The sequence below is a fragment of the Sedimenticola selenatireducens genome, from assembly GCF_007625115.1.
Classification (GTDB): Bacteria; Pseudomonadota; Gammaproteobacteria; order Chromatiales; family Chromatiaceae; genus Sedimenticola; species Sedimenticola selenatireducens_A.
The window spans coordinates 1-57,671 of the sequence record NZ_VMNH01000034.1; the positions used below are offsets into that span (position 1 = coordinate 1).

50 protein-coding genes and 1 tRNA gene (1 of these 51 running past the window's edge) are annotated in these 57,671 nt (G+C 50.0%); 32 read left to right on the top strand and 19 right to left on the bottom strand.

The window, feature by feature from the left end; translation table 11 throughout:
* Window positions 1-345: 345 nt before the first annotated feature.
* The 4 genes from FHP88_RS18400 (at window position 346) to FHP88_RS18415 (ending at window position 3,439) form a co-directional block, all read left to right on the top strand.
* Window positions 346-780, top strand: a complete 435-nt coding sequence (locus tag FHP88_RS18400; RefSeq protein WP_144360617.1) for a hemerythrin domain-containing protein — start codon at window positions 346-348, stop codon at window positions 778-780.
* An 83-nt stretch (window positions 781-863) separates the two neighbouring features.
* Window positions 864-1,124 (top strand): DUF2249 domain-containing protein, encoded by a 261-nt coding sequence (locus FHP88_RS18405; protein ID WP_144360618.1) that lies wholly within the window; start codon window positions 864-866, stop codon window positions 1,122-1,124.
* Between the two features lie 75 nt (window positions 1,125-1,199).
* The gene (locus FHP88_RS18410; RefSeq protein WP_144360619.1) at window positions 1,200-2,540 is read left to right on the top strand and encodes a hypothetical protein; all 1,341 of its coding nucleotides are present in this window, start codon (window positions 1,200-1,202) and stop codon (window positions 2,538-2,540) included.
* 191 nt (window positions 2,541-2,731) lie between these two features.
* Entirely contained in the window at window positions 2,732-3,439 is a 708-nt protein-coding gene (locus tag FHP88_RS18415; protein ID WP_144360620.1) for a Crp/Fnr family transcriptional regulator, read from the top strand.
* A gap of 89 nt (window positions 3,440-3,528) precedes the next feature.
* On the opposite strand, the gene FHP88_RS18420 is transcribed toward FHP88_RS18415, so the two are convergent.
* The 3 genes from FHP88_RS18420 to FHP88_RS18430 all read right to left on the bottom strand — a co-directional run bounded on the left by FHP88_RS18420 (window position 3,529) and on the right by FHP88_RS18430 (window position 7,060).
* Entirely contained in the window at window positions 3,529-5,163 is a 1,635-nt protein-coding gene (locus FHP88_RS18420; RefSeq protein WP_144360621.1) for a methyl-accepting chemotaxis protein, read from the bottom strand.
* 159 nt (window positions 5,164-5,322) lie between these two features.
* Complete coding sequence (nadA, locus tag FHP88_RS18425; protein WP_144360622.1) at window positions 5,323-6,366, bottom strand: quinolinate synthase NadA; 1,044 nt, start codon at window positions 6,364-6,366, stop codon at window positions 5,323-5,325.
* A gap of 25 nt (window positions 6,367-6,391) precedes the next feature.
* Window positions 6,392-7,060 carry an NUDIX hydrolase gene (locus tag FHP88_RS18430; RefSeq protein ID WP_144360623.1) on the bottom strand — a complete coding sequence of 223 codons (669 nt, stop codon included), beginning with the start codon at window positions 7,058-7,060 and terminating at the stop codon, window positions 6,392-6,394.
* A 181-nt stretch (window positions 7,061-7,241) separates the two neighbouring features.
* On the opposite strand from FHP88_RS18430, the gene FHP88_RS18435 reads away from it, so the two are divergent.
* Together FHP88_RS18435 and FHP88_RS18440 are read left to right on the top strand one after the other, a co-directional pair.
* Window positions 7,242-8,105 carry an HDOD domain-containing protein gene (locus tag FHP88_RS18435; protein WP_144360624.1) on the top strand — a complete coding sequence of 288 codons (864 nt, stop codon included), beginning with the start codon at window positions 7,242-7,244 and terminating at the stop codon, window positions 8,103-8,105.
* A gap of 22 nt (window positions 8,106-8,127) precedes the next feature.
* On the top strand, window positions 8,128-9,315 hold the full coding sequence (locus FHP88_RS18440) for a sensor domain-containing diguanylate cyclase (protein ID WP_186297796.1): 1,188 nt from the start codon (window positions 8,128-8,130) through the stop codon (window positions 9,313-9,315).
* A gap of 26 nt (window positions 9,316-9,341) precedes the next feature.
* On the opposite strand, the gene FHP88_RS18445 is transcribed toward FHP88_RS18440, so the two are convergent.
* Window positions 9,342-10,271 (bottom strand): ROK family protein, encoded by a 930-nt coding sequence (locus FHP88_RS18445; RefSeq protein WP_144360626.1) that lies wholly within the window; start codon window positions 10,269-10,271, stop codon window positions 9,342-9,344.
* Between the two features lie 16 nt (window positions 10,272-10,287).
* A complete protein-coding gene (locus FHP88_RS18450) occupies window positions 10,288-11,823 on the bottom strand; it encodes a dynamin family protein (protein WP_144360627.1) in 1,536 nt (511 codons plus the stop codon).
* A 385-nt stretch (window positions 11,824-12,208) separates the two neighbouring features.
* Here FHP88_RS18450 and FHP88_RS18455 point away from each other — a divergent pair, with 385 nt between their 5' ends.
* The 13 genes from FHP88_RS18455 to FHP88_RS18515 all read left to right on the top strand — a co-directional run bounded on the left by FHP88_RS18455 (window position 12,209) and on the right by FHP88_RS18515 (window position 28,135).
* Window positions 12,209-12,604 carry an SCP-2 sterol transfer family protein gene (locus tag FHP88_RS18455; protein ID WP_144360628.1) on the top strand — a complete coding sequence of 132 codons (396 nt, stop codon included), beginning with the start codon at window positions 12,209-12,211 and terminating at the stop codon, window positions 12,602-12,604.
* Window positions 12,605-12,845: 241 nt separating this feature from the next.
* Window positions 12,846-13,997 (top strand): efflux RND transporter periplasmic adaptor subunit, encoded by a 1,152-nt coding sequence (locus tag FHP88_RS18460; RefSeq protein WP_144360629.1) that lies wholly within the window; start codon window positions 12,846-12,848, stop codon window positions 13,995-13,997.
* A gap of 81 nt (window positions 13,998-14,078) precedes the next feature.
* On the top strand, window positions 14,079-18,044 hold the full coding sequence (locus FHP88_RS18465; RefSeq protein WP_420493010.1) for an efflux RND transporter permease subunit: 3,966 nt from the start codon (window positions 14,079-14,081) through the stop codon (window positions 18,042-18,044).
* A 41-nt stretch (window positions 18,045-18,085) separates the two neighbouring features.
* Window positions 18,086-18,475 carry a hypothetical protein gene (locus FHP88_RS18470; protein WP_144360631.1) on the top strand — a complete coding sequence of 130 codons (390 nt, stop codon included), beginning with the start codon at window positions 18,086-18,088 and terminating at the stop codon, window positions 18,473-18,475.
* Window positions 18,476-18,577: 102 nt separating this feature from the next.
* Window positions 18,578-19,339 carry a hypothetical protein gene (locus FHP88_RS18475; protein ID WP_144360632.1) on the top strand — a complete coding sequence of 254 codons (762 nt, stop codon included), beginning with the start codon at window positions 18,578-18,580 and terminating at the stop codon, window positions 19,337-19,339.
* Between the two features lie 1,033 nt (window positions 19,340-20,372).
* Window positions 20,373-21,005 carry a division plane positioning ATPase MipZ gene (locus tag FHP88_RS18480; protein ID WP_144360633.1) on the top strand — a complete coding sequence of 211 codons (633 nt, stop codon included), beginning with the start codon at window positions 20,373-20,375 and terminating at the stop codon, window positions 21,003-21,005.
* An 89-nt stretch (window positions 21,006-21,094) separates the two neighbouring features.
* The gene (locus tag FHP88_RS18485; protein ID WP_144360634.1) at window positions 21,095-21,673 is read left to right on the top strand and encodes a DUF302 domain-containing protein; all 579 of its coding nucleotides are present in this window, start codon (window positions 21,095-21,097) and stop codon (window positions 21,671-21,673) included.
* A gap of 236 nt (window positions 21,674-21,909) precedes the next feature.
* Complete coding sequence (locus FHP88_RS18490; RefSeq protein ID WP_260843372.1) at window positions 21,910-22,398, top strand: hypothetical protein; 489 nt, start codon at window positions 21,910-21,912, stop codon at window positions 22,396-22,398.
* A 625-nt stretch (window positions 22,399-23,023) separates the two neighbouring features.
* A complete protein-coding gene (locus FHP88_RS18495) occupies window positions 23,024-24,379 on the top strand; it encodes a substrate-binding protein (protein ID WP_335341530.1) in 1,356 nt (451 codons plus the stop codon).
* An 80-nt stretch (window positions 24,380-24,459) separates the two neighbouring features.
* On the top strand, window positions 24,460-25,476 hold the full coding sequence (locus tag FHP88_RS18500; RefSeq protein ID WP_144360635.1) for a branched-chain amino acid ABC transporter permease: 1,017 nt from the start codon (window positions 24,460-24,462) through the stop codon (window positions 25,474-25,476).
* Window position 25,477: 1 nt separating this feature from the next.
* A complete protein-coding gene (locus FHP88_RS18505; protein WP_144360636.1) occupies window positions 25,478-26,614 on the top strand; it encodes a branched-chain amino acid ABC transporter permease in 1,137 nt (378 codons plus the stop codon).
* Window positions 26,615-26,618: 4 nt separating this feature from the next.
* Entirely contained in the window at window positions 26,619-27,377 is a 759-nt protein-coding gene (locus FHP88_RS18510) for an ABC transporter ATP-binding protein (RefSeq protein WP_144360637.1), read from the top strand.
* Window positions 27,374-28,135, top strand: coding sequence for an ABC transporter ATP-binding protein (locus tag FHP88_RS18515; protein ID WP_144360638.1), 762 nt, complete (start codon window positions 27,374-27,376; stop codon window positions 28,133-28,135). The genes FHP88_RS18510 and FHP88_RS18515 overlap by 4 nt, the downstream gene beginning before the upstream one ends.
* 74 nt (window positions 28,136-28,209) lie before the next feature.
* On the opposite strand, the gene FHP88_RS18520 is transcribed toward FHP88_RS18515, so the two are convergent.
* From FHP88_RS18520 to epmB, 4 genes are all read right to left on the bottom strand, one after another.
* Window positions 28,210-29,328: an SUMF1/EgtB/PvdO family nonheme iron enzyme gene (locus FHP88_RS18520; protein WP_144360639.1), complete on the bottom strand. Its 1,119-nt coding sequence runs from the start codon at window positions 29,326-29,328 to the stop codon at window positions 28,210-28,212.
* Complete coding sequence (locus FHP88_RS18525; RefSeq protein WP_144360640.1) at window positions 29,328-31,415, bottom strand: EAL domain-containing protein; 2,088 nt, start codon at window positions 31,413-31,415, stop codon at window positions 29,328-29,330. Before FHP88_RS18525 ends, FHP88_RS18520 begins: the two co-directional genes overlap by 1 nt.
* Before the next feature lie 54 nt (window positions 31,416-31,469).
* Window positions 31,470-33,296: a hypothetical protein gene (locus tag FHP88_RS18530; RefSeq protein ID WP_144360641.1), complete on the bottom strand. Its 1,827-nt coding sequence runs from the start codon at window positions 33,294-33,296 to the stop codon at window positions 31,470-31,472.
* 159 nt (window positions 33,297-33,455) lie between these two features.
* Window positions 33,456-34,463, bottom strand: coding sequence for an EF-P beta-lysylation protein EpmB (epmB, locus tag FHP88_RS18535; protein ID WP_144360642.1), 1,008 nt, complete (start codon window positions 34,461-34,463; stop codon window positions 33,456-33,458).
* Between the two features lie 34 nt (window positions 34,464-34,497).
* Between epmB and efp the strand changes: the two genes are divergently transcribed.
* Both efp and epmA read left to right on the top strand, forming a co-directional pair.
* On the top strand, window positions 34,498-35,070 hold the full coding sequence (efp, locus tag FHP88_RS18540) for an elongation factor P (RefSeq protein WP_144360643.1): 573 nt from the start codon (window positions 34,498-34,500) through the stop codon (window positions 35,068-35,070).
* A gap of 16 nt (window positions 35,071-35,086) precedes the next feature.
* Window positions 35,087-36,073 (top strand): EF-P lysine aminoacylase EpmA, encoded by a 987-nt coding sequence (gene epmA, locus FHP88_RS18545; protein ID WP_260843373.1) that lies wholly within the window; start codon window positions 35,087-35,089, stop codon window positions 36,071-36,073.
* A gap of 5 nt (window positions 36,074-36,078) precedes the next feature.
* Here epmA and asd read toward each other — a convergent pair whose 3' ends face one another.
* The 7 genes from asd to FHP88_RS18580 all read right to left on the bottom strand — a co-directional run bounded on the left by asd (window position 36,079) and on the right by FHP88_RS18580 (window position 45,756).
* Window positions 36,079-36,984, bottom strand: coding sequence for an archaetidylserine decarboxylase (gene asd / locus FHP88_RS18550; protein WP_144360645.1), 906 nt, complete (start codon window positions 36,982-36,984; stop codon window positions 36,079-36,081).
* A 73-nt stretch (window positions 36,985-37,057) separates the two neighbouring features.
* Window positions 37,058-37,873, bottom strand: a complete 816-nt coding sequence (locus tag FHP88_RS18555) for a sulfurtransferase (protein WP_144360646.1) — start codon at window positions 37,871-37,873, stop codon at window positions 37,058-37,060.
* An 85-nt stretch (window positions 37,874-37,958) separates the two neighbouring features.
* Window positions 37,959-38,945 carry a TAXI family TRAP transporter solute-binding subunit gene (locus tag FHP88_RS18560; RefSeq protein ID WP_260843374.1) on the bottom strand — a complete coding sequence of 329 codons (987 nt, stop codon included), beginning with the start codon at window positions 38,943-38,945 and terminating at the stop codon, window positions 37,959-37,961.
* 143 nt (window positions 38,946-39,088) lie between these two features.
* Window positions 39,089-40,456: a substrate-binding protein gene (locus FHP88_RS18565; RefSeq protein ID WP_144360647.1), complete on the bottom strand. Its 1,368-nt coding sequence runs from the start codon at window positions 40,454-40,456 to the stop codon at window positions 39,089-39,091.
* Between the two features lie 295 nt (window positions 40,457-40,751).
* Entirely contained in the window at window positions 40,752-41,945 is a 1,194-nt protein-coding gene (locus FHP88_RS18570; RefSeq protein WP_144360648.1) for a hypothetical protein, read from the bottom strand.
* Window positions 41,932-44,703, bottom strand: coding sequence for a hypothetical protein (locus FHP88_RS18575; RefSeq protein WP_144360649.1), 2,772 nt, complete (start codon window positions 44,701-44,703; stop codon window positions 41,932-41,934). Before FHP88_RS18575 ends, FHP88_RS18570 begins: the two co-directional genes overlap by 14 nt.
* A gap of 39 nt (window positions 44,704-44,742) precedes the next feature.
* Window positions 44,743-45,756, bottom strand: a complete 1,014-nt coding sequence (locus FHP88_RS18580) for a patatin-like phospholipase family protein (protein WP_144360650.1) — start codon at window positions 45,754-45,756, stop codon at window positions 44,743-44,745.
* A gap of 224 nt (window positions 45,757-45,980) precedes the next feature.
* Here FHP88_RS18580 and FHP88_RS18585 point away from each other — a divergent pair, with 224 nt between their 5' ends.
* The 6 genes from FHP88_RS18585 (at window position 45,981) to FHP88_RS18610 (ending at window position 50,863) form a co-directional block, all read left to right on the top strand.
* Complete coding sequence (locus FHP88_RS18585; RefSeq protein WP_144360651.1) at window positions 45,981-46,490, top strand: Hsp20/alpha crystallin family protein; 510 nt, start codon at window positions 45,981-45,983, stop codon at window positions 46,488-46,490.
* Between the two features lie 22 nt (window positions 46,491-46,512).
* Window positions 46,513-47,988: a DegQ family serine endoprotease gene (locus tag FHP88_RS18590; protein WP_144360652.1), complete on the top strand. Its 1,476-nt coding sequence runs from the start codon at window positions 46,513-46,515 to the stop codon at window positions 47,986-47,988.
* 82 nt (window positions 47,989-48,070) lie between these two features.
* Complete coding sequence (locus FHP88_RS18595) at window positions 48,071-49,027, top strand: DnaJ C-terminal domain-containing protein (protein WP_144360653.1); 957 nt, start codon at window positions 48,071-48,073, stop codon at window positions 49,025-49,027.
* Window positions 49,028-49,030: 3 nt separating this feature from the next.
* Window positions 49,031-49,348: a chaperone modulator CbpM gene (locus FHP88_RS18600; RefSeq protein WP_144360654.1), complete on the top strand. Its 318-nt coding sequence runs from the start codon at window positions 49,031-49,033 to the stop codon at window positions 49,346-49,348.
* A gap of 1 nt (window position 49,349) precedes the next feature.
* Window positions 49,350-50,321 (top strand): zinc metalloprotease HtpX, encoded by a 972-nt coding sequence (locus FHP88_RS18605; RefSeq protein ID WP_144360655.1) that lies wholly within the window; start codon window positions 49,350-49,352, stop codon window positions 50,319-50,321.
* 245 nt (window positions 50,322-50,566) lie between these two features.
* Window positions 50,567-50,863: a PIN domain-containing protein gene (locus FHP88_RS18610; protein WP_144360656.1), complete on the top strand. Its 297-nt coding sequence runs from the start codon at window positions 50,567-50,569 to the stop codon at window positions 50,861-50,863.
* A 165-nt stretch (window positions 50,864-51,028) separates the two neighbouring features.
* Here FHP88_RS18610 and FHP88_RS18615 read toward each other — a convergent pair.
* Window positions 51,029-51,115: transfer RNA gene (locus tag FHP88_RS18615), tRNA-Leu, on the bottom strand.
* Window positions 51,116-51,361: 246 nt separating this feature from the next.
* Here FHP88_RS18615 and queA point away from each other — a divergent pair.
* From queA to secF, 5 genes are all read left to right on the top strand, one after another.
* Window positions 51,362-52,393 carry a tRNA preQ1(34) S-adenosylmethionine ribosyltransferase-isomerase QueA gene (gene queA / locus FHP88_RS18620; RefSeq protein ID WP_144360657.1) on the top strand — a complete coding sequence of 344 codons (1,032 nt, stop codon included), beginning with the start codon at window positions 51,362-51,364 and terminating at the stop codon, window positions 52,391-52,393.
* Between the two features lie 159 nt (window positions 52,394-52,552).
* Window positions 52,553-53,647: a tRNA guanosine(34) transglycosylase Tgt gene (gene tgt, locus FHP88_RS18625; protein ID WP_144360658.1), complete on the top strand. Its 1,095-nt coding sequence runs from the start codon at window positions 52,553-52,555 to the stop codon at window positions 53,645-53,647.
* Between the two features lie 186 nt (window positions 53,648-53,833).
* Window positions 53,834-54,166, top strand: coding sequence for a preprotein translocase subunit YajC (yajC, locus tag FHP88_RS18630; protein WP_144360659.1), 333 nt, complete (start codon window positions 53,834-53,836; stop codon window positions 54,164-54,166).
* Between the two features lie 98 nt (window positions 54,167-54,264).
* Window positions 54,265-56,118, top strand: coding sequence for a protein translocase subunit SecD (gene secD / locus FHP88_RS18635; protein ID WP_144360660.1), 1,854 nt, complete (start codon window positions 54,265-54,267; stop codon window positions 56,116-56,118).
* Window positions 56,119-56,131: 13 nt separating this feature from the next.
* Entirely contained in the window at window positions 56,132-57,070 is a 939-nt protein-coding gene (secF, locus tag FHP88_RS18640; protein ID WP_144360661.1) for a protein translocase subunit SecF, read from the top strand.
* 75 nt (window positions 57,071-57,145) lie between these two features.
* On the opposite strand, the gene FHP88_RS18645 is transcribed toward secF, so the two are convergent.
* Window positions 57,146-57,391 carry an integration host factor subunit beta gene (locus tag FHP88_RS18645; RefSeq protein WP_144360662.1) on the bottom strand — a complete coding sequence of 82 codons (246 nt, stop codon included), beginning with the start codon at window positions 57,389-57,391 and terminating at the stop codon, window positions 57,146-57,148.
* Window positions 57,392-57,561: 170 nt separating this feature from the next.
* Window positions 57,562-57,671: the 3' portion of an inositol monophosphatase family protein gene (locus FHP88_RS18650; RefSeq protein ID WP_144360681.1), read on the bottom strand. Its footprint extends 688 nt past the window's final position; the window shows 110 of its 798 coding nt (coding positions 689-798); its start codon lies beyond the right edge, outside the window — the gene reads right to left on this strand; the stop codon is at window positions 57,562-57,564.

Below are 57,671 nucleotides of genomic sequence, written 5' to 3' on the forward strand. Positions count from 1 at the left end.
CGCGATTGGGAAGTTGGCCAACAGAATCAAAGGTCAGTGCCAGGAAAAGGAGGAAGAAAAACGCGGTGCCACCATAAAAGATGTTCCGCGCCATAGTTTTTGTGAAGGCCTGGGCCATTGTTATCCCCTCTATTATTTTCCGTTTGTAAGTAACGCGAAAGGTATACAGGGTGCATTAGGCCTGCATGTTCTGATCAGTTCCTTGATTTGAGTCAATAGAATATTAAGGATCAGTAACATTTTGAATTTGCACTGGATTGATTGAAATCAAGGTGTGAGTGGTGGCGAATTTCCGATACTCGCACTTCTATATCTACCCCGACTACAAGGATTAGGAAAAGCCACATGACAACAATCACTGAAACAATGGCCCGTGATCACAGACATTGTGATGAGTTTTTTGCAGAAGCAGAAGAGCTGATCTCACAGGGCGATTGGGAGCAGGGACGGGCAAAATTCAATGAGTTCCGCGATGCAACAGAAAATCACTTTTCTATGGAAGAAGGGATACTTTTTCCCAAATTTGAACAGAGAACAGGTCAGACAATGGGCCCAACCCAGATGATGCGTATGGAGCATACGCAGATGCGCCAGCTATTGGCGGATATGGAAGCGGCCGTTACGCATGAGGATGATGAGCGCTATTTGGGTTTATCAGAAACCATGATGATGGTGATGCAGCAGCACAACATGAAAGAGGAGCAGATGCTCTATCCGATGACTGATCAGGTATTTGCCGGCGATGCAGAGGCGACACTGCAAGAGATGAAAATGCTCTAAGGCTTGTACCGATCAACCCGATAGAGACCCACATGGATGATCTATATAGGGATATTGTCATTATTATTTGAGACATAAGTAGCATGGAAAAAAGGCTTGATGTCAGTATGCTGGAACCCTGTGAGCCCCTGGAGCGTACACTTGAGGCGGTTCAGCAGTTGTCATCAGGGGACTTTTTGCATGTTATGCACCGGCGTGAACCCCATTTACTCTATCCATTGCTGGAAAAAAGCGGCTTTGTTTGGCATTGCGTAGAAGAGCGCTCAGACCAGTATGCAATATATATCTGGAGGGAGAGTGATCAGGTGGCCGGTAAAGAAGCGACATCTCATTTTTCGAAATAGGTTGATCTCTGCGGTATAGGAAATATAGTATCGTTTGATACTATATTTCTGCGCCTTTGCTCAATTGGAGAGTTGATGCTAAACACTGCAAGCCTTTCACTGGATCAAGCTCCACCCATATCGATTCCATTCCGGTTTTTTTTGACGGCACCTCTGTTTGGTCTGGTGGCTGGCCTGTTGCTGCTGGTGTATGGCCCTACGTTATTTTTAACGCGTTGGGCACCGATGACCTTGGGGCTGACCCATCTTATTACCCTGGGCATGTTGGCTATGGTGATGTGTGGTGCGCTGTTGCAGATGTTACCTGTATTAGCAGGGTCACCGGTTCCGGCCGTGGTAATGGTGGGGCGTCTTTGCCATCTGTTAATTACTGTGGGTGCTGGGTTGTTGGTGTCCTCATTTATTACAGGGAGTGGTATCGCAAACGCTTTATCGTTGAGCTTGTTGGGCGCTGGCGTATTTCTTTTCTTCATTGCCGTTGCAGTAGCGCTATTACGGGTCAAACAGGTCACCCATACTGTCACCGCAATGCGTTTGGCGGTGATAGCTTTTCTCTTTACCCTGGTGCTTGGGTTGTTACTGGGGAGTGGCGTTCTCAGTAAGGTAGGGTTTGGTCATATTGCACCACTGGTTGATGTGCATCTCGGGTGGGGTGTCTTAGGCTGGATTGGACTTTTACTGATCGGTATCTCCTATCAGGTTGTTCCCATGTTTCAGGTGACGCCAGAATACCCAATGCTGATGCGGAGGTTTTTGGCGCCCGTGTTATTCATGGCATTAGTGGTCTGGACATTATTAATGTTGGCAGCCATCTTTAGCCTGATAGGGGACTTTATTCCAACGCTCTGGATGTTTTTGGTGTTACCGGGTTTCATGCTCTATGCCGTGGTAACGCTCCGGCTTCAGCAGCAGCGAAAACGGCGAATTCCCGATATCACGATGAAGTTTTGGCGAATCGGGATGTTCTCTATTCTCTTCAGTTCCGCCGTCTGGATCATCGGGAATGTATCGACTGTAGTTGCCAATAGTCCGCAATACCACTTGTTGTTGGGGGTTGGCTTGATTGCTGGTGCGGGTGTTTCTGTCGTGAATGGGATGCTGTACAAGATTGTCCCATTTCTATCCTGGTTTCATTTGCAGAATCGTCAGCTGAGTCTCATGTGCATGACAGTCCAGGTGCCAAACATGAAGGAGTTTATCTCCGATAAGGCGGCGCGATACCAATATAATGTCTATGTGGCGTCTTTGTTTTTACTGTTTGCTGCGGTGACAAAGCCGGAATGGTTTGCCCATATGGCGGGACTAGTCTTCCTGCTCTCTAATATCATGCTGTTTAGAAATCTCGTAATTGCGATGTCGCGATACTACACAACAAACCAGGCCTTGTTGTCGTATGCTGTTGATTCAGATAAGTAATTAACGAAATTTATTAACTATCCTCTCCCGACCCTGTTTCTCGGGCATGATTTCTTCGCATGCTGTTTGGTGATTGCGTAAAAGTTTTATTGAGCCCCTGATTTTCATTGCACTATATCTGCGGTAGAATGCCCTATCTTGAATGGATAACTATCTGATAGTTAAATGTTTATCTTTAAATATGGTGCACTATGCTGAGTGAGTTGAAAGAAGCCTACCTTTTTTCCCAGCTGGATGATGAGCAGCTGCAGCGTGTCAGGCAGATGAGCAATGAAATCCAGCTACAGGATAATGAGGCGCTGTTTGAGGCGGGTGATGAAGCGAAAAGATTCTTCCTGGTCAAGGAGGGGCAGATAAAACTCTCCAGGCTTTCACTCAATGGCAATGAGAAAGTGATTGAGGTCGTTGTTGCCGGACACACCTTTGCCGAGGCACTCATGTTCTCTGACAAGCCGGCCTATCCGGTGAGAGCTACCGCTATTGGAAAAACATCCCTGATCTCAGTCGAAAGTAAGGGTTTTCTTGATCTTCTCCGTGAGTCTACAGATACCTGCTTCCGTGTCATGGGTGACATGAGTATGCGTCTGCGTCGCATGATTAAAGAGATCGATGACCTGACGTTGCAGAGTGCGACCGGACGTGTTGCCGGTTATCTCTGTGGAAAATCGATGTTCAAAGGGCAGGTCAGAGTGGCCTTTGATCTCGCTACACCAAAAGGTGTTTTGGCCTCACGTCTCTCTGTAAAGCCCGAGACTTTCTCGAGGATTTTGCATAACTTTACTGATCAGGGACTGGTCAAAGTAAAGGGTGGGCATATCGAGATTCTGGATGTTGAGGGGCTGCGTAAGCATGCTGAATCTTCGGGGGTTTGTGGACAACATATTAGTCCTGAGAGCTAGTCACCGGATATAGGATACACAACTAAAACGGGGTGCTTCTGCACCCCGTTTTAGTTTTAAGATGAGTGGTGCCGTTATAAATCGCTGCTTTAAACCTTGAATTGACTGACTTGAGCCTGTAGGCCTTCACTCAACCGTGAAAGCTCCTGGCTGGATGTGGCTACCCGATCGGAACCACGGGTTGCCTCCTCTGCGAGTTGAGATATCTGCACAATACTGCGGTCAATCTCCTGGGCAACAGCGGACTGCTCTTCCGCAGCGCTGGCAATCTGTGTGTTCATATCAGAGATGGTAGAGATGGACTGAACTATTTTGTTGAGTGATTCAGCCGCAGCTTGCGCTTTGTCTACGGTAATTTGTGTGGTTGATTGACTCCTCGTCATTACCTGAACGGCCTCGCTGGTGCCACTTTGCAGTCGCTCAATCATCTGCTGAATCTCTTGGGTCGACTGTTGTGTACGGCTGGCCAGTGTTCTTACCTCGTCGGCTACCACCGCGAAACCACGCCCCTGCTCGCCCGCACGTGCGGCCTCAATTGCCGCATTAAGTGCCAGAAGATTGGTTTGCTCTGCAATGCCCCGGATTACATCCAATACTGAACCTATTGCTTCACCCTCTGACTCCAATCGATTAATGACACTTGAAGCACGTTCTACCTCACTTGCGAGGGTGTTGATGGCTTGAGAAGCCTCGTCGACAACACTGCTGCCATTTTTTGCCTCGTCATTGGCTTCACGAGCAGAGCTGGCAGTTTTTTCAGCATTTCGTGCAATCTCATGCACGGTGGCGGCCATCTCGGTGACAGCGGTTGCAACCTGATGAGTTTCTGTACGTTGCTCGTTCATGCCTTCGTGGCTTTTTGCTGTAATCGCAGAAAGTTCGTCGGCGGAAGAGGTGAGTTGGTTGGTGGCCGAACTGACCTGGGCGATGGTGTTCTGGACTTTGATGGCAAATTCATTGAATGCAGCGGATAGTTTCGCGACCTCGTCATTGCCACTGCTATCCAGGCGCTGTGTAAGGTCGCCGTCACCTGCGGCAATGTTGTGCATCGCTTGTGTTGTCAGTTGTAGTGGTACGCAGACACTTCGAGCAATGATGGCCGACAGAGTGATCAGGAAGAGCAATACTGCGCCGACGATGATTCCCAGAGTGGTTGCGCTCTTCCAGAAGGTGACTTCCACGTCGTCAATGTAAATGCCTGTGCCGACGACCCACTCCCACGGCTTGAATCCTTTGATATACGAAACTTTTTGTACCGGTTCTTCACTTCCGGGTTTTGGCCAGAGGTAGGGGACGGTGCCTTCCCCGTTGGCCTTAACGGTCTTCACGAACTCGACGAAAATGGCTGTCCCATTGGCATCTTTGAGTCCTGACATATCTTTCCCATCTAATGAGGGTTTTACGGCATGCATCAGTACCACTGAGTTCATGTCGTTGACCCAGAAGTAGTTACCGCCCTCATAGCGTAAGGATTTGATACTGGTCAGTGCGCCTGCTTTAGCTGAGGCCTCATCCATATCGCCCTTGCTAAAACGGCCATGGAAATCAGCAATAATGCTGTGTGCCGTTTCGACCAGTTTCTGGGTTTGCTGCTCCTTCTCATGCAGCAGGCTGCTTTTTAGCTGGATCAGTGAGATTGCCGTGATGACTGTGACGCCAATAACAGCTAACGAGATCAGTGCCCAGAGGCGGTGAGTAATTTTCAGGCGGCGCAACGCATTCATTTGAGACTCCTTGTCACCGCAAAGACTTCACTCCCGTCAATTGCAGCGTCAAGCTAAGTGTTGATGGTGTGCCCTCCGTTGCATGAAGATGTTGGCGACTGTCAAGGCAAAATCTTGAGGAGAAATTGATCTGGATCGGCTAACCAATTACCTGTATTCCTATTTCTTCTGGCTACTGGAAAAATCAAGCATTTTCTGGATCGATTTGACCGCTTGTTCACGGATTTCTGGATCAATGTGAATTTCGTTGTTTCCGGTTAGCAGAACCTGTTCCAGGTTTTGCAGGGCATTCATACCCATCCAGGGGCAGTGTGCGCAGCTCTCGCAGGTGGCTCCTTCACCTGCAGTTGGGGCCTCGATTAATTTTTTACCGGGCGCAAGTTGCTTCATTTTGTGGAAAATGCCGCCATCCGTCGCGACGATGAAGGTCTGATTATCCATGTCGGTAACCGCCTTGATCAGGGCAGTCGTTGATCCCACAACATCGGCCTGTGCGATGACCTCCTCCGGTGATTCAGGGTGCACCAGTACCGCTGCATCGGGATGCAGTCGCCTGATGCGTTCCAGCGCAACAGATTTGAACTCCTCGTGTACAACGCAGGAGCCGTTCCAGAAAAGCATATCGGCCCCGGTCTGTTTTTGAACATATCGGCCTAGATGTTTGTCCGGCGCCCAGATGATTTTCTCACCCCGTTCAGCCAGATGCTTAATAATAGGCAGGGCGATTCCAGAGGTGACTACCCAGTCAGCCCGGGCTTTTACCTTGGCGCTGGTGTTGGCATACACCACTACCGTATGGTCCGGATGCTGATCGCAAAATCGAGTGAATTCCTCTGCTGGACAACCTTCGTCAAGCGAGCAGGTGGCATTTAGATCCGGCATCAGTACTTGCTTTTCCGGATTAAGGATCTTGGCCGTTTCGCCCATAAAACGAACACCACATACAACCAGTGTTTCTGCTGATTGCTCTGTTCCAAAGCGGGCCATCTCCAATGAGTCAGAGACACAGCCGCCTGTCTCTTCTGCCAGTTCCTGTAGATCTCCACTGGTATAATAGTGCGCTACCAGTACGGCATTACGCTGTTTCAGCAAGGTCTTAATGCGCGCTTTCATGGCGCTTTTCTCATCGCTACTCAAAACCGGCCATTGTGGATGGGGCGGGACAATGACGGGATGTGGCTTAAGGGCGGTAGACTGGGTCATGATCTTCTCTCAAAAAGCTGGGTATTCAGCGGATAATTTCAACATGATTTGGGTTTAATGCACGATATATTTTTGCCGGCCTGTGGTTTCCGTTACGCTGTTTCCCGCCAACCTCTTCAAGCTGGTTCAGCGAGAGTATCCATTTGCGGAAGTTCCTTTTATCGAGTGATTCATTGCGCAGAATTTCATAAACCGATTGTAGTTCACTGAGGGTGAATGTCTCAGGCATGAGCTGAAATGCAATGGTTGAGTAGAGTGCCTTGGCCGCTAGGCGCTCCTGCGCCCGTCGAATAATCTCGGCGTGGTCAAAGGCTAGCTCCGGGAGTTGACTGAGTGGGAACCAGTCAGCTTCGGCCGCATCACTGCCTGCGTTGACAGTGAGTTTATTAGCCGGTGCGAGTGCATAATAGGTGACGCTGATGACGCGCTCTCTTGGATCTCTGTTGGGTCGTCCGAGGGTGAAAAGCTGTTCAAGATAGAGATCTGAAACCCCTGTTTCCTCTTTCAGTTCACGTTTTGCGCACTCTTCCAGGTCTTCATCGATCTCTAGGAAGCCGCCCGGTAGCGCCCATTTGCCTTTATGCGGATCATGCCTCCGGCAAATGAGTAGTAGCTGTAGCTGTTGCTCGCGCAAGGTGAAAACAGCCACATCAGTTGTTACCGCAGGATGGGGGTACTCGTAGGTGTAAGTCACGTCGGCTCGTTACTAAGTGTCAATTTTACACTATATGCGTTTCATTGCAGCGCAGCAAGCCACAAAAAATATTTTTGTATAACTTTATTAATGTCCAGTAATCCATTGTCGGTTAAAGTAAACTGGTTTAGATCCGCTATTATCTTTAATAGCAGTCATAGTCACTTAGAAGAGTTACTTTATGGACGTTGACAAAGAGGGTATCAAAATTGCGGTGCTTGAGGTCAAGCACCTTCCACCGCTCTCTATGACCGCCAGTAAATTGATGGAAGCTGTCACAGATGATGATATCGACCTTAAAGAACTGGCGGGTATTATTGATCAAGATCCAGGTCTGGCCGCAAGGATCATCGGCTTGGCAAATTCCGCCTATTTTTCTCAACCCACACCTGTCTACAGCGTGGAAGAGGCCATTATTCGTGTGCTTGGGTTGAATATGGTAAAGAGTCTTGCGCTTGGAATCACCGTTGCGGGTGTGTTTGAGGTTGAGCGCTGCCCACGGTTTGATCTGTCAGGATATTGGTTTGAGGCGCTTGCTGCTGGTCAACTGGCCCGTTCACTGGTGATGGCATTACCCGCTAAATCAAGACCCGATATGAGCGTGCTCTATCTCGGTGGGTTATTCCATAATCTGGGTATGTTGCTACTGGTTCATGTGGTAGGGGAGGCCTATTCTGCTGTCTTGCAGGAGGCGAAAAAGCCTGAGGCCGATCTACTGACCATCGAACGCGACCGTTTAGGGGTTGATCATAGGACCGCAAGTACCTGGTTGGCGGAGAAATGGCATCTGCCTCCCGTGATTGTGACACTGATGGGACGGTTAGGTGAGTCAGATTACCAAGGTGATCACTTGACTGAGGTGAGCTTGCTGAGTGCTGCTGTAATGTGGGTCGCTGATCTTCGGCAAGGGCGGGTTAATCCCTTGCTAGAGTCTCCTTGGTTGAAGACTATTGAGGGATTGGATAGTGATCGTTTAGGGCGTATTGAAGAGTCTTTTCTCTGTCAAATAGATGATCTGGAGTTGGTGGCCAGACAATTGGCATGATAGGTATATTGGGAATGACAGCGTGATATTTGACCATCAGGATCATTTCTTCGAACTTGTTGATGCACTTTCGGCGATAAGGGTACTCGCTCGACTGCCAATAGAGGAGGTGGCAGAGAAGGACTTTTTACGCCAATCCCTTGATGCACTCATGGCGCATCAAAACTTAGGCCAGTGCTCAATCTTTACTGCAGAAGAGGGGTTGCTTCAGTGCGCAGTGGGAGCAGGTGTTGACACCTTTGGGGGTGATGGGGTGTCCCATCAGGCAGAATCCGTCGAGAGTATGCGGTTTGTGCTTGGAGAGGGCATCATGGGTCTGGCTTATCAGACCGGGCAGATCCAATACTGTCGAAATTGTAAAACTGATCCCCGCTTCAAACCCTTTGTGAGAAGGGCACTGTTTTATGGTGATGGATCGCTACTGTCGATCCCCGTGATTTCTGGAGAACAGGTACTAGGTGTTCTCAATGTTTCGCACCATTTACCGGAGTTTTTTGAAACCTGGCATCAACACTTTCTTGTGCTGTTTGCCAATACATTGGGCCGTCTGCTACACCTGCATCGGATGATTCATGCACTGGGAGACGAGGTCGCCGTACGTACCCAATCGTTGGAGCAAGCACTTGAAGAGTCCGATGCATTAAGAAATCGCTACCAGCAATTGTCCATCAAGGATGAACTGACCGGTTTGTATAATCGCCGTTACTTTTTTGCAGAGGGTGAGGCGATGCTAGCGCGGGCTGTCCGCTACGAATCGCCTTTGAGTTTGCTGTTGATCGATGTCGATCATTTCAAGCGGGTGAACGATACCTGGGGGCATACTGTTGGGGATCAGGTGTTATGCCATATTGCGGATACTTTACTCAGTGAGGCCCGGACAGGCGATCTGGTCGCGCGCTTGGGGGGAGAGGAATTTGTGCTGATTCTGCCTAATACCGCATCGGAGGGTCTGGATATGATGGCAAATCGGATCCAAGAGCAGATCGCCAGTATGGGTTTTGGAATTGTCGATCAATCGATCGATTTGACCGTCAGTATAGGGATGACTGAGCTCGGGGCGCGTACGTCTACAGAGTTGCGTGTTCAGTTGGAGCAACTGTATCACGAGGCGGATCTGGCCATGTATCAATGTAAGTTGAATGGTCGCAATCGCCGAATGTTTTTTTCACGAGAGATGGACCAGATTGAACGTATGCCTTCTGGCGTCTGATTGGAGTAGGTTAGATTCGTGTCAATCTAAATCTGTTCTCGGTTCCTCTGATGCTCCTCGTTGACCTCCCATAACCACGCGGCACCTCTGACACCACTGGAATCACCATGTGCCGGTGGTAATAGCTGGGTGCTAACCACATCAGAGAAGATGTAGCGCGACCAGAGGGTAGGAATATTCTGGTACAGTCTAGTGAGGTTTGATAAGCCCCCGCCTAGGACAATCATCGTTGGATCGATGATATTAATCACGCTGGCAAGGCTGCGCGCGAGGCGGTCTTCATAGAGGGCCATCACCTCTTCTGCTGCGGTTTCCTTCGCTGTAAGCCGATCGGCGAAATCTTCTCCGGTAATCTGCATGCCCGTTGTCTGGTAGTACTGTCCACACAATCCGGTTCCGGACAGGAACGTTTCGATGCAACCTCTTTTGCCACAGTAGCAGGGTGCCCCGGGTAATTCGCTGGGTGTGGGCCAGGGGAGTGGGTTGTGTCCCCACTCGCCGGCGATTCTGTTTGCCCCAATGAATAGCTGTCCCCGGATGACAATGCCAGCGCCAGTCCCGGTGCCAATGATTACGCCAAATACTGAATCTGCACCCGCAGCGACCCCGTCGGTAGCTTCTGAAAGGGCAAAGCAGTCGGCATCGTTGGCGATTCGGATGGGCCGCTGCAATAGGCGTTCAATATCTTCCTGCAGCGGTTTGCCATTCAGGCAGGTTGAGTTGGCGTTGCGTATCAACCCTGTAGCCGGGGAGGCAGAGCCAGGTGTACCAATGCCGATACTTCCAGATTGCCCTGTCTCCTCTTCAATCGCTTGGACAAGTCCACTCAATGCCTCGAGTGTGGCCTGATAGTCCCCCGCTGGTGTCGGTATTCGTCTCTGATATAGACAATTACCCTGAGGGTCCAGGGCAATTGCCGCTATCTTAGTGCCGCCGAGGTCAATCCCGATACGCATCGCTTACTTGAGTTGATCAGGATTGATTCGCAGTAACGGTTTCCATGACCTCTGCATCGGCCTGTTTCTCTCTTGCAGGGGCTTGGTGTCCCATCTCGCTGAGGCTGAATGTCTCCTCGCCAGAGGGGTTGGTGAAGCGATCATTCAGGGACTGGACATAGTTGTCGGCGTCCTCTTTGACTTGCGTCAGTCGCTTTTTAGCGCCACGTCCCCAGCCTGCAGGTGATGTGCTGAAAATGCTGCGCCACGGTTTGGTGTTACGCAAAAAGGCATTGGCCAGATTGCCTCGAATGGCTAAGTGAGCGGACTGCTTTCTCAATCGTCTTAGCAGACTGCGAGCGGAGAGGGCGCGAATAACAAAATGAAGCCCCAAAATGACAGCCACGATGCCAACGCCAGAACTTATCTGTGCGACAGGGTTTGTCATTAATGAATCTAGCCAAGGTGGAGCGAAGCGGAAGCCCTCCCAGTAACCCAGGTTAATTGTGATGCCAATCAGTGCGATCAGGAGAAGGCTGAAGGCGACTGCATCACCCCATAGCACCCGCCGTTTCCATCTTGAAACGGCCTCACTGATGGCGGGTATGGCGCGCTCTTCAATATCGCGCGCGGTGCGCTCGAGTACGCCCACAATACGATAGGCGCGCTCGATCTCTACCTCATGCATCCGGTTGTGGATCTCCTCCAAATCGGCATCGCGCTTTCTTTCAAAGCGTTGACGAAGGTTGTCATCGGCGATGGGGACTGCTGCTTCCGGGTTGTAAATCGTATAAAAACGGCCCGCCGTGAGTCCGCGCTCACCCAGTGCCCGTTGCCAGGCAGCAACTACTTCTTCAGGATTATCTTCGCGTGCAGCAGAATCGATCTGGTTGAGTATGTAGAGGAACTTGCCAGCATCGTTTCGGTTGATGGTGTTGCTGACCAGGTGATCCAGTGTGTCGTGCATCGCACCGGGCTCAGGATGGCGCGCATCGAAGAAGACCAGGACCAGATCGGAGAGATCGATAATGTGATCGGTAATCTTCAGGGTTGAGGTGCGTTGTGCATCCGCATCAAATCCCGGAGAATCTATCAATATTTTGCCCCTGAGTTGCTCACTTGGACAGGTTTTCAACTGCAGGTAAGAATCGATCCGTTGGCCTTCTCCCTTCGCTACAAGTTCGATATCCTCACTCATTTGATAGAAGGGGAAGCGGGGGTCAGAGTCCAGGGCCACACCAGGAAGGGCATGGGCTGTTTTTTCTCGGCTATAGCAGGTGACAGTAAATTTATCATCGACTGCTTGATTGCCCGTCCGCTGGAGTTTGTATCCCAGATAGTGATTGATGAAGGTGGATTTGCCTGATGAGAAGGTGCCGAGTACTGAAATCAATGGCCACCACGGAATTTGCGTGGCATAGGATTCATCGGTATCAAGCAGGCCGGTACGGTAGGCGATGCGGTCCAGTTTTTTAAAGCTCTGGACAGTTTTGAGGAGTACGGGATTCTCCTGTTCGAGATGAGTCTCAAGATGTTTCAGGCGTCCCTCGATGAGTCTTCCTGCCGTGTTCATGAACTGCTCCTGATGTCTGAAAAGGGTTGCTGAGTTCGATTTTTTTGCCCTAGATCAGCATTACCCTAAAAGATTATATACACCATACTAACGCGCCAGGGCGGCGGGTGGTAGTCTGTAGCTGTTGGTAGACCATGGCGAAATTACGACCCAAGGCAACTGCTTTTTGCTGGTTCGCGAGTTCGCAGGGTCGAGTTGCACCTAGAAAAAAGTGTATTTGGCCAAATACTTATAGATGTTTGGCTGTGATGATGTGTCTTTATAAATATTGCATTATATGAGTATATAAGAGATACTTAATAAACTATTAAACCTGTTTTTTCAAACCGTTTAATCATTGATCGGATCAATGACTCTAAACATACAATAAGAGTGGGAGATAAACATGGCTGAACTGTTTTCTGAAGAGTGGATGCAGAGTTTCATGACCCAGTGGAATGCTGAGTCTGAATTAGTTGGAGCGCTGGAGCAGATCGGTTTTGGGAGTGTGATCGGATACGGGTTTGAGGGCGAAGATGCTCCCCGTGGCGTGATCACGGTCGAGAATGGTAAGGCCGTCGCAGCCGGAGCCTATAATGGTGAAAATCTTAATTGGGATATCCGTTGCAGCGATGCCCAATGGAAAAAGTGGATCAGCAAACCGCCTGGCATGATGGGGCTTGGTATGGCGTTCACTTCAGGGAAAATGAAGTTCAAAGTAGGTGATTACGGTTCTATGCTCAAAGATCCACGCATGGCAGGGCCCTTTATTAAGAGCTTCTCTGTGATGGGTAGGGCTTAAAGTCGGGTGTGAGCCCGGTAGCCACAGTTTTTGAGTGACATGAAGTGATAGGCAGCCACCCCGATGGACTCTGGGGTGGCCGCTACAACTGTAACCTTAGCTATACAGAGATGAATTGTTTGGGCGCGATGCTGAAAGAGACGCCTGAGTATCTGAGAGTACCCTGCTCTTTGTTTGTCGTGGTAAAGTCAGCAGGGTGGTATATCAATAGCAGTTCTTAATCAGCGGGATAATTATAACAATGGGTATCCAGATCCATGCGATTACGCTGGCGGCAGCACTGACTGTCGCTTCAGCCATACCTCTAACTGTTTGGGCAGAGGGTGACGCAGATTACTTCACCGTCCAGCAGGCACAAGGGGCTTCAACCGTCTCTCTAGGTGGAACCGTCATCCCTTATAAGGAAGTTACCCTATCTGCACAGGTGCCTGGGCGGGTCAAACACCTTGCTGGTATTGAGGGAGATACCTTTGAAAAGGGTACTTTGCTGGTAGCTTTAGATGATTCGGAGTTGTTGGCTAAGCGCAACTCTGCGCTAGCTCAGCTCGCAACGGCCGATGCGCAGATGCGTGCCGCAGGGGTGCAGTACAACAGGGAGCTATGGTCTCCGCAATCCAAACAATCGATGGGGGGCATGGGGCTGCCGAATCTGTTTGATCAGATGTTTACCCGTCCCATGGAGGGCATGTCTGGAACCCGGAATCAAGGGGTTGAGAGACGCGCTGACCTCTACAATTCCGGGGTACAGATTACCCAGGCACAAAATGCCATCCTTGCTGCTCAGTCACAGATCCAGGCCATTGATGCCAAGTTGCGTGATGCGATCAGTTTGGCTCCATTTGATGGGGTTATTCTGAAAAAACATGTAGAAGTGGGTGACACCATGCAGCCAGGCCAGCCGCTGCTGGTCTACGCGGATGTGGAATATCTGCAGATCATGGTGGATGTTCCCGCCAGACTTCGCCCCAGCCTTTACGAGCAGATGATGCTTCAGGCTGAACTCGATGTAACCGGACAGGTGGTCCCTGTGCGGGTTGCCCAGATTTTTCCAACGGCTGATTCTCAGCGTCACACGGTAAAAATTAAGTTTGACTTGCCCCAAGGTGTCTCTGCTCCGGGCATGTATGTGAAGGTGCGGGTGCCGGATATGACGGCTCCTGCCAGGAATCACCCTGTCATTCCATCGACGGCCATCCGTTATAACGGCAGCCTTCCTGGTGTCTATGTGCAGGGCAAAAATAATCGCCCTGAGCTGCGACTGATCCGCGTGGGAGAGAGCCTGGATAATGGTTATGTCAGTGTCCTTTCCGGGCTTAGTTCTGGCGAGAGGGTTTTGCGTAACCCGGCGAACGGTGTCGCTTCCGGTTGGGCAAGTTCGGCCGAGAAGCGCTGAGTGAATGAGTGTGGCTGCCTGTCACACATCCTCATTATCCCCCAACTCCTGTCATGCAGCTGCAACCAAGTGTGAATAATGATGAATCAGGAAGAAAAAAAAGAAGATCTGAATGAGGTGCAGTTAACCGATGACCAACTAGGTCTTGCTGGTCGTACCGCGCGCTTCTTCATTAACTCCCCGCTTTCACCCCTGTTTTTTATCTCCATGATGCTCATGGGGCTGCTGGGCCTGATGATGACGCCGCGACAGGAAGATCCGCAGATCTCTGTCCCGATGGTCGACATCTTCGTGAATTATACGGGTGCCTCTGCCGACCAGGTTTCCAATCTTGCCATTGAGCCGCTTGAACGGATCATGAGCGAGATCGATGGTGTAAAACATGTCTACTCAGCCTCGCAGCGTGGCATGGGTATCGTTACCATCGAGTTTGATGTTGGCGAACAGATGGGGCCTTCACTGGTTAAGGTGAACGACAAGCTTGACTCGAATATGGACAAGATTCCCCCAGGCGTCTCTCCTCCACTGGTTAAAGCAAAAGGTATTGATGACGTCCCTGTTGTAAACATTACGCTCTGGTCAAAGGACCTTGACGGTAATGGTGTGCCGGATGTGGATGATGGTCAGCTACGCATGTTGGCCCATGATGTATTGCAGAGTGTGAAAGAGATCCCCGATACCGGTAATGGGTTTGTTGTCGGTGGACGTGCCGAACAAGTCACCATTGAAGTATCACCTGAGAGACTGTCCGGTTACGGCATCAGTCTTGATCAGGTAGCGAATCGAATTCAGACCTCAAACAGCGAGCAGCAGGCGGGTGGTGTTGAGTCGGGCAATACCCGGCTGACGGTAATGACAGGTGCCTTTTTAAAGACGACGGATGACATCAGCCGGCTTGTAATTGGTACCCACAATGACGTTCCTGTCTATGTTCATGATGTTGCCCGGGTAGTACAGGGGCCTGAAGATGCCAGTCAATTGGTGGCGTATTACACCGGTCCTGCAGGTGATCATGCCCAGCCAGCCAGCGGTATTCCCGCCGTCACCATAGCGGTCGCCAAGAAACCAGGCGTGAATGGTGTGACCGTGGCGAGTGCCATTCTTGAGCGGGTTGAGATGTTAAAGGGTATCCGTATCCCTTCAAATGTTGAAGTAAGCATTACCCGGAACTACGGTGAAACCGCTGAGGATAAAGTTAATGAACTGATCTTTAAGCTGTTTGTTGCGACCGGCTTTGTGTTCTTGTTGGTACTGTTTGCCTTCCGTGCTTTGCGCCCTGCAATTGTTGTCGTGCTGGTTATTCCCGTTGTATTGCTAATGACTATTTTCTCCGCCTGGGTGGGTGGTTACACCATCGACCGGGTAAGTTTGTTTGCCCTGATCTTCTCTATTGGTATCTTGGTGGATGATGCCATCGTGGTGGTGGAGAATATCTATCGTCGCTGGCTGGAGAGCGGTAAAACCGATATTAATACGGCGGTAGATGCTGTTCGCGAGGTTGGAAATCCAACCATTTTGGCGACCTTCACGGTCATCGCCGCCCTGCTGCCAATGGGTTTCGTCAGCGGCATGATGGGCCCTTACATGGAGCCGATTCCCGCGTTGGGTTCTGCGGCCATGCTGATCTCCCTGTTTGCGGCCTTTGTATTCACCCCCTGGCTGGCGATTTCACGTTGGTTGCGGCCGAGCATGGCCTACCTCGAGGTAGCCGAAGAGCGGGAAAAAGTGGGTACTGAACGACTGGCCCGCTTCTATGAAAAAATATTGACCCCGCTGATCCAGTCTTCGACCAAGCGCGTCATATTCCGGGTAGTGCTATGGGGTGCCTTCTTCTTCGCCTGTTCCATGTTCTACACCAAATGGGTTGCGGTTAAGATGTTGCCGCTCGATAACAAGCCCGAGTTCTCAGTAGTGCTGGACATGCCTGAAGGGACGGCATTGCCTGTGACGGCCAACCTGGCGCATCAGATTGCGGAGAATCTACGGCAGATGCCAGAGGTGACTGCACTGCAAGTGTATGCCGGTACGGCCCGACCATTTGATTTCAATGGCATGGTCCGCCACTACTACCTGCGTCAGGATCCCTGGCATGCGGAAGTTCAAGTTCAGTTATTGCACAAGAGTGAACGCAAGCGGACCAGTCATGAAATTGCCGTAGCCGCCCGCGAAGTTGTTAAAGGGTTGGTGGGGGATAGCAATGCAAAATTTGCGGTGGTAGAGATGCCGCCCGGCCCACCGGTATTGCAGTCAGTGGTGGCCGAAGTCCATGGTCCAACGCCCGAGATACGTCGCCAGCTGGCTGCTGATCTGACCACCATTTTTGAGCAGGCCGAGAGTCTGGTTGATGTCGATAACTACATGCGCGGTAGCTATGAGTATTGGCTATTCAAGGTCGATACGGAAAAGGCGGTAAGACGGGGGATCTCGGTTGATGCGATCAATAGAAATCTGTCTATGGCGCTTGGCGGTATGCGTCTTGGTGATGTGAAGCAGAAGGCGGGACATGAGCCGGTTAACATTGTTATTCAGGTGCCCTTGGCTGAGCGTTCACAGATCAATCGTCTTGGGGATCTGCCCATCATGTCAAAGAATGGTGTCACATTGCCACTGAGGGAGTTGGGTGCTTTCGAGCGCATGCAGGAAGAACCAATTATTTACCACAAGGATCTGCGGTCGGTTGAGTATGTCGTGGCCGATGTGGGTGGTGAATTGGCCGCTCCCGTCTATGGTATGTTCCAGGTCCAAGATATACTCGCTGCCGATTATATTGCACCCGATGGTGTGGCGGTGGATGCCTTCTGGTTCAAACCGCCAGCGGACGACAATCAGTCCAGTATTGAGTGGACGGGTGAATGGACTGTTACCTTTGAAACCTTCAGGGATATGGGCGCTGCATTTATGGTCGCCTTGGTGTTGATTTATATTCTGGTGGTGTGGGAGTTTGGTAATTTCCGAATTCCGGCTTTGATTATGGCGCCAATACCGCTGACCCTGCTGGGTATTATTCCCATGCATGCGATTATGGGTGCAGAGTTTACGGCTACCTCTATGATTGGGTGGATCGCGCTGGCGGGTATTATTGTGCGAAACTCAATCTTGCTGGTTGATTTCTCCATCCATGAAATCCAGCGTGGCGTCCCTGTTTCTGAGGCCGTGGTACGTGCCTGTACGACGCGAACCCGCCCTATTATGATCACGGCGCTGGCCCTAGTGTGCGGCTCGAGTGTGATCTTCACTGATCCGATCTTCCAGGGTATGGCTATTTCACTGGCCTCTGGTGTTATGGTGTCAACCATTCTGACACTTATTGTCATCCCCCTGGGTTGTATCAAAGCCAGTAAATCTTTGTGCGAAGTTGCGGCAGCGGGTTATGACGGGAGTAATGGACCTCTGTTGGAGCTCGAAGATATGCCGATGCCAGAGGCCAAGCCAGTGGCACCTCGGCCGTCATTTGTTATGGCTGTGTGGGGTAAGGTTGCAACAGTTCTTCTGATGCTTTTCTATGCGGTTCGCGGCGTTTTTCTCCTGCTGGGCCAATTGTTACCTAAACGAGCAGCGCAGGCAGCTCCGGCATCATCCGCGCAGGCTTCAGAAGCCGCTTCTGCTAATGAAGTCGCTTCACCTGCTACCCCAGCGCCTGTCGAGACATCACAAAATCACGATTTACCACCCGTGGATGTGGCTCCATCGATTGAGACTAAATCTGTCGCGCCGGCGGAAAATGGCGTGTCTCCAGATAAGTCGGAACCTGAAGCGGCTGAAGTCCCCGTGAAACCTGCTGTAAAGAAAACAGCGAAAACGCGAACAAAAAAGGCAGCTCAGAAGAAGGTGGTTGCCAAGAAGAAGGCCGTAGTAAAGAAGCCGCCTGTCGTGAAGAAAAAAGTAGTAAAAAAAGTTGTGGAAAAAAGTGTACCGGCTACACAGCGGGTCCAGAAATCCGGTTCTACACCCGAAGTCGATGCGTCTGCAACGGGGAATCCTGCGATACGGAAGGGTGGACGCCGTGGAATTCGACTCAAAGTTGATAATGAAAGCGGTATCGAGTGAGTCTGATGCGATACTCTGGGATGAGACGAAGAGCCATCCTGATGTCAGTGGCTTCCTTTGTTCTGGTGATGCAGTCTGCGATAGCAGATGGTGTAAAGAGAGGATTTGGTCATTTCCGGCCTCTCAATGAATCTACTCTTGGGGTGCAAGGCAAGAAGTCCGATCGATATGCGGGCGACGAAGTGCGTCCAGATGTGAGGTATCGATATCGCCCTGCACCTACTGGCGGAAAAAATCGCTATGCCATGCCCCGGGAGTCAGCGCCGCGGATCGCGCCGCGTCTTAATCAGCAAAATGGAGGAGTTGTTATCCCCTGGAACGGAGGTCAGCAGATGCCGATACCACCGCAAGGAAGTACTGGGAATTCTGTGATCACTCCTGAACGGATGCATCCGGGCTATCGATTTCGCCCGCAGGAAAAAGTGCGGTAATTACAATTAGAAAGGATAAACCGGAATACCCGGATTACAGGGTGGATCGGTGGATAAGCTGGACTGGCAGATGTTTCAAAAGCCAGCAATTTGGAGGTTAAGATGTCAGGTTTTCGTCAGTTCATATCAGTAGGCTTTGTTGTCATGTGGGCAGGGATGTCACCTGTTGAGGCTGCAACACCAGCCGCGGTAGAATTTTCGGCAGACACCTATCAGTCAGGTCCCAAACAGGTGCAGCGCGTGGGTCGTATTTATGTGGGAAAAAATAGAATACGGAGTGAAACCCAGCAAAATGGCCAGCCTGTTGTTAATATCATCGACTCAGATAATAAGTTAACCTGGGTACTCTATCCTCAGCAGCAGAGTTATATTGAGTATCCTATGGGGAGCACCGAAAACATTACGGGTCAGAAAGGGAGTCCTTGTGAAGGGATTCCAGGGGCTGAATGTAAGCGTTTGGGTGATGACATGGTGCAGGACAGGCCGGCAACCAAATGGAGTGTTGTGATCACCGGGCAGAGCGGTGCGATGCGCAGTACCCAGTGGATCGGCAAGCAGCGGTCAATCCTGTTGCGGCAGGAGATCGATGGCGGGCCGGTTATGGTGCAGCATATGCAGGCTGTTGAGGAACTCAATGGACGCCAGGTAGAGAAGTGGGAGATGACCATGAGTCAGGGTAATCAGCCAGCGCAAAGTTCGACGCGCTGGTTTGATCCGCAATTGAATCTGGCGATTAAAGAGATGAATGCCGGAGGATATGTTCGGGAATTGCGCAATATCAAGATTGGAAGTCAAGACCCTGAATTATTTGCGATTCCCAGTCATTTCAGGAAAATTATCCCACAGCAGCCGCAAAAACAATGATGTTGGCGTGTTCTTTGAACCAGATGAACGAATCTACAGTCATGGGTAAAGTATAATGATCAAGATGAGACAGATATTTGCTATCGTGACTGGGCTAAGTATGTTGCCCTTATTTGTTGGTAGCGTTATTGCAGCACCCACTGGTGTGCCGCAGTATATGGTCCCAGCCTACATGCCGGCATCTCCGGCGCGGAGCGTCGCGAGTTTTCGTCCTCGGTATCGAGCACAGCAACCGGTTCGATATCTCCCGGTAAATACACCGCGGCAGGGCATGCCACCTGCAGGATATTACCCTGTTCGGAGGGCAGTGGCTTGGCCGCTTCCTGTGAGTTATCAACCTATTGCACGGCGACTGCCTCCACCCCAGGTCTATCCATGGGGCGTGCGCGGCTTTCCTATGATTCCGAGTCATATGTCGGGTTATCAGACAAGGCCGATGCCAAGAATGGCCTATGGGTATCCTTATCCACAGCGCGCTATGCCTTGGAGAGGTGCCCAATCTGCGTATCCAGGTTATCGTGGATACCGGCCTCCAGCACCGGTGAATTATCGTCAGCCTAATGCCTGGATGCCGCCGGTGCGATCAGCGATGCGTCCTCCTGTTTATGGGTATCCACAGCAACGAATTACCCGGCCTGCAATGCCTCTGCATCAGCCGATGCCAGCACGACTTGCCCGCTATCAGCCTTATTATAATCATCCAGCTGCCCACCAGAATTATCGATTCAGGCCTGCGCCGTCTGCGGTTGCATATCAGGGAAACCCGGTGTCTACCCCGTATCCCTATCGCCCAAGTTATCCGGTGAATTACAATTTCAGGCCAGATCTCCGTAACCCTAATGTCGGTATCAACCCTTGGGGTCCCTATGCAATGAGGCCTGCTCCTGGACGTTATCCCAAAAGTTATACTGCGCATCAAAACGAGACATTGGCGTGGTCAAATGCACCCTATGTGGGAAAGTATTGATTGGGGAAACTGCATATACTGTTCTGGGTGTTCCATTATTGAAATAATAAAAACAAGGGCTTGGGTATGATAACAGTCGTTGGTAGCCTGAAAGGTGGCTCTGGAAAAAGTACGGTAACGTTTAATCTCGCTATCTGGCTAGCGATGGCTGAGGTGAATATACAGGTAATTGATCTCGATCCTCAGGCCACCTTGCGTGATGTTGCAGAGGTTCGTGACGAAGAAGGTTACCGTCCAAAGATTTCTGTTAAGGGTAAGAAGTACCTGGAGAGCGAAAAGCTTCAGCATGCTGACGAAGTCCTGATTGATATCGGCACAGCGGATATTGAGATGATGAAGCAGGCGATTCGTCTGGCCGATCGTATACTGGTTCCTGTACCTCCCTCCCAGGCTGATATCTGGTCAACACAAAGATTTATCCAGTTTGTGAACTCTATAACGGATGAGAAGAAGCCTGAAATGATCGGCTTCATAAATCGTGGGGATACCCATCATGCGGTTCGAGAGACTGATGAAGCGGCCGCAGCATTGGTTTCACTGCCAGGGATGAAATTTATCAAACCCCGCCTGTCGCAAAGGACAATATTCCGGCGCTCATTCAGTGAGGGATTAGCTGTTTTTGAGTTGAATCAGAAAGGGAAGGGCGCTAAAGAGCTGAATTCCTTATGCGCGAAGCTCTATCCAAATGTGCTGAAATAGTGATTAATAATTATCAGGCAAAGGTAGGCGCTGTCTGTAAAAAATAATACATCCGCTCTAGCGGGTGAGAAGACGGAGAGGTATGACACATGCGTATCATCAGAAATCTATTTGCCCTGATTGGCCTTCTAACGGTTATCGCTGTGGCTGTGGCAACGCTAAAAACACAAGCGATTCTGGACAGTTTTGATCCTGGTGCCGCAGGTGTTTACAAAGAATTGGCAGAGAATATTATTGAGACTCGGAATGCAGCTGAAGCGACCATTTGGAAGGTCCCGGTTGAAGAGGGCATCACGCCTGAAGATGTGGAGCAATCCATGAAAACAGTTGCAAACGAGCTGAACATTTCCAATGTAGGCGAATTACCACTGTATAAGGATGTTGAGGCAAAAAGTGGTGAAAAATACCGCTTTGTGAAGATCTATATGTTCTGTAATTCGCTGACCGCTGCAAGAATGCTTGATTACAGCGATGCCTTTTCCGCCTATTTGCCTTGCAGAATCACAATGGTTGAAGATAAACAGGGCAAACTCTGGCTCTATGCGCTTAATATGGATTTAATGATTCATGGCGGTGAGCCGTTACCACCCGCACTCAAGGAAGAAGCCGTGCATGTTAAAAATGTAATTCTTGAGATCATGCGGCGTGGCGCGATAGGCGATTTCTAGTGTGTAGATGCGACTCACTTTTTTGCGCCTGAGTGAGTCGCAAGATCTGACAAGGTCGTTTGTAAAGCACCGATCGTGCTACTAAGACTCGAATGATTCCTCTGGCTATCAAGTGCGACGTCCTGTCAAAAAGTAGGGGCGAAAGGTAATTATCCGTGCTACTATATTAGAAGTACTTAATATTATTAATAACGAAATAATCTCTACTGGCAAGTGCTGGTTCTAGGGTGGTAGATATGGTCCAGAATAAAGAGAATGAGCATCAGGACATGACTGCAGAGAAAGAGCCGGTTTATTCAATGGATCGCCTGTCTGAGGCATTTGAAACCAGCGCCAGGCGCTGGGAACTGATTGTTTATCCGTCTCTATTTGCCTTCATCATATTGGCGGCGTATGGATTTTTTTTAGTCTACAGCCTAGCCAAGGATGTTCATTATCTCGCGGTAAGTGTGGATTCGAATATGACGGTTCTTGCCAGTAATATGCAGTCAGTTTCAGACAATATGGGGCATATGACGGCCAACATTAAGGTTATGTCAGGTCACATGGCTGAAATAAATGAAAAGGTAGGTACACTTGAGCCGATGTTGGCGACTATCGGTTCTATGGATCGATCGATGGGATCAATGACCCAATCCACCTATATCATGCGTAATGATATATCGAGAATGAATCATAACATCTCTCGTCCAATGACCTTTATGAACACTTTCATGCCCTGGTAAGTTAGCCAAACTGTAACTCATCCCTTCACCGGGGCCACGGTCAGTGGTTCCGAGCCACTTATTATATTTTTCCCAAGCGATACACAGGGCTGTATGTCTATATGGTTTAGCCAGCTTTCTGTTCACCTCTCCTAATGAATTCCTGCTCAAGTTGACCATTAATGTGAATGGGCTTACTTATTCTGCCGCAGCGAATAGCGGTGTTACGATTCTACACGGACTGTGTTACCGATATCTGTGTTCTTCAGTAACACTGCCTTGTTCTGTGATGACTATCTATTTGATTCTCAATGGAATCAAAAGACGGCATTAATATTGCATTCTGGTAGTCTGCCCAATAATGATTGTCTGTATGCACCAGATATAGTGATTAGTGTGGTTGATAACGCCAAGCACGGGCAGTTTGAACAATAAATAGAGATATTGACAATGAGTCAGTCACTGAATTGAACAGGTTTTAGACCCTGATTGATCAGATAGAAAGTACGTAAAAGTGCTTTCTGGGAACCTGGGTTGTTGCGGTAAGTCCTTAAATTACAGCGATACCCAAGTAATTCAGCCGACCTGAGTTGTAATTACACAAAATGGGCATTCAGCCTAAAACGGAGAGAGAGGAAAAATAGTAATGAGTGATGATAAGACGAATACCAGCGAATTGTCCCGTCGTGGCTTCATGAAGGTCGGTGCTGCGGCACTCACCGCAGCCAGCATGCCGATGTTCTTCACTAAAGATGCTTGGGCAGCGAAAGAATTTCGCAATAACCCAGGTAATGCAGGCACAGTAAAATTTGGTTTCAATGTTCCCCAGTCTGGCGCTTATGCAGATGAGGGTGCTGATGAGTTACGCGCCTATAAGTTGGCGGTAAAACACATCAATGGCGAGGGTGATGGCGGTATGCTCAACACCATGAAGCCACTCTCTTTGAAAGGCAATGGCATCTTGGGCAAGAAGCTTGAGTATGTAACGGGTGATACTCAGACCAAGTCTGATGCCGCTCGTGCATCGGCCAAGCGTATGATTGAAAAAGATGGCGTGGTCATGATTACCGGTGGTTCATCTTCCGGTGTGGCTGTTGCTGTACAGGGCCTCTGTCAGGAGATGGGTGTTATATTTATGGCGGGCTTGACCCACTCTAATGACACCACGGGTAAAGACAAACGCCGTTATGGTTTCCGTCACTTCTTTAACGCCTACATGTCCGGTGCTGCACTGGGTCCTGTGTTAAAGCAAGAGATGGGTACCGAACGTAAAGCTTACCATTTGACCGCTGACTATACTTGGGGTTGGACCCAGGAAGAGTCAATCAAGAACACCACTGAGGCGCTGGGTTGGAAAACCACCGCGGCTGTTCGTACCCCAGTGGGTGCCGGTGACTTCTCCCAGTACATTACTCCTGTATTGAACTCGGGTGCCGATGTGTTGATCCTGAACCACTACGGTAAGGATATGATCAACTCTCTGACACAGGCGGTTCAGTTTGGTCTGCGTGACAAACAGGTGAATGGTAAGAACTTTGAGATCGTTGTTCCGCTGTTCTCTCGTTTGATGGCACAGGGTGCAGGCGAGAATATCAAAGGTATCCTGGGTACCACCAACTGGAACTGGGCGCTGCAGGATGAAGGTTCTAAAGCCTTTGTTAAATCCTTCGGTCAAGAATACGGTTTCCCACCCTCAATGGCAGCTCACACCTGCTATGTGCAGGCTCTGCTGTATGCCAATGCGGTTGAACAGGCCGGTAGCTTCTATCCACCAGAAGTGATTAAAACTCTGGAAGGCTTCAAGTTTGATGGTACGGGTAACGGTCCTACCGAGTATCGCGCTGAAGATCATCAGTGCTTCAAGGATGTACTGGTTGTACGTGGTAACCAGAATCCAACTTCACAGTTTGACCTGCTCAATGTTGAGCAGATCGTTCCTCGCTCGCAAGTTGAGTACGACGCCAAGATCTTTGGCGGTGAACTCGGCCCCTACGAGGTTTAAGCTGCTCTAGCGTGTATGCCGGCTACCTTTGGGTGGCCGGCATTATCCTTTCTTTCATCATCACTAGTGTGTAGACAGTAATGGATGCGATCCTTCTTCAGATCTTAAATGGCCTCGATAAGGGCGGCGCCTATGCCCTCATCGCCCTTGGCCTTACACTCGTATTCGGAACACTCGGTGTCGTGAACTTCGCCCATGGGGCGCTTTTCATGCTGGGTGCATTTTGTGCGGTTACCGTGCAAAAGATTTTGACACTTTCACTCAAAGTAAAAGACGAAAGTATCACCTTCTTCGATGCGTACAAAGAACAGCCCTATTTAGAACTTTGGTTTGGTGATTTTGGCACAAAGATCATCGACTGGTCAGTACCGATATCGATCGTAATCGCAATCCCAATAATGTTGCTTATCGGGCTTGCTATGGAACGAGGCCTGATTCGCCACTTCTATAAGCGCCCTCATGCCGATCAAATTTTGGTTACCTTTGGTCTCGCTATCGTGATGCAAGAGATCATCAAATCCTTTTTCGGTGCCAATCCAATTCCAACACCAGCACCTGAAATTGTAGCGGGAAGTGCGCCTATCGGTGTTTTGCTTGGATTGGGCGAATCAGTGGTTTATCCCTGGTGGCGATTGATCTATCTGCTTTTCTCAGGGGTGGTTATTTTTGCTGTGTTTGCATTCCTCCAGTTCACTACTTTTGGCATGGTGGTACGAGCCGGTATGCATGACAGAGAGACCGTAGGTTTGCTGGGTATCAATGTGGAGCGAAGGTTTACCATTGTCTTCGGTATTGCGGCGGTTGTAGCTGGATTGGCCGGTGTCATGTATGTGCCTATTCTTCCACCTGATTATCACATGGGTATGGACTTTTTGGTGCTCTCTTTTGTGGTGGTAGTGGTCGGAGGTATGGGATCACTTGGCGGTGCCGTAGCTGCAGGATTCCTACTGGGTATTCTGCAATCTTTTGCGTCCATGAATGAAATTAAAGACATCATCCCTGGCATCGATCAGATCATTATCTATCTGGTTGCTGTAGTAATCATCCTGGTAAGACCTCGCGGTCTGATGGGACGAAAGGGCGTGATGGAGGATTGATATGAGTATGCCACTGTTACGCAATGATTGGGTTGTCATGGCCCTGTTTACTGCCGTTGTCCTCTCTGCCCCTATATGGCTTAGTCCCGTTGGTGCAGGGTATCCAGATCTGTTGCAGAAATTCGCCATCTTTGGGATTTTTGCTATAGGCTTTAATATACTGTTTGGCCTTACTGGTTACTTATCGTTTGGACATGCCGTGTTTCTTGGTATTGGCTCCTATACGGCGGTCTGGTCTTTTAAACTGCTTACCATGAATGTCATCCCGGCCGTAGTACTTGCCACGCTTCTTGCGGGTGTATTTGCGGTTGTGATTGGTTTTCTGAGTCTACGTCGGTCAGGTATCTATTTCTCCATTTTGACTTTGGCCTTTGCCCAGATGTCTTACAATTTGGCCTATTCAGTGTTAACACCAATCACAAATGGTGAGACAGGTCTTCAATTGACAATGGATGATCCGCGAGTATTTGATAGCGCGACTACCGAAGGGCTACCCTCAACAACACTGTTTGGCATGGATATGAGCGGCTATCCTGGCTTTTACTTCTGTGCGGTGTTGCTGATCATTGCCTTCTTTATTTCGCTGCGTATCTTCCGTTCGCCATTTGGATTGAAGCTTCGGGCGATTAAGTCCAACCAGACGCGCATGCGCTATACCGGATTCAATACCAAGCCTTACCTGCTCACCGCGTTTGTGATTTCCGGTATGTACGCAGGCCTGGCGGGTTCATTGATGGCGATCACAGACCCGCTGGCGGGTGCTGAGCGTATGCAATGGACCGCATCAGGTGAGGTGGTGTTAATGACTATCCTTGGCGGGGCGGGTACGTTACTGGGCCCCTTACTTGGATCCAGTATTATTAAGTATTTTGAGAACATTTTCTCGGCCCTTAATGATGGTCAGCTTCATGAGATCTTCGCGTTCCTTCCGGATTGGCTGGAGAATATTGTGGTAGCAATTGCGGGTGAATTTGTCGGTGATGGTTGGCATTTGACGCTTGGATTGCTGTTTATGATTGTGGTGATCTTCCTGCCGGGTGGCGTGGTTGAAGGCATTCGTCGCGCATCCGCTTTCGTACGTAATATGTTCAATAAGTCAGCAACTGACGAAAGTGAACTGTCGGCAGAGAAGGAGTGATGTGATGAGTATTGTATTAAGCATCAAAAATGTCGATAAAACCTTTGGTGGATTGCACGCTTTGGGTGATATCAATCTGGACATTGAAGAGGGGAAAACCCACGCTATTATCGGTCCAAACGGTGCAGGTAAATCGACGCTGCTGAACTGCTGCATTGGTCGTCTGATACCTGATAATGGTACGGTTGAGTTTGAAGGGAAGAATATGATTGGCATGCAGCCGCATGAGATCAATCATGCAGGTATGGTGCGAGTTTTTCAGACCCCTGAAATTTTCCCTGATCTGTCGGTATTGCAGAATGTGATGATTCCTGCGCTTGCCAAACGAGATGGTATTTTTAAATTTAATGCGTTCAAAAGTCTCTCTTCTGAAAAAGCACTAGAGGCCGATGCTATCCATATACTGGAAGATATGGGATTAGGTGAACATATCTTAAAACACGCGGGTAGCATGTCGCGTGGCGATAAGCGTCGTCTTGAACTGGCTATGGGGTTGGTGCAACACCCACGGCTATTGTTGCTTGATGAACCTACTGCCGGTATGGCTCGCCATGATACCAATCGTACGATTGATCTGCTGAAGCGGATTAAAGAGCGTGGAATGACCAAGATTATCATTGAGCATGATATGCACGTGGTATTCAGTCTTGCTGATCGGATCAGTGTTTTAGCCCAAGGCCGTATTATTGCCAGTGGCACGCCAGATGAGATTCGCGGTAACCCAAAAGTCCAGGAAGCCTATCTGGGAGGGGCTGAGCTATGAGTAAGTACAGTACGACCCATCGTGTTTCTCCGGTCAACAAGACGGGTTCCGATCCGGCTTTCTTCTCCTGTTGGGATATCCACTCTTACTATGGCGAGAGTTATATCGTACAAGGGGTCAGTTTTGATATTCGTGAAGGTGAAGTTCTGGCGCTCCTTGGTCGTAATGGCGCAGGAAAGACTTCTACACTAAGATCTATTGCTCGCGTCGATAGTCCGCAGGTGACGCACGGGGAGATTTGGCTGGACCACAAACCGCTGCATCAAATGAAATCGCATGAGGCGGCACAAAATGGTGTTGGCCTGGTTCCCGAAGATCGTCGAATCATTGCGGGTATGACGGTTGAAGAGAACCTGATCCTGGCGCAGATTGCGCCACCGATTGGATGGAGCATTGAGCGCATCTATGAGCATTTCCCGCGTCTGGCTGAGCGGCGCACTCAGGAGGCAACGACCCTGTCAGGTGGTGAGCAGCAGATGCTCGCGGTTGCCCGTGCGCTTGCACGTGACATCAAGTTGCTGTTACTGGACGAGCCTTATGAGGGATTGGCTCCTGTGATCGTTCATGAGATTGAGCGTATCGTTGATGGCATCAAGAAATTGGGCATTACGACGATTATTGTTGAACAGAATGCTGTGGCTGCTCTACGCTTGGCAGATCGGGCCATTATCCTGGATATGGGTCAGATCGTATTTGACGGTTTGGCTCAGGAGGTACTTGATAACGAGGAACTCAGACAGCAGTATTTGGCCATCTGATTTTTTACTATCGTTCCTAATAAAAAACCTGTGTTCTTCCTTTATCGGAAGGTCGCAGGTTTTTTTATTTCTGCCTAGGTGACTTCGCGTACGATTCGAAAGCCGACCCTGAGATAATGATAATGAGGGAGCAGTTTATTGCGAATCGCTGAGCGAATACCGCCGGGGACGTTGTGCCATGAGCCGCCTCGTACAATACGTTCTCTCAAGTCATCCTGCAGGGTTTCTGCGCTCAGCAGCTCAAGCCCGCCGTAGTTCTCGTCGAACACCGAGCCACACCATTCCCATACATTCCCATGCATGTCATGCAGTCCCCAGGGATTGGCTGGGAATTGATCAACAGGGGTTGTTTGTCCACGCGACACACCTTTTTGACTACCTGAGTAAGTATAGTTGCCATCAAAATTGGCTTGCTCTGTGGTAATGGTTTCACCGGTCCAGAATGGGGTGCTGGTCCCTGCGCGACAAGCGAACTCCCATTCTGCTTCTGTAGGCAGTCGTATCTTATTGCCGGTACGCTTTGACAGCCAGTGGCAATACTCAGTGGCACTCCAGTAGGTCACATTGATTACCGGTCGATTCTCTCGTCCCCAAGTGTCATCTGGCGGTCGCGTATGGCGTACTTCATCGCAAAAAATATCAAACATGGCAAATGTGACAGGTGTTTTAAGCATTTCAAAACGCCCAATTTCTACCTCATGTTGTTGCTCGTTTTCAAATCGCCCAATCTCTGAGGCGGGTGAGCCCATGATATAGTTGCCACCGGTAATGCTGACCCAATCGCTCTCCCTTAGTCCGTATTTGAGCAGTTTTGCCTCAAGCGCTTTTTCCTTTTGAAAGTTACGCTCCAGCGTACGTTCTATCTGCGCTTCGGTGATACGTCGCTTAACTTGTTCTTCGATGATCTCTTTGATTTGATCATCTTTTCCAGTCAGTGGCGCTGTTTCTTTAGTTGGTGATGATGAATCAACGGCATAAAGTGTGCTGGTTGATTTTTTTGCGGGTTTAGTTACAGCGGTACCGCAGCGGTCGCAGAAGTTAGCTTTGGGTTGAAGATGCTTGCCACAGCTGCAGCAGTGACCTTCCCGACAGAGGGATCGTCCACATTGGGCGCAGAATAGAGCCTCGGGGTCTTCTATCTTGTGGTTGCAGTGTTTGCACTGCTTGAGAGAGTAACCACTCTTTTGGTTCATTAGGCTGAACTGAATTCGTAAGAGATATTTTCAGAGGGCTCCTGCAAGAAATAACCCTGAATATAGTTGACACCGACTGTCCAGAGTATGGCAAGACTATTGGCATCTTCTACACCCATCGCAATAGTCTTTACGTTGTGGCTCTTGGCCAGGGCATTAAGTTCATTCAAGTAGTCTTGGCGGTCTTGTTTGGTAGCAAGATCTTCCATTAGGTCAAAATCAAATTTTACAAAATCGACAGGCAGGTGTTTTAGCAATGTTTCTGCCTTTGGTGTTGATCCAAATTGATCAACAGCTAGCTGGCATTTTATTTTTTTCAATCCATCGATCAACTTCTTGGCAGTCTGGATATGATTGCGGAGATCTTTGTCACGTATCTGGAAGGTGATCCAGGCGCCTTTTGCTTTATATTTTCTCAAGCAGTCGCAGATCCAGAGAAGTATGCCTTCATCTTCCAGTGCAGCACTGGATAAACTGATAAAGAAGTTTACCTTTCTTCCCTCTTCCCGTTGCTGGGCAAGCTCTTCTACCGCCTTGTTAATTACCCAGCGGTCGACCTTGGCCATCTGTTCTCCCTGTTTGGCGTGTTTAATGAAGTAGTCAGGAAGAATCTCTTCATTGTTGTTGTCTAGCAGTCGGGTAAGTACGGCATAGTTTTCACGGCTATCCCCCTGCAGACTGACGATGGGTTGGTATACCAGACGGAAGCGGTCATTTTCCAGGGCGTGTTCAATCAGTTGATTGATGCGCGCTTCATCGCCCGTATTGTCCTCTCCATAGCTTGCCTGCATTTCGCTGGCATCATAGAAGGATATGCTGTTACCGCCATTATTCCGGGCTGCTTCATAGGCATGGTAGGTACGATTAATAAACTCCTGACTGCTGGTGATATCTTGCCCAAGCAGGCCGGCTCCAATGGAGCAGGTGATATTAACTTCCTGATAAATATAGTCTTCTACTAGCTGACGAAGTCGTTCTGCCGTTGATTCAGCCTCTGTATGGTCACTAATGCAGCTCAGGATTGTAAAGGTATGATCGCCAAAGCGTGCGAGTAGCTCACCTTCATCAGTGTTATTGGACAATATTTCAGCAAGTTCTTTGAGGAGCTTGTCGCTGGCTATAATGCCCAGATTTGCCCGTATCTCGGCAAAGTTGTCAACAACAATATAGAACAGTGAGCAGCTGCCTTCTGTTTGTTGAAGTGCGCTGATTTTTTGCTCCATTTTCTCCATGAAATATTGGCGATTGGCCAGGCCCGTCTGTGTATCCTGATTACTCAGTAACTCGATTGTATGTTCGAGCTCTTTGCTCTGTGAATCATTGCGTATGACGATTTGTGTGCAGGGTTCTCCATCATAAGTAGCAGGTGAGAACTCGAGTCTTGCATCAAATGTATCTCCGGCACTGTTCTGACATTCAATACTGAGTTCCTGCTTCTCATCGCCCAGTGTTTTCAAGAAAGCCTTGATGCTTTTGTGATCTTTCGGAGAGACCATATCCAAGATGGGGAGACCTTCCAGCTCTTCTAAACTTACGTAGCCAAACATCTCCATATAGGTGGGGTTGGCCTGCATGTGCATGCCTTCATGAATATAGGCAATGGCATCTTGTGAGCTGGCAATGAGTGTGGTGCAGCGAGATTCAGCTTCTCTCAGTTTTTGTTGTGTGATGGCCAGTTCTTGACGTAGCTGCAATGTTTCAGCTTCGCGCTTGATGACCAGTTGCAAATGATCGGGATCAGTGGCCGAAACAACATCTCTTGCACCATCAAGCATGGCTTTTAACAGTAGCTGCGGATCAATGTCTTGGTCTTTATAGATGATGACGTTGGGCGTGTCCGTGAACGCTGTGCGACACAGTTTGGTCGTTGATTCAAACTTCTCTTTGCTTCCTTGCATGGATATCAGGATTAGATCAGGTTTCTCCGTATCGGAGACATCAAGAAGTTTTTCATTATCTGCGATTATTGTTGGATGGATTACCATGCCGGCGTTACGTAGCGCACTGATATAAGCTTCAGCTTCATTTAGCGAAGGCTCAATGATCAAGAGTCTTATTGGTATGTCAGTGTTCAGGTTTCCAATCATAGGGGGCTATTGTCCAAAGGTATCACCATGGTGGTCTTATCTATTTCTATACGGTTAGAGCATGGTCCAGATGTTGTCAAAATCATCGTCATCACTGTTCTTTTGCTTGTCCGTTTCCCCGGGTAGAAGGTTAAGGTAGTTAAACTGGAAATGAGCAAATGCCCCGGTTGTCTCAAGCAGGCGTATGAGCTTTGCTTTTCGCTTGGTTGTTCCAGACTTAAGCATTACGACATCATCAACCTTAAAGGGCAGGGTTGGCAAAATCATACTGGCTGGTCTTTCGGACGACTTGAGCTCAGGGAGCAATAAACCTTTTTGTGGAACGCCACTGTGGTTTTCGCTATTAAGCAGGTCTACTTCAACGGCTGAAGCATTGGGGGAGACCATCTCCATGCCCAACTGCAATCCTTGGCCAGGGGTGTTTTTCATCCATCGGCTGATGCCAATACCAAACTGATTCCTATTGGTTGCAGACTGAATGCCGATTACTTCGCCAATCTTGATTTTAGGTGCGTTGAAACCTTGCCAGTTAATGCAATAGCCTCCAGCACTTTCGTTGATTGTTTTACAGGCGAAAGTCTCAAACGAGTGCTCAGTCATACTTGAAGCCCACGTTGGTATGCCCATTTGCCCAAAGCCAGGCTCATCATAACTACTGGCAACGATGGTCTCTTGAATGCTCTCATCAAAACCATCAAGTGTCAGTTTCTGTTCCGATAGGGTGTAGAGTGATTTGTTTAGACGGGTTCCATCGGGTTGATCAATCCACTCAAGCTCGATATCAGAAGAGGTATCTTCGAGTGTTTCTTCCACTGCTATATTGGGCGTTAGCAAGGCGTGCGTGGCAGTAATACCCACAGCAATCTTCAACTCAAAGTTGAGTTTGGTTCTGACAAACTCCCGCTTTGGTGCTGAACTGAGCACTTGGATCAGTTGCCGCAATAAATGCGCCGAGGGCTGCTTGCTGGTTGGACTAATTTGGCTGCCTCGTTGTTCCGGTGGCAGATTATCGAATGTTTCCCGAAGTGACTGAACCAGTTTCTGAGTGTTTAGCACTCGGCAGTGTTGACTCAGCTCTTTCTCCTCAAGCGCCCCATGGATAGGCGGGGAGTCCGTGGTAAGCCTAGCCACGAATTGGCAGGGTGTCAGGCTGTTTTCATTCGGTATTTCCAGTGTCGTGAGCTTGTTCCAGTCGTCAAGTGATGTCCTGAGATAGTCAATCTCACGTTGCCTCATCCGATAAGGAGAACAGATTGAGAAGAGCAGCGCCTGCTTATATAAATTTTCGATACTGCTAACGGTCTCATCGTTCTTGCCGTCCTTTATTGGCAAGGTATGGATGTTGTTTTGTTCAGCATAGGCATAGAGCAGATGGATCTCTTTCCATACTGTCTGGGGAATGGGGTCGTAAACGATAGCCGAGTGATACGAGACCATGGAAAGGAAACGAATGACACGGTGAATAGCGATTATAAGCAGCTTCCGGTCAAATTTCCCCGAACTGCCTGAAATCATATTCTCAATGAATATTTTGTAGGCCAATGCCAGTTCGGTATACAGCTCCCTATTCAATACCGCAATCTTGCGATTTTTTGCCGATAAAGGGAAAGGGACATCGTAATAGTATTTGTGTAGATTTTCGGAGATATAGTTAATCGGGCGGCGAAATAGTTCTGCCACCTTAATACGGTTAATATTCGGGATATCGAGTCGATTGAATTCGACGATGGTTTTAAATACCTGCCTGGATGTTTCACCCACATTGGCCATTGGCAGGGCACCTACCCAACTGGAAACCTCCTTGGGATTCAGTAAGATAGATCCGGCAGGCGCAGAGGTGCGCTCAGGTAGTTTAAAACCGAGAGTGTTCTGTATCTCCATGAAATCTTTACAATCCTGACTAAAAAATCAACAACAGCTACAGGCTGTTCGCAAAGTATTACCTTCAGGTTATCGGCAGGATATGATCCTACTATAGTAATATTTTGATTGTAAGCGAGTTTCTGTTATTTAAAAGCGATCCTGTGAGGATTTTTTAGTTCAAAAGGCCGGTTGTTTAGCGGCCATTCCAGCGTGCTCTCTAACCCATTTTGGCATGAGGTACCCAGGCAGGTTGTTACGTAGTGAATTTTCCAGTCGCAAGGCCTCTTCATCGGCTACTTCAAAATGGGCTGATCCCTGCACACGATCAAGCATGTGAAGGTAGTAGGGAAGGATGTTTGCTTCAAAGAGCGCTTCACTCAGCTCTATTAAGGCTGTCAAATTGTCATTGACCCCTTTTAGTAGTACCGACTGGTTAAGCAGTGTGACGCCACCCTGGTGTAGCCCAGTGAGTGACCGAGTGAGTTCGGGGGTGATCTCCTTGCGGTGGTTGATGTGCAGAACCAGAATTTTTTTCAGTCGTCCAGCGGTCATCCACTTCACAAGTTCAGCTGTGAGCCTTGCTGGAATGACTACTGGCAATCGCGTATGGATGCGCAACCTTTTCAGGTGTGGAATAACTTCGAGCTGGGTCACAAGCTGGCTCAGCCTGCCATCTGAAAGGCTCAGTGGATCGCCGCCACTTAGGATGATCTCATGGATATCTTTTGCGTCCTTGATATAGGCAAGTGCCTGCTGCCACTTGTCCCGATAGGTCGCCGTCTCCTGGTATGGGAAATGGCGGCGAAAGCAGTAGCGGCAATGGATGGCACAGCTACCACTGGCAATCAGTAGCAGCCGTCCCTGGTATTTATGCAGTACTCCGGGAACAATGGCGGTTTTTAAATCCCCAACCGGATCGGCAGAAAAACCTTCAGACAATAGTGATTCTGCGCCGATAGGAAGTACTTGGCGTAGTATGGGATCAGCTGGGTCTGCTTTATTGATCAATTCAGCGAATTCACGCGGCACTTTTAGACCAAATTGTGCGGCGGCTTGGCGGGCTGCCGGAAGCAAGTTTTTGTCCAGATGTAGGTAATCAACAAATTCGTCGACATCGGTAAAGGCGGTTGCGAGGGCATGTTGCCACAGGGGAGTCTGACATACAGGCTCTATTCGATGTATCATGCGCGTTTCCAGTGGTTTGTTTGGTGAGGACAAGATGGCAACGTATAGTACCAGTGAGTTTAAGGGTGGGCTAAAGCTAATGCTGGATGGCGACCCCTGCTCCATTATTGAAAACGAATTTGTGAAGCCTGGCAAAGGCCAGGCGTTTAACCGGGTAAGAATCCGTAATCTGAAGACTGGGCGCGTCATTGAGCGGACTTTTAAGTCTGGTGAGACCGTTGAAGCAGCGGATGTCATGGAAGTGGAACTCCAGTACCTCTATTCTGATGGCGAGTTTTGGCACTTCATGGATCCCAACTCTTTTGAGCAGGTGAGTGCCGATGCCAGTGCCGTGGGTGAATCGGTGAAATGGCTGAAAGATCAGGATATGTGCACGGTGACCTTATGGAACGGGAGCCCAATCATTGTGGAAGTCCCCAATTTCGTGGTCTTGACCATTACCGAGACTGATCCAGGGCTCAAGGGCGATACCTCTGGCGGTGGTGGCAAGCCTGCAACTTTGGAGACCGGTGCAGTGGTCAGGGTGCCGCTATTTGTGCAAACGGGTGAGCTGATCAAGGTCGATACGCGCTCTGGGGAGTATGTCTCGCGCGCAAAAGAGGATTGATTTGGACGAACGGGGAGTGAGTCCAGCGGTAGCAGACGGGTGGCGTCCAACAGCTTCAATCGAGATGTTGAGGAGACGTGCCCGTATGCTGGCCGATATCAGGGCCTTTTTTCAACAACGGGATATTTTGGAAGTTGAAACGCCGGTCTGTTCGCGGCATGGGACGACCGACCCTGCTATCGAGAGCCTTGCCTCCCGTTACACCGGTCCCGGTGCCCCTTCGGGCACACCGCTCTATTTACACACCTCACCCGAGTTTCCAATGAAGCGGCTGCTGGCTGCCGGGTTAGGGGCTATTTACCAGATATGCAAAGTATTCCGCGATGGTGAATCTGGCCGACGACACAATGCGGAATTCACCTTGCTTGAGTGGTATCGCCCCGGCTTTGATCATCATCAGCTGATGGATGAGGTGGAGCAATTGATCTGTCAGCTGATGCCACAGACGGGGCCTGTCCATAAAATCAGCTATCAAAGGCTGTTTGAACAGCATCTTCAGGTGAATCCCCATCAGACAACAGCAGAACAACTGCGCCAATGTGCATTACACCAGGATGTTTCAGGGTTGGAATGTCTGGATCTGCCGGACCGGGATGCTTGGCTGGATATCCTGATGACACATTGTATCGAGCCTGCCATGGGGCCTGGACTCTGCTTTGTATATGATTACCCCGCCAGCCAAGCCGCGCTGGCAAATATTCGTCAGGACGTTGTTCCTGTGGCGGAACGATTTGAGCTCTATATTGATGGTATCGAAGTCGCCAACGGTTTTCATGAGTTGATCGATGCCACTGAACAGCAAAAGCGATTTGAACAGGATCTACAGCAACGCTCAATCTCAGGTCAGCCATTGATCCCGATGGATGGGCATCTGATTGAAGCGATGAAGTACGGTCTGCCGGAGTGCTCTGGTGTGGCCTTGGGAATTGATCGGCTGTTGATGCAAATGACGGGATCAGCCCATATTGATTCGGTCATTGCCTTCCCTCTGTATCGTGCTTAGCCGGACTACTCTTTCAATGTAGCAATCTGTTGGCCCATTTCAACTTTGCAATCGGCCGTCAGTTCATCACTCCATTCAATTGTATCTTTAGCGAACAGCAAGACAACGGTTGATCCCATATTGAATCGACCCATTTCTTCACCACGGTCTAGCGCTACAGATGCAGTCGGATTGACCGGCCCATAATGCCATTGATTGATGCGCCGGGATGTGGGGGCGACAGTACCGGCCCAGACGGTGTCCATACTCGCCACAAAGATGGCGCCCACCATGATGACGGCCATCGGGCCCTTATCGGTCTCAAAAAGATTGACCAGACGTTCATTGCGACTAAACAGACGGGGTACCACACGGGTGGTCGAGGGGCTGACACTGAAGAGACGGCCAGGGATGTGTAACATCTTTTGCAATATTCCAGACAGTGGCATATGGATGCGATGATAATCTCTCGGAGACAGGTAGATGGTGGCAAAGTGGCCCTCGTCAAATTGCTTACACCATGCTTCATCTGCGCCCAGCAACTCACTCAATGTGTAACTCTGCCCTTTAGCCTGAAAAATGCGGCCATCTTGAATGCGTCCGATCTGACTGATGGCGCCATCAACGGGTGAGAGCACTGTGTCGTCTCGCTCATCAAGCGGGCGAGCATCAGGTCGTAATGCACGGGTGAAGAAGGCATTGAAACTGGGGTAACGCGTGGGGTCTTGCTCTACAGCCAGCTGCATGTCGATCTTGTAGAGTTTGATGGCCCCTGCAATCAGTAGATCTTTAAGTGGCGCCCACTCAATACGGGTTAGCCAGTACATTGCCTGAGAGAGCAGATGATGGGGTAACAGATAGAGCAGTAGCGCAAAAAGCTTATCGAGCAGGTTGGCGTCTTTAGCCGTACCCTGATAACTGGGATGATTCATTCAATAGTCCATGATTTGGCGGTTAGTCGATTGGGATACTACCCATATCGACCGGCCAGGTAAATGAGACTCCTCAAGCAACAGGGGTGTCTTGGCGATTTCCCCAGTCAGACCAGGATCCCGGATAGCCTTTAACCTGTGGATAGCCCAAAGACTTGAGCATGATGTAGGTCAGTGATGATCGATGGTGGGTATGGCAATAGGTGATGACCTGCTGATCCTTGGAGATATTCAGGCTGTCGAGCATTTGTTCCAGTTCACGGCTGCTTTTTAGGCGCAAATTGCGCTGTTGGTCGAGCGCCAGCATCCAGTCCATATTGACTGCGCCGGGTATATGCCCACCCTTATCGGCAAAACGTTTGTTGCCATTGAATTCATCCGAAGTGCGAGCATCCAATAGGCCCAAAGTACCGTCATTCAGATGCTTCATGATGTATGTGGCATCTGCAACTGGAGCGTCGGTGGGTTTGGGTTGGAATGCTTTCGGGCTTGGGGTGACGGGGGCTTGTTGAATCGGATGGCCCTCATTGGCCCAAGCGTGAAGGCCGCCATTTAACAGAGAGAATCGAGAGTGTCCCATTGCCTCAAGTGTCCAGAGCAGTCGACCCGCTTTGCCACCTCCCTCATCATCATAGGCCACGACATGGACAGTGTCATCAATGCCGATATCGGAAAAGCATTTTTCCAGCACTGCAGGCTCTGGTAACAGTCCCATAGTGGGTTTCCGCATAGCGATGATCTGCCCATAATCGAGATAGACAGCCCCGGGGATATGCAGTTGTGCGTAGGTTGCTGGCTTGGTCATATCGACTACCAGCAATTGGCGCTCTCCCAGGAGGGGTTCGAGCTTCTCCGGCTCAACAATGAGTGGTAGATCCAGGCTGTTCATAATCGGCTATCCATATGATCGGTATTAAAAATAGGAGATGGCGGCATTTCGCCCACTTTCAAGAGAGGGGTTAGGAGAGGGGTGATTACATCAATCCCTTATCTTTAAAGTATTTTATGGCACCTTCATGGAGTGGGGCCGGGAGGTCATCATCAATCATATGCTTCTGCTGTAGATTGGCAAAGGCTGGATGTAGATTGTTGAACAGCTCAAAGTTTTCAAATAACGACTGAACAATGCCGTAGATGGTATCTGTTGAGAGTCGGGTTGTGCTGACAAAAATGGCGCCAACGCCAAAGGTTGAAATGTCGGCAGGATTCGCGTCGTACATGCCACCCGGAATACTGGTCAGGCGATAGTAGCGATTGTTTTTAACCAATTCATCAATGATCGGTCCAGTTACACTGACAATTTTGGTTTGACAGGTGGTGGTTGCTTCCATAATTGAGCGTGAAGGATGGCCCACCGTGAATACCATGGCATCAATCTTGTCATCGCACAGTGCTTTGGACTGCTCTGCTGATTTTAGCTCAGAAACCAGTGAAAAATCGCTGTTTGTCCAGCCGTAGGCCTGCATGACCACCTCCATGGTGTTACGCTGGCCAGATCCTGGATTACCAATATTGACCCGTTTCCCTTTTAGATCATCAAAGGTGTCAATGCCAGAGTCGGCTCGAGCTACTACTGTAAAAGGTTCTGGATAGATCGCGAATAGGGTGCGCAAATTCTGATTGTCGCTGTTGGAGCGATGGGCATCTTCATAGGCGTGGAAGAGTACATCTGATTGGGCAATCGCCAGATCAAGTCCACCGGTCACCAGCTGTTGTAGGTTGTAAACTGATCCACCCGTGGACTCAATAGCGCAGCGTATATCATGGGAAGCCAACTCTTTGTTGATCAGCTTGCAGATACCACTGCCAGCTGGATAGTAAACCCCGGTTACGCCGCCTGTTCCGATGGTGACAAAGGTTTCAGCGATTGCCATCTGGCTGACAAGCGCGAGACCCGTCAGCAGCTTCAGCAAGGTTTTAAAGGGGCTGCCCATTTTTCGCCTATTCTGTGGTTGATTCATGAACCCAAAATAACCGCAAAGAGCATCTTGAACAAACTGTTTTGGATGGGGTTATTTCAAGTCGATAAAATAGGCAGAAAGTTGTTAACGCTTGGTGGAAAGGAAACCGCCCCGGTAAGGGGCGGTAATGAACTGCTGTTTTCTCAGGCTGGGATATAAGGCCCAAGCTCTCCAGGGAAGGTCTTGTGGTCGTATAGGGTGTCTTCCCGCTTGACCTGCTCAACTATCTTGAGGAGATCATATTGGCCTGTTCTGCTATCGGGGCCGTTTCCTTTCATCACCAGCATGTCTTTAAAGCACTGGTGATCTTCGCCTCGATAGAAAGTTTCGCCCGGACCGATACCTGTGTAACGAGAGTTCTCCAGGGTTTTGATGACCTCAGGCGGATAGAAGGTACCCGCTTTTTCACAGGCATTGGCATACAGAATGGTCTGTACATAGCAGGTGTGCGCTGCTTGGGACGGTGGGAAACCATATTTTTCAGTGAAGGTTTTTACAAATGCCTGAGAACCCGCGTCTTGTAGCGTCCAGTTCCAACCCGTGGTGCCAAATACACCGTCGATGTTGGAAGCGCCGGCCCCTTTTGCCATTACACGGCTGAACAGGGGAACAACAAATTCGATATTCTTGCCGTTCTTCTGCAAATCACGCATGCCAAACTCAACGGCTTGGGTCAGTGAGTTCACCATATCCTTGCCGTAGTGGTTGAGGATGATGACATCGGCATCCGAGTTCATGATGGCAGTCAGGAACATCGAGTAATCATTGGATCCCAGGGGGGTCATGATGTTATTGACCGTTGTCCAGCCCTGTTTTTCAGTAAACTCTTTCATCGAGGCATACTGTGTGTGCCCCCATGAATAATCGGCTGTCAAATGAAAGGCGCGGCGATCTTTACCATAGGTTTTAGCCAGCACTGGGGCGAGGGCCTTACCACTCATATAGGCGTTGAAGAAGTGCCGAAACCCATAGCGACGCCGGTCTTTACCCGTGGTGTCATTAGAGTGAGTCAAACCACACATAAAGATGACGCCGGTCTTCTGCGCTAAGTACTGCTGGGCGATGGCCACTGAACTGGAAGAGCCACCCGAGAACATAATAATCCCGTCCTGTTCGATCATTCGGCGGGCACTGGTTACCGCCCGTGCTGGATTGGATGAGGTGTCGCCAATGACGAACTCAACCTTCTTGCCCAGGACGCCGTTGCCCTTTAGTGCCAGTGGTTGCAGGGTTGATAACATGCCGCCACCGCTGTTGATATGCTCAACGGCCAGTTTATAAGCACGGCCCTCATCAGCCCCTTCATCCTTATAAGCCCCGCTTTGCGGATAATTAAAACCAAACTTGACACTGCTTCCTTTTACCGGAAAGTTGCCAATAGCTTTCTCTTCCGCCCAGGCATCTTTAATAAAAAACAGGGGGGAGCTGGCTGCAGCAACCGATGCGGCCCCAAACTTCATAAAGCCACGCCGGGAAAGGGTGCTGAACTTGTCAGAACTGTGATCTGTCATCTCTTTTCTCATCCTCTCACATGGGCTTAGGCCCATCTCGTTATCTATTGTCGAATCAATGCAATCTGGAAAATCCAGGCCAAGGAGAAGTCCTGTTGAACTCTTGTCAGACGCAACGAGACTGCTTGTAAGTCATTGAACAAAAGAGGAAATCAGGCTTTTCGGTATTGCAATGCTTATGGTTTTGCATGCTATAAAGTGGCTGCCATATAGCTGCATGACATCCAACATAAGCAGTACATCGGCCGCTTTTCAATTAAATTAAGGGTATATTGCGAACTGTTCGTTTTTTCTTTTAAAGTTCCAAAGAGATCCCTTTGGGGTGAAAGGCTAGGTACTTGCGTGCTTTTTGGTCGTCCTCATCAGCCCATGCTGAGGTGGTACTGGTCAGATAGTTGAAATGGAGTCTGGCTTGTGCCCGGGCATTATGTCTCTCCAGGAGCAGTTCAACCGCTCTGCTATGGGGGTGGCGGAAGAGTGCGCCATTGGTTGAGATAAGGTAATGCTTACAGTCAATTCGTGATAACAGCCCGGGTGACAGGTTGGCGATGCTTCCGTGGTGGGGTAGCTTGAAACCCGTCAATTTAAGCTGTCCTGTAGTTTGAGGCAGCAATCTTTCAATACTGGATTCAAGGACTGAGGGCCAGGCATCCCCCGCTAACAGAAAACGGGTGGTTGGTTTATCTTTTGGATACTCCAATAAGAATGCAATACTACTGCCGTTGGCCAGACTGGTGTCGCTACCAAAAGGCGCATCGCCACCAGGTTCACCCTTCGTGCTGCCCAACATATCATCCGGTTGCCAAGTCAGATCAAAACCCAGTTCTTCTAATTCCAGTGCGTCGTCATCTTCGCCGAGCACATCGCCTAGCGGACGCAGGTGTCGACTACTCTCAAGTTTGAATTTGAGTGTCTGCAGATCACCGGAATCGACTCCAGCCTTATCCAATTCATCTCTCCAATGGTCTTTCAGTTCAAGGAGACGTTCATGATCGGGTGACAGTAAGGTTAGACGGCAATCACCGGGCAGATCTATCACGGGCAGTTTTTCAGCAGTGGCTGGAATATAGGCAATCTGTTCAGACATCCCCTTATTCCAGACAGATTCACCACGCTGCTCCTCATATGCTTTGATCAATAAGCCAAGGATCTCTCCTTGCATTGCACCCAATGCTTCTCCTGCAGGATCGGGCACCTGATTCAGTTGCGGGGCGCCGTTAAACCAGATGCGATCAAAAACACAATCCAGTGCTTGGGCATCTTGCAGCAGCCGAATGATGCCTTCGATATGATCGGCATCAATGTGCGTAACAACCAGAAGATCAAAGTGACGTTGTGTGGAGGGCAGGTGAAGCACGCGCTCACGCAATGAGGGATAGGTGTGTGCCGGACCACCGTCTATTAGTATCCGATGGGTCTGGTCTGCCGCGCCGTACTCAATCCAGAGACAGTCGCCATGTGCGGCAGGGAGCATTTCAATGCGGAACATGGTCACTCTCCGTGGGGGTAGGTTGAATTTTTACTCTGGGGGTGAGTCGCCATTCCGCATCGCCTAAAGCGATGAGGCAGAATGCCATGAGGTAACCCCTCGCAAGCATCCTGCGGCGTACCCGGCGCATGAGTGTTCCAAAGTCTGCTTGAGGGTCAGCCGTCTCAACCAGCTGCGTTACCAGCTCTCTGGCGACCGGGGCGGCATGTCTGCCCAGTATCTGTGCCATGGTGCCGAGTACGATAGATGTTTTGGTCTGTTGAAAGCGTCGGGTTAATCGCACATAACCATCTTCTGTACTCGTTCCTGTGCGACAGCCCAGCAGGAGCAGTATGGGGCCTGGGTCTCTGCCCTCTGGATTGACATAACGATCTGTTATCTGTGCCCGACTCAGACGGCGTTGTTTTACCGGCAGTTGGGCATCGCCGATCTCGAGGAAGTCCAGGGCTGATGCGACATCATGGTGGGGCAATACCAATAGTAGGGGTGGCGTGGCTGGGCGCAAAGCGCTCTTCCATTCCTCCCAGTTATTGACCAGTTGGGGGTGAAGGAACTGCTGCCGGAGGGCTTGCTCTGTTGCCAGTCGCTCGGCCTCGGGCACTCGATGGCTGGCGGCGAAGAGGATGCTGTCTATCGGCGGCAGGCTTCTTCGGATCAGGCTTGGGTGAGATTGCCCATCAGATGTCTCTTTGAGATCAGCATCCCCAGGATCAACCCGCTCAATGATTTTCTGCATGGACCAGAAGCCAAGCGGGCAGATTGTCGGCGTCCAATCGCGCTGTTCCGGTGTGAGTGTCTGTTGGCTGCAAGTCGGGCAGTGTTGTTCATCAGAGAGCAAGGCAGCCTGCCAGCCCGCGCATAATACTGCATCATCGGCGGGATAGCCTTTGTCGTAGATGAACTCCAGCGGTACATAGGCTTGTGGTTCACGATTGAGTAACTGTATGCGTTCACCGGGATCAGTGAATTGCTGAGCGCCGAGTTCATTGAAGAGCGTGGCGCCGTGTCTTGCCATGTCACGAAAAAGTGCCAGGAGTTCAGGTGAATCTGCATCGAGTTCATTCTGTGCATTATCGGCCTCATCAGGGCGCTGTCTGATCAAGCTTTTCTGTGTATTAAAGAGTGATTGATTAAGCCAGTTCAGCGCGATGACCGAACCGGGCAATTCAAACCGGCGACCACCTTGGCCACCAAAAATCCGCAGACTTGATGCGGCTTTGGTTGATGTTGTGTTGTTAGCTGTTTCTCTGCCCCATATCAGGGTTGCATCAAATGGATGGCTGTCTGGTAACTCAATAAGCTGTCGGCGACTTGAAATGACTTTTACCTGGACAGAGTGGTGGGGTTGTTCAGTTTCCTGCTGGCTGATGACAAAGGCCTCTACCTGCACCACTTCAAATGCGCGACCCCGATAGCGGAAAACGATCTCGGCACTGACGTAACGCTCACCCTCCGGTATAAAAATGCTCAGGTCACAATCACCGCTGCGAGCGGTCCGGCTAGGTGGTAAAAGTAACGGCTGGGCATCGCTTTGATCTCGCCAGCAGAGTTCTGCCGTTAGGGGGAGTCCCTGGCTGGGTATGGGTATCTCAGGGATGGCCGCCGGGGCGACTGCCGCGGATGCCTCATCAGGTAGGCCGATCCAACAACGAATGGTGTTGTCTACTCCAGCCAAAAAGGTGTGGCGGCGTTGATTGGCCTGGCGTAATTGCGCATGCACCCTTCGTTGTTCAGATTGCTGGTCAGCTAGCCTCTCTGGTGAGGGCGCCTCTGCTTCGCTGGCCTCGTACATCTCATCGACCTCAGCCATCTCTGTAGAGAAGTCAGGCTCATTGCCAGAGGTGGGTTCCGGTGAATCAATGATGGGCGAGGGGGCGCTCCGTGCGGACATTTTTGGCCGACCATTAATGATGGCCCCCGCACGCCCTATTTTATGTCGAGTTACTTTCTCAGCCTCTTGCCCATGTGTTGCCCCACTGCTGAGATTATCCCCGACCTTACCTAATAGTTTGAGTAGCTGTTGTCGTTCCTTCGCTGGGCGATCTTGGGTCAGCAGGCCGGTCATTTGACGAATGATATGGCTTGGCTTTCCGCGGGACAGTACCCAGACCATCTGGTCGTCATTCAGTGCCGTTTTTGGTGTGTTTAAATGCTTTTTGACAGCTTTCGCTACGGGCCATTCAGTGCCGATCGTTTTGCCGACGATCTGTTTGCGAATTGAGTGAATAATTTCATCCCCAAACCAATCGCTTTTAGTATCGTGTCCTGTCAGTGCGGCGGCATGCTGATTAGCCTTTTTGAGGGTCTTTAACAGAATCCTTGGGATGCTACGGGTCGTTTTTTTTACGCTGATGTGAGGTTGATTGCCCCGTAATGGCCCGGATGGGTGCGACTTTTTGAGACCAGAGTTTTGCCTGATTCCCTCTTCGTGTAGAGATCTTTCGTTGTCATGTAAGGCCTGATGAATGATGGCCTGATCGGATTGGCTTCCCGTGCTTGCCAGTGTATGAAGTCGTTCTTGAAATGTGGGAAGCGGAATTCTGGCTGCGCAGGTCAGGAGTCGTTTGCGGGTGAAAGTTCCACTGGCTTCTTTATCAATAAACTTAAAAATCACCACCGCAAGGTCACGCCATGCCGCATCCGATAAGGGAAGTCGCGTGGCCGCCTCCAGTGCTGCAATCCTTATATCAGGATCTGGATCAGTCCGGGAAATGGCGATCAGTGGTGCCAGTGATGCCCTGTCTACCAGGTCTACCATATGCGGCTCCTTGCTTGTGTCAGCCGACATCTCCTTAGTTTACTCGTCCAGATTCAGTAGTTCAGGGGTGTAGTTTTCTAATCGATGCATGAGCAGTGCACCGGCATGTCGCGTGAGGACACCCATCTCCGCAGTGTTGAGCCGCTTAAGATGGGTCTTGATCGATGAGGCGAATACCGCATCGCCACTTTGACTCTCCCCTTTATCACTATTGATAGAGAACCAGAGCGGTTTTGGACCGCCTTCATTGGCACTCAATTCCAGTCGTTTGAACTGTAGGCCGCGCACCTGTTCCATCAGGATACCAATCGACTCAGTCAAAACAACGGTACTTGACTCAGTAGGATGATCATCCATGTCGAATGGTTTCCCCGCATCACTCACTATCACATAGTCTAAAGCGTTGCGTTTTCTGAGTAGTGGATTGACCCCAAGGTTGTCATAAACACCACCATCAGTGAGCGTGACGTAGTCAACGCCGGCAGCGGGGTAATCAGCTTGATCGATACGCAAAGGAGGAAATACCGGAGGGAAGGCGGACGAGGCCGCTACGGCCTTACTGATTTTGAAATGTGCGGCTGAAGATGTGCCCAGTTCCCACTCGCCCATCTCGACGGATTCATTGCCGCCCGTGACAAAGAAAAACATATTCCCGGTAGCGAGGTTGGTGGCATTGAGATAAAGCCGAGGCCCGCCTTTTAATGCATCGAGTGTACTTTGTCCGAAAAGATCTCGCTCGTAGGTTTCCGCCAGTTTATCCAAACGACTACTGAACGGGTCAAAGATGCCACCAATCACAGAGGAGACGGCGATGGAAGTATTTTGTAGATAGCTATCAAGCTTGTCGAGTACGCTGTCATCCCCCCAATGAGTGGCCAGAAAGGCCCCGGCGATACTGCCTCCACTCACGCAGGTAAGCAGATCGATTTTCCATAAAAGGCCCAGTGCTTTGAGCTGGCGGAAAACACCCAGATGGAAGGCGGCTGCCCTGAACCCGCCGCCTGAAAGTGCCAGGCCAATCCTCTTGTCATTGCCGTCAATTTTTATAGACATCCCTTTCTCCGTGATCATTACCCTAAGTCTGTATTGAAAAGCATAGGATATTCCTAAACGGGTTGCCACGGGTGGTTGTAATAAATGCTTTAATCAATGGGCATTTTATATAGGAATTTTCATGGCGAACGCTTCGTGTTTAAGAGGGCAGTTTGAACGCCGTCTTGAAATTAATATTTCTGACCCCAGGAATAGTATGTGATTAGACAATTGGGAGATGAATCATGTCCACGTTGAATCAATTACGGGAAGGGTTGAATGAAGCCTGGGATACCCTGATGGATGGATGGCAAAGGCTTTATCGGCGGGCGGCTGGGGCCATAACTCGTTTCACCCCAGGCGGCAAGTCTGAGCATCAGGACAACAAAGCGCTTGAGCGTGAAATGGCGGTAAGAAGTAGCGGCTGGGGTGTGTTGGCGGCAGAGGTGTTCGATGATGATCGCTCCATTGTAATACGCCTGGAAGCACCGGGTCTGGATAGTGGTGATTTTGATATTGAGGTGCTGGATCGCTATCTGGTGATACGCGGAGAGAAGCAGATAGCACGAGAGCATACGGAGGGGCACTATCATGTGACAGAGTGTGCTTATGGTCGTTTTGAGCGGGCGATTCCACTGCCCGATGATGTCGAGTCCGATCTGGCAGAGGCCAGCTATAAAAACGGTGTACTACGCGTTGAATTGCCAAAAACAGTGAGTCGCCAGCGGAGAAAAATCAAAGTAGAAACCAAGTAGAACACGTAAGGAGATTGAAAAAATGAAAAGCAATATGATCATTAAAATCATTTTGTTGCTTGTTTTTTTTATAGCCTCGCCAGGCTGGACAGCTGACAGTGGCGTAGAGAGTCTGCGGCAGACAGGCAAGGCGTTCGCATCGGTTGCACGCAATGTGTCGCCATCGGTCGTGTTTATTCAGGTAGAAGGAAAAAGCCAAGAGGCGGCCAGTAGCCGTTTTTCTCTGCCGTTCGGCAATCAGTTCCCGTTTCAGGATGACTTTTTCAAGCGTTTTTTTGGTGATAAATTCCCTGGTATGCCCGAGCAACAGCGGCCTGATATGCAGCCTGAAGAGCGCAGGGTAACCGGCCAGGGGTCGGGTTTTGTATTTGCCCAGAAAGCGGGTTTTTTATCCAGCAAAACCTACATTCTTACCAACAATCATGTGATCCAGAACGCAGAGAAAATCCAGGTTAAATTTCAGGATGGCCGGGAGTTTGATGCCGAGATAACCGGTCGCGATCCCCAGTCGGATATTGCCGTCATCGAGATTAAAAGCAGCGACAGGCCGGCGCTGGCATGGGGTGACTCAACACAACTGGAAGTAGGTGAATGGGTAGTGGCCATAGGAAATCCGTTTGGCCTCAGCCATACCCTGACGGTGGGTGTGGTCAGTGCCAAGGGCCGTACCAGTGTTGGTCTCAATGACTATGAAGATTTTATCCAGACCGATGCCGCTATTAATCCGGGAAATTCAGGTGGGCCGCTGGTCAATCTGAACGGTGAGGTAGTGGGTATCAATACCGCCATTTTCAGCCGCAGCGGGGGCTATATGGGCGTGGGTTTTGCCATTCCCAGTAATCTCGCCAAAACAATCGCCTATCAGTTGGTTGACAGCGGTGAGGTGACCCGGGGTTATCTGGGAGTGGTCATCCAGTCGTTAACCGCTGAATTGGCAGAATCCTTTGATCTGAAGGCGATGCAGGGCATTCTTGTGAGTCAGGTCAGTGATGATTCCCCTGCGCAGAAAGCGGGTCTTCAGCAAGGTGATCTGATTCTTCAGTATCAAGGTGAGCCGGTAAAAGATGTGGGCAGTTTTCGCAACAGTGTTTCGTTAACCGCGCCCGGCAGCATGGCTGAACTCACAATCATGCGAAATGGAAAGCAGATTGAGTTGCGCGTCAAAATTGGACAGCTCAGCAAAGAGAAGATGAGTGCACAGGATTCTACACAGCGTAGTGATGAGATCGGGTTGGTGGTACAGACCTTGACGCCAGAACTTGCCGAACAATTTAACGGTAATGCTGGGGAGGGTGTTGTGGTCACTGATGTTCGTCAGGGATCGATCGCAGCGATGGCGGGCATTGAGCCGGGTGCTATTATCCTCCAGGTCAACAGAGAGTCTGTCTCCAGTGCAGAAGAATTTGCAAGACTGGTCAAACAAGGTGCGAATAAAAGGCATGTATTGCTGCTTGTTCGCATGAATGGTATGCAGCGTTTTGTTGCGCTGAGTTGGTAGTTACCGAACTCGATGTTGGTTGGAGGCCTCTGTACCGCCACCAACCACCCAGTGTGATGTATCAGATGAAGACAGGTCAGTGATGGAATATAAAGACTATTACACCATTATGGGTGTCGAACGGGACGCCACGCAGGATGAGATAAAACGCGCCTATCGTCGGTTGGCGCGTAAGTACCATCCTGATGTCAGTGATCAGCCGGATGCCGAGGCCCGCTTTAAGGAGCTGGGCGAGGCGTATGAAGTCCTGAAAGATCCGGAAAAACGGACGGCTTACGATCAACTGGGTGCCAACTGGCGAGCGGGCCAGGAGTTTAATCCACCGCCTGATTGGGATCAGGGTTTTGAGTTTCATGGCGGGGGATTTACCGGTGCCGATGCCGAACAGTTCAGTGATTTTTTCAGCAGTCTCTTTGGGCAGGGCGGTTTTGATGCGGGCCCCGCTGCCGGCTATGGACGGCGTGAATTCCATGCCCATGGTCAGGATACCCATGCGAAGATCCTGATTGAGCTTGAAGATGCCTACCATGGCGCTACCAAGACACTCACATTAAAGCATAGTGAGTTGGGTGCTGATGGCCGCCCAGTGATTAAAGAGCGTATGCTGAATGTTCGTATACCTAAGGGTGTTCGTCAGGGGCAGCATATACGTCTGGCCAAACAGGGCGGGGCTGGTATTGGGAGTGGTGAAGCCGGTGATCTTTACCTGGAGGTTGAGTTCCAGCCCCACCGTTTCTACCATGTAGAAGAGAAGGATGTCTTTGTAGATCTCCCTGTCACCCCGTGGGAGGCGGCCATGGGTGCGGTCATTTCCGTCCCCACCCCTGCCGGGAAGGTTGAATTGAAAGTGCCGCCTAATTCATCCGGTGGTCGAAAGCTGCGTTTGAAAAATCGTGGTATTCCGGCCAAGACGCCAGGTGATCTCTATGTGGTACTCCAGATCGCCCTACCCAAAGCAGAAACTGAGGCAGAGCGATCAGCCTATGCTGAATTTAAGCAGGCATTTGATTTCAATCCACGGACAAGCCTGGGGATATGATTCATGACCAAGAATGATCTTTTATCACTAATAATCGGTGAAGTGCTGGATGATGGAATGGAGTTGACGCTGGCTGATCTTTGCAAAGCGTGCCAACTGCCAGCAGAACGGGTGATTGAATTCGTGGAACAAGGTGTTGTAGAAGCACAGGGTAATAGCCCCTCTCATTGGCGCTTTCAGAGTGTCAGTATACGACGATTACGTTGTGCCAGGCATCTTCAGCATGATCTGGGAATTAATGCAGCAGGGGCTGCCCTGGCCCTCGACTTGCTTGAAGAAGTACAACGGTTAAGGCAAAAATTAAGGCGGTTTGAGCAATAATATGAACGGCGTGAATCAGCGTGTCCGGCTACAACACGCGCGACGCAATCTGATTCAGTCATTGCTGCTACTCTTGTTCATGATCGCATTCATGATGTTGCTGGGTTGGCTGGTATGGGGCAGGGATGGCATGCTTTTGCTGGTTACAGTAGGTCTGGTAGCCATACTGTTTCACCCGGTGATTCCACCACGGCTGGCGATGCGGCTTTATGGTGCCCGGCCTATTCAGTTGAGCGAGGCCCCCGCGCTCTGGAATACATTGTCCTGGCTGTCGGATCGATCTGGACTCGCCAATTGTCCAGAACTCTATTATATACCCAGCAGCGTGCTCAATGCCTTCTCGGTTGGTAAGCGCGATCACACCATTATTGCGGTTACCGACGGTTTATTACGAAAGCTGGAGTTGAACGAAGTGGCTGCCGTGCTGGCACATGAAGTGAGTCATATTCGAAGTAATGACCTTTGGGTCATGGGCGTGGCGGATATGATCAGTCGTGTGACCAACATAATGTCACTGTTCGGGCAATTGCTTTTCATAATCAATCTGCCATTGATCCTCTTTACCGAGATCAGTATGAATTGGTTTGCCATTATTCTATTGGTTATTGCGCCAAGTTTAAGTGTACTTGCACAATTAGCGCTTTCGCGGACCCGGGAATTTGACGCCGATTTGAATGCGGCATATCTGACCGGTGATCCAGATAGTCTGGCTCGGGCACTGATGAAAATTGATACGCAACAGAGAGACTGGCTGGAGCAACTCATTTTGCCGGGGCGCGGTATTCCCGATCCCTCCCTTTTGCGTTCTCATCCGCATACGGCAGAGCGTATTAAAAGATTGATCGAACTGTCTCCACGTATGACGCGAAGTGAAAGGCAAGGCTTTACAGCGTCAGCAGAGCGTGATGATGAGGTATTTGGAAAGCCGATTTCCCGTTCACCGGGGTGGCATATCACTGGGTTGTGGCATTAGCCTGATATCAAGACCGAACACCCGCTGATTATTGGTTGTGCGTAGGCGCCGGTTATTCCCACGCACGGAGAAGTGAAAGGCTGATTTAATGGACTCTAAATTCGGGTGTCGAGGGAACCGTATGTACCTTATTTAATAGATCTAGAGCTATCAGTATCCCCTCGGTAAAAGTATAAAAAAATAATAGATAACAGTACGGTAGTGGTCATGGCCCAGAGTATATTAGTTGCCAGATTTAGGAAATATTGCCTTTTGTTACCTGGGGGAAGTTGGGCTATGGAACAGAGCGATATTCCCAGCCGAAAAGAAACCTTACCGAGATAGAAGGGCTGGCGGCTAGGCTTGATGTTGTTCCCTTCCATGATCAGGCGGCTACACACTTCGGGCAATCGAGAGCAGAGTTGTACAAGATCGGAAAGCCAATAGGTCCCTGTGACATGCTTATTTCAGGGTATGCCGGAGCATTGGGTTTGATTCTGGTTACAAACAACATGAAGGAGTTTGAGCGGTCGCCCGGATTGCGGTTGGCAAACCGGGTATAGAGACAGTTCGGATATTTCCAGGCCGAGTGGCCGACGCTGGTAACGTAATGCATTGTCAGTGTATGCCGAACTACTGAAGAAACTATCGAATGTAGCCCTTTGTCTTTGCTTATCTTGAGGGAAGCTATTTGGTGCTGAGGGGGGTTACGTTCTGTTGAGTTTTAGTGGTAGCGGTGGGCGGACTCGAACCGCCACGCCCGCAAAGGCAACGGATTTTGAATCCGTCGTGTATACCAATTTCACCACACCGCCATCTAAAACTTAGTAATTTGTTACCCTGATATTATCCAGCTATCTGCCAGTCTAGTTTAACCTGTTGATAATCATACAGGTATCCAGAATACACCCTAGTATTTTGAATCCCCTGTGTCTACCAATTTCACCACCCTAGCATTAGGGAAGGCGTAGTATAATCATTTCCTCAATCTGTGCAATCCCCCATGATACTCAATATATAGCCCTTGGCGGAGGCGTTCTCTATGGTAATATTCCGCCCCCATGCAAACATCTGATTTTCATTACGAACTGCCTGATGAGCTGATTGCCCAGTTTCCTACCCGGAACAGGCAAGATAGCCGTTTGCTCCACCTGCCTGCGGGAGCACAGGAGGCAGTCGATCGTCAGTTCACCGATCTGCCCGGCTTGCTCAATCCAGGCGATCTGCTGGTCTTTAACGATACCCGTGTGATGCGAGCCCGTCTTTATGGGCAGAAAGAGAGTGGCGGCCGCGTTGAGTTGTTGATCGAAAGGGTGCTACAACCGGAACAGGGCCTTGCCCATATCAAGGCGAGTAAATCCCCCAAGCCGGGAAGCCGTATCTTGTTGGATGGCGGGGGCCTCTTGGAGGTGCTTGATCGCGCGGATGATCTGTTTCTGGTGGCTGCAGTCGAATCGGATCTCCCCAGTCTCATGGCGCAGTCAGGGCATATTCCACTGCCGCCCTACATCAGTCGTGATGACGAGGCTCTGGATGTGGAGCGCTATCAGACGGTCTATTCTCGTCGCGAGGGGGCGGTGGCTGCCCCCACGGCGGGGCTCCATTTTGGTACGGAAATGCTGTCACTATTGGAGGCTATGGGGATTGAGCAGGCCCATGTCACTCTGCACGTGGGGGCAGGCACATTCAGACCGGTTCGGGTTGATCGGCTGGAAGATCATGTGATGCACAGTGAGTATGTGGAAGTGAGCGCGGGTGTCTGTGAGCAGGTTCGGGCCACCCGAGCCCGTGGCGGACGGGTGATTGCAGTGGGCACTACGAGTGTAAGAAGCCTGGAGGCCGCATCACAGGAGGGCGAGATCAAGCCCTTCTATGGTGATACCCGGCTCTTTATTACGCCTGGCTATGCGTTTCACAGTGTTGATGCCATGGTAACCAATTTCCACCTACCAGAGTCGACTTTACTGATGTTGGTTGCGGCTTTTTCGGGCTATGACCGAATTATGGCTGCCTATCGACATGCTGTAGAACGGCGTTACCGTTTTTTCAGTTATGGTGATGCGATGTTCCTGGAAAGGATTGGCAAGGTTTAATACAGGCAAAAAAAACGCGGCAAGTGGATTGCCGCGTAAATATATCCACCAAAGGAGGATGGAGGAGTGTGCACTGAGCTGTTCTTCAGTACATGCGTAGTTTCTAATATATGCTGCAGTGTGTCAAGATCTTAAAAATCATTTATGTTGATATAAATCATGTTATTTGACGTTGAAAAAATTGATGGTGCCGCTCGACGGGGGCAACTGACCTTTGCCCGGGGAACGATCCAGACGCCTGCATTTATGCCGGTCGGTACCTACGGTACGGTGAAGGCTATGACGCCTGAAGAGTTGGAGGCGAGTGGGGCGGAGATCATTCTTGGTAACACCTTTCATCTAATGCTGAGGCCTGGAACCGAGATCATCGCTGCACATGGTGACCTGCATGATTTTACTCACTGGCAGCGCCCCATATTGACCGATTCTGGTGGTTTTCAGGTCTTTAGCTTGGGTGCAATGCGCAAGATTACAGAGGCGGGTGTGCATTTTCGCTCTCCTATTGATGGCAGCAAGATTTTCATGGGGCCGGAAGAATCCATGGAGGTACAGCGCAAGCTCGGTTCGGATATCGTCATGATCTTTGATGAGTGCACCCCTTATCCGGCCACAGAGACAGAGGCCCGTGTCTCGATGGAACTCTCGCTCAGATGGGCAGAACGGAGCAAGCTGGCCCACGCAGACAATCCCTCCGCACTGTTTGGTATTGTCCAAGGCGGGGTATATGAGTCGCTGCGCGGCCGTTCTCTGGAGGGATTGATTGAGATTGGCTTTGATGGCTACGCCGTTGGGGGCCTCTCAGTGGGTGAACCACCCGAAGACCGTTGGCGCGTTCTGGACTACCTGGCTTCTCGATTGCCAGTCGATAAACCCCATTATTTGATGGGCGTTGGGACGCCGGAAGATATTGTCGAAGCGGTACGCCGCGGTATCGATATGTTCGACTGTGTCATGCCGACTCGCAATGCGCGCAATGGCCATCTGTTTACCCATGAGGGGGTGGTGCGTATCCGCAATGCCGTTCATGCCAATGATACGGGTCCGCTGGATCCTCATTGTGATTGCTATACCTGTCAGAATTACAGCCGGAGCTATCTGCGACATTTGTCGCGGTGTAATGAGATTCTTGGGGCGCGGCTGAATACAATTCATAACTTGCACTACTATCAAACCCTGATGCGCAATATCCGACAGGCGATCTCGGAGCAGCGATTTGATGTATTTGCCCGGGATTTTTATGCCTTACGCGCCTGACAGGGGTTGAATGATCTGTCGCTTGCCCCTATTTGGGTGTGAGGGCCACGAATTGTCTATATGATTGAGCGTCTTAAATTCTTTAATCTCGACAACTGTGGCATAATGCGCCGCTTGTGATTCTTGCGCGGTGTGGTCCGTGCCGAATCAGTTCATATTGACCACTTGACTTAAGGTAAAAGCACCATGAGTTTCTTTATTTCAGATGCCATGGCTCAGGCCGCTGGCGGCGGTTCTGGGGCACCCGGATTAGAGGGCCTGATCTTGCCGATTGGCCTGATTATCATGCTCTATTTCTTGATGATTCGTCCTCAGATGAAACGCCAAAAAGAACACCGTAAGCTGGTTGAAACCCTGGCTAAAGGCGATGAGGTACAGACTGAAGGTGGCTTGATGGGCAAGATTTCAGACCTGGGTGAGAACTTTGCCAAGGTAGAGATCGCGGAAGGGGTCGAGGTGAAAATCCGTCGTCAGGCGATTTCAGCGATCATGCCCAAGGGTACGCTGAAAGAGCTTTAATCACGAGTCAGTCCTTTGGGGCTGACTTTTTATTTACAGGAGGTTGGGCCAGGGATTACTGGTCCGCCTGCTAAGAGCTTCCACAATAACTGATAACGATGAACCGATATCCCCTCTGGAAGAACGTCCTTGTAGTGATGCTGGCACTGTTTGGACTGATCTATGCCATGCCCAATATCTTTGATCAGGATCCTTCACTGGAAATCAGTGGCAGCCGTCGTGCTGCTGTCGATGCACAGACCGAACAGACTATTCGTAGTGCCCTTACGGGTGCCAATATCGAGATCAAGTCAACCAAGACTGGCGAGAATAAACTGCTGGTCCGTTTTCAGGACTCTGAAAGTCAGTTGCGTGCCAAGGAGCTGCTTGAGACTACCTTGGGCGGTGATTACACCCAGGCACTAACGCTCTCTACAGATGTTCCCGCGTGGCTACAGACGGTGGGCGCTTTGCCTATGTACCTGGGTCTGGATCTTCGCGGGGGTATTCATGTCTTGATTGATGTGGATATGGATGCCGCCTTGGGTCAGGCAATGGAGCGCTATGTCGAAGATATTCGCACCGAGCTAAGAGACAAAAAACTGCGCGCCTCCAGGCCCTCTATCGATGGTGAGCTGATTGTCATCAAATTTAACGAGTCGGATGTTCGTGATCAGGCTGTAGAGGTGATTGGTGACCAGTTTCGTGATCTGATTCTTGAGTCCAGGGACAGTGATGGAGATTATCTGGTTGAGGCCAAGCTCAGCCCAACTGAACAGCGATCCGTCAAAAAGTTCGCGCTCGACCAGAACATCACCACTCTGCGTAACCGCGTGAACGCCCTCGGTGTTTCGGAGCCGGTCATTCAGCAGCAGGGTGATCGCCGTATCGTAGTGCAACTGCCCGGTGCACAGGATCCGTCCAAGCTTAAAGAGCTTCTAGGCGCAACGGCTACCCTCGAATATCGCTTGGAAGATACGGAACACAGTGTTGAAGATGCCGTTGCGGGTAAAGTTCCTCCAGGATCAAAACTTTATAAAACCCGTGATGGTCGGCCCATTCTATTGAAGAAGCGGGTGATCGTAACCGGAAATCAGATCACCGATGCGTCTTCTGGATTTGATCAACGCAGTGGTGGCCCCATGGTTTCTGTCAGCCTTGACAGCCAGGGTGCTCGCCGGATGCGTAATGTCACGACCGAAAATGTCAACAAGCCGATGGCGGTGGTCTTTATTGAGACCCGTAAAGACACCCGTATTGTGGACGGTGAACCTGTGACCCGAAAGGTTCAAGTGGAGGAGGTGATCAGTGTTGCCAATATCCTGGAACCCTTCGGGCGTCGCTTCCAAACAACGGGGCTTGATAGTCCTGGTGAAGCGCATGATCTAGCGCTGCTATTAAGGGCGGGTGCACTAGCGGCACCAATCGATATCGTTGAAGAGCGGACCATTGGCCCAAGCCTCGGACAAGATAATATCGATCAGGGTTTTGCTTCGGTAGTGATAGGCCTTGCTTTGGTCATGGTGTTCATGGCGATCTACTACAAAGTATTTGGACTGGTCGCCAATCTGGCCTTGATGATGAACCTGGTGTTCATCGTAGCGATCCTCTCCATGTTGCAAGCGACCCTTACACTCCCAGGTATAGCGGGTATCGTCTTGACGGTGGGTATGGCGGTGGATGCCAATGTACTGATCTTCGAACGTATTCGTGAGGAAATTGGTGTGGGAAGTACGCCGCAAGCCAGCATCTTTGCGGGCTATGAGAAGGCGTTTTCAACCATCGTGGATGCCAATATCACCACGCTGATTGCAGCGGTGGTGTTGTTCAGTTTTGGTACGGGGCCGATTAAAGGATTTGCCGTAACACTGTTTGTAGGCATTCTGACCTCAATGTTTACAGCGATTGTCGGCACCCGTGCCGTAGTCAATCTGATCTATGGCGGCAAGCGCGTCGCCAAACTGAGTATCTAGTAGAGCAACGCCGATGCAGATCTTTAAAAAGAACACTCATATCGACTTTATGGGCAAGCGTAAGCTGGCCATGTACTTCTCTATTGCCATGATGGTCATTGCATTGGGTTCAGTCCTGTCGAGGGGGCTTAGCCTGGGTATCGATTTCACGGGCGGCACACTGATCGAAGTCGGCTATCAAGAGGCCGTAGAACTTTCTAAGGTGAGAGAGGTGCTCCAGTCTGGTGGCTTTGAAGATGTTACGGCGCAGCACTTTGGTACCTCCAAAGATGTCCTTGTAAGGCTGGCACCGGATTCCGAATTGCAAAGCGCTGAACTGAGTGACCGCGCTTTTATGGCGCTCAAGCAAGCGGATGCCGGTGAAGCTACCCTGCGACGTGTTGAGTTTGTTGGGCCGCAGGTCGGTGACGAATTGACCGAAGACGGTGGCCTGGCAATGCTCTATGCGTTGTTAGGTATCCTGGCTTATGTGGCGTTGCGATTTGAGTATCGTTTTGCACTGGGCTCAGTGATTGCCCTGATTCATGATGTGGTGATAACCATAGGCATCTTTGCTTTGTTCCAGATTGAGTTTGATCTCACCGTATTGGCGGCGATATTGGCGGTCATCGGTTACTCACTCAATGACACTATAGTGGTTTTTGACCGCATCCGTGAGAACTTCCGTAAGATGCGCAAGGGTGAGGCGGATGAGATTATTAACAGTTCTCTGAATCAGACCCTGTCGCGTACCTTGATGACCTCGCTAACCACCCTGCTAGTGCTGATTGCGCTGTTTGTATTTGGGGGTGAGATTATCCATGGATTCGCTTTTGCGCTAATCATCGGCGTGGTGGTGGGAACCTATTCATCCATCTATGTGGCCAGTACGGCGGTATTGATGCTCGGCATCAGTAAGGCTGATCTGATGCCGGTTGTAAAAGAGGGTGGAGAGGTCGACGCAGAACCCTGATTAATACATAAATAAAAAAAGCGCGGCGATAATTAATCGCTGCGCTTTTTTTTGCCTGAAAAATAATCGTGGTTATCATCCGTAGGCGCGCTTCAGGCCGGGGAATTCGAGGATTTCCGCATTTTGTTGTTCAGATTTTTGCGCCCTGTTTTCTTCGCAAGTTACTTGATCTTGTCGAATCTCCAGTATCTCAACGTCATTGCAATGTGCCGTGAAAGAGGACTCAAGTGAGAGTTCAAAAAGGCCATCAAGCACATCACGCATGATCATCTCAAGCGCTCGATCGCTGACTGTATTGGTCGTGTCCGGCTTGTCCTTCATGATGCCCAAGTCTCCAGTAGATCCAAGGAGGATCACTCCTCACTGATATAAACCGGTTAGCGGTATCGATCAGAGAAACTTGAGTGACTTGTTGGGATATGTGAACAGATAGTCGGTTCGTGAAACCCCACGTGACTAATGTCAGGTGGAGTAAGGTTTGCTTCTATCTATCAGGCCCGAATGCGATCAGTCAGGTGTGGGCGAATGACGGATGACATGGCCGAGTGAAGTCTCAAGCCACCGGCAATCAGATTGCCTGTTTCCAGGAAACGACCGCCAC

Excerpts from the sequence above, each read along its gene's own strand:
- FHP88_RS18410 (WP_144360619.1), top strand. The coding sequence starts at position 1,200 with ATGCTAAACACTGCAAGCCTTTCACTGGATCAAGCTCCACCCATATCG.
- FHP88_RS18530 (WP_144360641.1), bottom strand. The coding sequence starts at position 33,296 with ATGGAGATACAGAACACTCTCGGTTTTAAACTACCTGAGCGCACCTCT.
- FHP88_RS18455 (WP_144360628.1), top strand. The coding sequence starts at position 12,209 with ATGGCTGAACTGTTTTCTGAAGAGTGGATGCAGAGTTTCATGACCCAG.
- FHP88_RS18605 (WP_144360655.1), top strand. The coding sequence starts at position 49,350 with ATGAACGGCGTGAATCAGCGTGTCCGGCTACAACACGCGCGACGCAAT.
- tgt (WP_144360658.1), top strand. The coding sequence starts at position 52,553 with ATGTTATTTGACGTTGAAAAAATTGATGGTGCCGCTCGACGGGGGCAA.
- FHP88_RS18555 (WP_144360646.1), bottom strand. The coding sequence starts at position 37,873 with ATGAACAGCCTGGATCTACCACTCATTGTTGAGCCGGAGAAGCTCGAA.
- FHP88_RS18600 (WP_144360654.1), top strand. The coding sequence starts at position 49,031 with ATGACCAAGAATGATCTTTTATCACTAATAATCGGTGAAGTGCTGGAT.
- FHP88_RS18475 (WP_144360632.1), top strand. The coding sequence starts at position 18,578 with ATGTCAGGTTTTCGTCAGTTCATATCAGTAGGCTTTGTTGTCATGTGG.
- FHP88_RS18585 (WP_144360651.1), top strand. The coding sequence starts at position 45,981 with ATGTCCACGTTGAATCAATTACGGGAAGGGTTGAATGAAGCCTGGGAT.
- epmB (WP_144360642.1), bottom strand. The coding sequence starts at position 34,463 with ATGATACATCGAATAGAGCCTGTATGTCAGACTCCCCTGTGGCAACAT.
- FHP88_RS18565 (WP_144360647.1), bottom strand. The coding sequence starts at position 40,456 with ATGACAGATCACAGTTCTGACAAGTTCAGCACCCTTTCCCGGCGTGGC.
- nadA (WP_144360622.1), bottom strand. The coding sequence starts at position 6,366 with ATGACCCAGTCTACCGCCCTTAAGCCACATCCCGTCATTGTCCCGCCC.
- FHP88_RS18435 (WP_144360624.1), top strand. The coding sequence starts at position 7,242 with ATGGACGTTGACAAAGAGGGTATCAAAATTGCGGTGCTTGAGGTCAAG.
- FHP88_RS18505 (WP_144360636.1), top strand. The coding sequence starts at position 25,478 with ATGAGTATGCCACTGTTACGCAATGATTGGGTTGTCATGGCCCTGTTT.
- FHP88_RS18470 (WP_144360631.1), top strand. The coding sequence starts at position 18,086 with ATGTCAGTGGCTTCCTTTGTTCTGGTGATGCAGTCTGCGATAGCAGAT.
- FHP88_RS18575 (WP_144360649.1), bottom strand. The coding sequence starts at position 44,703 with ATGGTAGACCTGGTAGACAGGGCATCACTGGCACCACTGATCGCCATT.
- FHP88_RS18520 (WP_144360639.1), bottom strand. The coding sequence starts at position 29,328 with ATGAACCAAAAGAGTGGTTACTCTCTCAAGCAGTGCAAACACTGCAAC.
- efp (WP_144360643.1), top strand. The coding sequence starts at position 34,498 with ATGGCAACGTATAGTACCAGTGAGTTTAAGGGTGGGCTAAAGCTAATG.
- FHP88_RS18595 (WP_144360653.1), top strand. The coding sequence starts at position 48,071 with ATGGAATATAAAGACTATTACACCATTATGGGTGTCGAACGGGACGCC.
- FHP88_RS18485 (WP_144360634.1), top strand. The coding sequence starts at position 21,095 with ATGCGTATCATCAGAAATCTATTTGCCCTGATTGGCCTTCTAACGGTT.
- FHP88_RS18500 (WP_144360635.1), top strand. The coding sequence starts at position 24,460 with ATGGATGCGATCCTTCTTCAGATCTTAAATGGCCTCGATAAGGGCGGC.
- FHP88_RS18515 (WP_144360638.1), top strand. The coding sequence starts at position 27,374 with ATGAGTAAGTACAGTACGACCCATCGTGTTTCTCCGGTCAACAAGACG.
- secD (WP_144360660.1), top strand. The coding sequence starts at position 54,265 with ATGAACCGATATCCCCTCTGGAAGAACGTCCTTGTAGTGATGCTGGCA.
- FHP88_RS18645 (WP_144360662.1), bottom strand. The coding sequence starts at position 57,391 with ATGAAGGACAAGCCGGACACGACCAATACAGTCAGCGATCGAGCGCTT.
- FHP88_RS18480 (WP_144360633.1), top strand. The coding sequence starts at position 20,373 with ATGATAACAGTCGTTGGTAGCCTGAAAGGTGGCTCTGGAAAAAGTACG.
- FHP88_RS18590 (WP_144360652.1), top strand. The coding sequence starts at position 46,513 with ATGAAAAGCAATATGATCATTAAAATCATTTTGTTGCTTGTTTTTTTT.
- FHP88_RS18400 (WP_144360617.1), top strand. The coding sequence starts at position 346 with ATGACAACAATCACTGAAACAATGGCCCGTGATCACAGACATTGTGAT.
- FHP88_RS18460 (WP_144360629.1), top strand. The coding sequence starts at position 12,846 with ATGGGTATCCAGATCCATGCGATTACGCTGGCGGCAGCACTGACTGTC.
- FHP88_RS18510 (WP_144360637.1), top strand. The coding sequence starts at position 26,619 with ATGAGTATTGTATTAAGCATCAAAAATGTCGATAAAACCTTTGGTGGA.
- queA (WP_144360657.1), top strand. The coding sequence starts at position 51,362 with ATGCAAACATCTGATTTTCATTACGAACTGCCTGATGAGCTGATTGCC.
- FHP88_RS18525 (WP_144360640.1), bottom strand. The coding sequence starts at position 31,415 with ATGATTGGAAACCTGAACACTGACATACCAATAAGACTCTTGATCATT.
- FHP88_RS18495 (WP_335341530.1), top strand. The coding sequence starts at position 23,024 with ATGAGTGATGATAAGACGAATACCAGCGAATTGTCCCGTCGTGGCTTC.
- FHP88_RS18560 (WP_260843374.1), bottom strand. The coding sequence starts at position 38,945 with ATGAATCAACCACAGAATAGGCGAAAAATGGGCAGCCCCTTTAAAACC.
- FHP88_RS18445 (WP_144360626.1), bottom strand. The coding sequence starts at position 10,271 with ATGCGTATCGGGATTGACCTCGGCGGCACTAAGATAGCGGCAATTGCC.
- FHP88_RS18415 (WP_144360620.1), top strand. The coding sequence starts at position 2,732 with ATGCTGAGTGAGTTGAAAGAAGCCTACCTTTTTTCCCAGCTGGATGAT.
- FHP88_RS18405 (WP_144360618.1), top strand. The coding sequence starts at position 864 with ATGGAAAAAAGGCTTGATGTCAGTATGCTGGAACCCTGTGAGCCCCTG.
- secF (WP_144360661.1), top strand. The coding sequence starts at position 56,132 with ATGCAGATCTTTAAAAAGAACACTCATATCGACTTTATGGGCAAGCGT.
- FHP88_RS18580 (WP_144360650.1), bottom strand. The coding sequence starts at position 45,756 with ATGTCTATAAAAATTGACGGCAATGACAAGAGGATTGGCCTGGCACTT.
- FHP88_RS18420 (WP_144360621.1), bottom strand. The coding sequence starts at position 5,163 with ATGAATGCGTTGCGCCGCCTGAAAATTACTCACCGCCTCTGGGCACTG.
- asd (WP_144360645.1), bottom strand. The coding sequence starts at position 36,984 with ATGAATCATCCCAGTTATCAGGGTACGGCTAAAGACGCCAACCTGCTC.
- FHP88_RS18490 (WP_260843372.1), top strand. The coding sequence starts at position 21,910 with ATGGTCCAGAATAAAGAGAATGAGCATCAGGACATGACTGCAGAGAAA.
- yajC (WP_144360659.1), top strand. The coding sequence starts at position 53,834 with ATGAGTTTCTTTATTTCAGATGCCATGGCTCAGGCCGCTGGCGGCGGT.
- FHP88_RS18570 (WP_144360648.1), bottom strand. The coding sequence starts at position 41,945 with ATGTTCCGCATTGAAATGCTCCCTGCCGCACATGGCGACTGTCTCTGG.
- FHP88_RS18450 (WP_144360627.1), bottom strand. The coding sequence starts at position 11,823 with ATGAACACGGCAGGAAGACTCATCGAGGGACGCCTGAAACATCTTGAG.
- FHP88_RS18465 (WP_420493010.1), top strand. The coding sequence starts at position 14,079 with ATGAATCAGGAAGAAAAAAAAGAAGATCTGAATGAGGTGCAGTTAACC.